Source organism: Oscillibacter sp. 1-3, from assembly GCF_000403435.2.
Lineage (GTDB): Bacteria > Bacillota > Clostridia > Oscillospirales > Oscillospiraceae > Oscillibacter.
In genome coordinates this window covers 297607-352805 of the sequence record NZ_KE159707.1, presented here as the reverse complement: position 1 = coordinate 352805, position 55199 = coordinate 297607, and the positions used below count along the sequence as shown (strand labels likewise).

The following is a 55199-nucleotide window of genomic DNA, read 5'->3' as shown; positions in this document are numbered from 1 at the left end:
GACTGCAAGGCCAGTTCAAAGCACCGTTCTCTTGCCTTCCCTGGTGTCAGGTCAAACTCTTTCGCAACCATTCCTTGGTCGTAGAAATACATCATATCGGGATCGCTGCAAGTCCATACAACCGCATCGTGGCTAAATCCATTTGCAAGAATTGAGCGGCAGCTTTCCTCGGTAGTCCCGTGATACAGTCTTTCCATGATGTCACCTACCCAGTTTGGGTTCTTGTTTGCTTATAGCACAATAGCAACCACCTCCAAAGAATTACTTGCTGAAAAAGCAGATACTTTCCGATCAGTCAAGGTCTTTCTTTTCAGCAGGTACAGCAGGTTTTGAGGGGGAGAGTGTGAGAGGGGGAGGGCGTGGGAGGTGCCAGGGCCGCAAAAGGGCAGACTGCCCCCCAGGTGTGACGTTCACCGCTCCCGCCCCCTTTCCCGCCTGCGGTACATCTCCAACGCTTTCACGATGGTGTCCTCGATTTTCTGTGCGGGCGTCCCCGCAGGAAAAAACCTGTCGATGCGGTTCCGGGGCATTTTGAATTGCTCCACCTGATTGGGCTTTTCCTCCTGCATGATGGACAGGATCACATCGGGGTTCAGCTTGCCCTTTTCGGAAAAGTCCCTTATTTTGATGGCCTGGGCGTGGGAGGGGGTGCAGTCCTCACTCTCCATGACCTCCAACAAGGCGTTCTGCTCATTCTCCGGCAGATAGGACAGCTCCACGGCGGGGCGCAAGGCCATTTGTAACGTGCCCTTTTCTTTCAGTACAGTATTGTCCACCATGTCCAGCAGTTCGGGCACAAGGTTCGTCAGACGGATATATTTTCGGATTTGCTCATGGCTCTCGCCTGATTGCTCTGCCAAAATTTGACGACTTTTCTTCCCGGAAAAATGGGGCAACACTGTTGCACCATTTTCTTTACTTGGTCTGCCCGCTTGCCGTTTCATAGCGTCCAGCTTCATCTTATAAGCAAAGGCTTTCTCCGAAGGCAGAACTTGCTCACGCTGGAGGTTGCTGTCCACCATGATAATGATGGCTTCATCGTCGGTCAACTCCCGGACAATGCAGGGCACCGTGGGCAGTTCCGCCAGCTCCGACGCAAACTTGCGCCGGTGGCCCGACACCATCTGATAGCCGCCGTCCGGCATGGGGCGCACCAGGACGGGGGATAGGACGCCCCGCTCCCTGACGCTCTCCACTATCTGCTCCATTTCCTCGTCCATCCGCACCTTGAACGGGTGGTCGGGAAAGTCGCTGATCTCGGCGGTGGGCAGGTCGATCACATAGCTGCGCTGGGCGTTGTCCCGTTCTGCCTGGGTAGAGAACAGGTCGTTATAGGCCCCGGTCAGCCCCAGGTCGATTGCGGTTCCTCTGCTCAAGGGTGCTCACCTCCTCCACCAGCGCGGTATACGCCGCCGCCACCTTCCCCTTGCCGTCGTGGGCGAAAATACTCTTGCCTTCTACACTGCACTCCGCCGCCCGGACAGAAAAGGGTATTTCCGTGTTCAGCACCCGGAGATTGCTCCCGGTCTGCCGCAGGGCGGCGATGATGCTCTTGGCGTTGTTGGTACGGCTGTCCACCATTGTCAGCAGGATGCCGTCAATCTTCAGCTCCGGGTTGATTTGCCGCCGTACCTTGGCGATTGACCCCATCAGTAGCTTCAAGCCCTTGGTGGACAGGTAGTTGGCCTGACAGGGAATGAGAACGCTGTCCGCCGATGCCAAGGCGTTGATGGTCAGCATACCCAGCGAGGGCATACAGTCAATCAGAACATAGTCATAGTTCCGTTTGACCGCCCCCAGGTAGCTCCTCAGTACAAACTCCCGGCTCATGGTGTTCACAAGGCTTACCTCAAAGCTGGACAAGCCAATGTTGGAGGGCACAAGATCAACACCCTCAATGTCCTTCAAAATGCCCTTGTCCAGCGGCGAGAGGTTGCCGTTGTCCACAACGACTTGCATCAGGTCAGAGATGGTCGTGTTCAGATCGTCCGGGTTCTTTATGCCCAGGCTCACCGTGAGACTGCTTTGGGGGTCTGTGTCCACCAGCAGCACCTTTTTTCCTTGTTGTGCCAGCCCAACACCCAAATTGACCGTTGTGGTGGTCTTGCCGACGCCGCCCTTCTGGTTGGCAACAGCGACCACTTTGCACTTGTTCATGGGTTTCCGCCTCCTTTCTCTGGATATAGTCATAGCCGCCTGCGGCAAAACAGACGGCTATGTAAAGTGGGCCAGCGGCCCACCTGGGGCCTACTGCCCCTCGTCCATGAGAAGTGCCAGAACGTCCTCCATGCCAGCGTCAAAGATGAAGTCCTCGCTCTCCGCCAGAAACTCCTCCATGAACATCTGCGCCAGGGCGGGGTACTGCTGGCAGTCGGTGAAGTCCTCCGACGGCGCAATCTCCACCAGGGCATAGACGCCCTCCAGCACCTTCATGGCCCCGGTGCAGTCGCCGTGGCTCACCATGAGCCGCAGGGCCTTCTCCGTAGCCCGCACCATGTCCAGCTCGCCCACCTCCAGGAAGGCGCTCCACAGGGCCTCCATACTCTGCTGGGCGGTGCTGCGAACCTCGTCGGCCAGCTTCTCAACGCGGGCCTCGCTGTTCTGCGCCTCATTCTTCTTCCACTTCATGACTTGTCCTCCTACTGTAAAATTCACAGCCGTCTGCGGGATTTAGACGGCTATGTAGAGTCGGGGCAGGGGGGTAATTACGTCTGCCAACCGGGACAAAAAAAGAGCGCCGTTTCATTCAGGGAATGATTCGGCGCTCTATGTATGGCTGAAATATAAACAGTATTCAGTTATGACAAATCAAGTCAAATCAGGAGAAAAATACAGATTGATCTTTTGGCATTGGGGGCCTTTAGAGAGGGTGATAGCCGCCCACGACGGCCTGCCCTAAGACCAGGCCCAAATCGACTTCTTTCGCTCTGTCAGTTAGCCCATTTTTTAACCCAAAAGGGCCGGTTAGCCCATATTTAACCCAAAAAAACAGGGTCAAATCGGGTCAAATCAGGCCAAATTTGGGCAAAGGCTATCAAAGGTTTTCAAAAGAAAAAACCCCGGAAAATCGAATTTTCCGGGGTTTTTGAGCGTTTTTGGATATAAAATCAACGCTTGGAGAACTGAGGCGCACGGCGGGCGGCTTTGAGGCCGTACTTCTTGCGCTCCTTCATACGGGGATCGCGGGTCAGGAAACCGGCCTTTTTCAGGATGGGGCGGTTGTCCTCGCTGGCCAGCAGCAGGGCCCGGGCAATGCCGTGGCGCAGGGCGCCGGCCTGGCCGGACACGCCGCCGCCGGAGACGGTGGCCACGATGTCCATCTTGCCGGTGTTGCCGGTGGCCTCCAGGGGCTGACGGACCACCATTTTCAGGGTGTCCAGGCCGAAGTACTCGTCAATGTCGCGGCCGTTGATGGTGATGGAGCCGGTGCCGCCGGGGAACAGGTGGACGCGGGCCACGGAGGACTTCCGGCGGCCAGTGCCGTACAGATAGGGCTTTTTAGACTGATACATTCTTCTACTCCTCCTTATTCAGCGTCCAGAGCAATGGGCTTTTGCGCCTGCTGCTCATAGTTGGCGTCGGCATAGATGTGCAGGCGCTTGAGGGAGTCCTTGGACAGAGTGTTCCGGGGCATCATACCGCGGACGGCCACCCGCATGGCCACCTCGGGCTTCTCCTGCATCAGAATGCGGTAGGGGGTCTCCTTCAGGCCGCCCACCCAGCCGGAGTGGGTGCGGTAGATCTTCTGGGTGCCCTTCTTGCCGGTGAGGACGGCCTTGCCGGCGTTGATGATGATGACGTTGTCGCCGCAATCGGCGTGGGGGGTGTAGGTGACCTTGGTCTTGCCGCGCAGCAGGTCGGCGGCCCGGACGGCGGTTTTGCCCAGGGGCTTGCCGGCGGCGTCCAGGATGTACCACTTGCGCTCAATGTTGGCCTTGTTTGCCATAAAAGTGGACATGGTGTTTCCTCCGTATGATATATTTGTATTTGCTTTACAAATCAAGCGCTCCGGGGTAAAATCGGAGCAAGACTATTTATAACACAGCGGATGAGCTCTGTCAACACGAAATTCATTTAGAGCAAGAAAAACTCTTGAAATCTCTGTTTTTCTTTTGTTATCTCTCAAATTCTGTTCTTCGATTTTTGAAAAAAGAATTGGAAAAGCGCGGAAGATCCGCTCCTCCGCGCTTGCTCAAGCTATGTAGGCGGCTATAATACCCAGTGCACCAGCAGCAGCAGGCCGAACCCCGGCAGGCCCAGAACGCCGATGACCAGGGCATTCCATAGATTCATCCCCAGGGTGAGGCCGGTGATCCCCGACGTCAGGTTCACTGCCCACAGCGCCAGAAAGCCCAGCAGGGTGTTGGCCAGCAGCTTGACCGCCACTTTCAGGGGGGCCTGGAATACCCGCAGCAGGGCGATGAGGAAGAACCCCGCCAGCAGGGCGGCAATGATCTTCTGATTCAGGTCCATGCGGCCTCCCCTTGGAGGTCCGCGGCGGCGGCGGACTCGGGGCTGCGCTCCTTGATGGCGCGGATGAGGTAGTTGCAGCGGGCCTTCACGGCGCTGATCTGGTAGATGCAGGACTCCACCAGCTCCGGGTCCAGGGCGTGGTCAAACTGCTGGTAGGCGCAGGCCAGCTCTCCCTGGGCCTCCAGCAGCTCTGCTTTCAGGATTAAAAGCTCCGGGTCCGGACGGACCCGCTTGGCAAAGAGAACGTTTTTCATAAGGCATTGTCCCTCCTGTTTCTATTCATACTGGGAGTTTGGACAAATATTCCAATTTTCATGCGGGAGGCGAAAAGAAAATGACAGCGGACCGGGAATTTTATATGCGCCAGGCCCTGGACCTGGCCCGGGAGGCCGCCCTGGCGGGGGAGGTGCCCGTGGGGTGCGTCATTGTCCGAAAGGGCGAGATCGTGGGCCGGGGCCGCAACCGGCGGGAGGAGAAACAGTCCGCCGCCTCCCACGCGGAGATGGAGGCTATCGCCCAGGCCAACGAGGTTCTGGGCTCCTGGCGGCTAGAGGACTGCGAGCTGTACGTCACCCTGGAGCCCTGCCCCATGTGCGCCGGGGCGATCCTCAACGCCCGGGTTTCCCGGGTGTGGTACGGCGCCCGGGACGGGGCCTTCGGCGCCTGCGGCGGCGTGGTGAACCTCTTCATGGAGGACTTTCCCAACCGCCCCGCCCTGGTGGGCGGAATTCTGGAGGAGGAGTGCCGGGCGGTGCTGTCAGAGTTTTTCAGCGGCCTTCGACAGGGACGGGACAAGTTGACATAAAAATATTTTGAGATTTAATTCTTTTGTAACAATTGGTGCTGGTTTGCTTAACAACTATCCTGTATCTTAATACTTGCAAGAGACAAAACTTCTTTTCATCCAATCTTCCAAAAAATAGGGAACAGGCCAGCCGAAAGGCTGGCCTGTTCCCTATTTCTCCGAAAAAGCAGGAGGGGGAGCGTACCGCAAAGGGCCGCGCAGGGCGGGGCGGAGGACCGGTTTCCCGCTTTACATAATATGACAAGCTTCAACATACCGGAAAAGACGGGGGACCGGTGGCGCGAACGCTCCGCGCCGCCGGTCCTTTGGCGTTTTAAGGTGGAATCAGCCCCACAGCGCCGACAGGGTGGGGATGACCTGCTTTTTCCGGGACATGATCTTGGGCAGGAAGGCGCTGTTTTTCACACCCTTGAGGCCAAAGGCCTGCTCAATGGTGTCCTCGTCCCCCACATAGAGGAGCCAGGTGCCCTCCAACAGCACGTCGGTAATCATCAGTACCACGGTGTTCAGGCCCCGCTGCCGGTGGACGGTCTCCATGGCGGCCAGAAACTCCTCCTTCCGGGCCATAAGTCGGTCGGAGTCCATGCAGGTGATCTGGCTCACCGCCAGGTTGTGGCCGGCGATGTGGAACTCCTTATAGTCCGTGTGGAGCATGGCCTCCACCGTCTTGTCGTCCCCGCAGGTGGCGGAGAAGATGGCCTTGCCCAGTTCCTCCAGGGAGAGATTGGCAATGCGGGCCATGCGGGTGGCCACGTCGATGTCCCGCTGGGTACAGGTGGGGGACTTGAACATGACCGTGTCGGAGATGATGGCCGCCGCCATAAGGCCCGCCATGTTGGCGGTGGGCATCAGGCCCTTTTCCTGGTACATTCCCGCCACAATGGTGGTGGTGCTACCCACGGGCTCGTTGCGGACATAGATGGGATTCTTGGTCTCGATGTCCGCCAGACGGTGGTGGTCTACGATCTCCAGAATCTCCGTCTGATCCAGCCCGATGACGGACTGGGCCTTTTCGTTGTGGTCCATCAGCACCACCCGCTTGCGGCGGGGGCGCAGCAGGTGGAAGCGGGACAGCGTGCCCACCACGCGCTCGTTCTCGTCCAGAATGGGGTAGGCCCGGAAGCGGCTTTCCAGCACGGCGTCCTGCACGTCGTCAATATAGTCGTCCAGATGGAAGCAGACCAGACCTTGGCTGTTGCAGATGTGGGAGATGGGCAGGGCGTGGCAGATCAGGCGCACGGCCTGGTAGGCGTCGATAGGGGTGGAGATGAGACAGGTGCTGGTCTCGGCCTCCAGGAGCTCCGGGGAGACCTCCGCCTGGCAGACGATGACACAGTTGACCCCGATTTCCAGCGCCCGGCGGATCATGTCCGGCTGGTCGCCGCAGACCACGATGCTGTCCTTGGTAGAGAACATCAGGTTTTCCCGGCTGGCGGGCAGGGCGATGGTGACTTCGCCGGAGATCACGTCCTTCATCTCGCCGCCTTCGTTCAGGATCTTGCCCTCCAGCACGGACAGGAGGTTGTACACCGGGATATTCCCCATGCGGGGGTTCCGGACGGAGGTCATGTCGTAGCCCGCCACGTCTCCGGCGGAGAGCATGCCGTACAGGGTGCTGTCCTCGTTGGTCACGGGGAGGACGGAGATTTTCTCGCTTTGCATGGTCTGCCAGCCCCGGCTGATGGTGGCGGCGGCGGACAGGGAGGGCGGCGTGTCGTAGTCCAGGTCCCGGACCTGGGTGCGCAGGTCGCTGATGAGCATGGGGGGACGGAAGCCGAAGCGGTCCAGTACGATCTGGGTCTCGTCGCTGACCTGGCCCAGGCGGGCGGCCTTGTACTCCCGTCTGCCCAGGGCGTTTTTCAGCGCGGCGTATGCCATGGCGGAGACAATGGAGTCGGTGTCCGGGTTGCGGTGTCCGGTGATATATACGGTGTCCATAGGGGGCCTCCTTGTGGAAAAATGTGCATTACACGATCAGGCCTTGTTTGAAAAATATCAAAACGCCCAACCGGCGGATCTTTTTCCGCCGCTCCGCGTTGATGTTCCTTGCCATACCCATACACAGAGCATGGCGGCGAAAAATCTCTCGCCGCTGCGCATTTTGCCATTTATCAAACAAGGTCTAAAATTATCATACCGCCCGGGGGCGGATTTGTCAACGAGACAAAAGTGGAGACCCTGAAAGCTGTATCGGTAGAAATTGGGCGGCATGACTGCGCGGGTTTGCAAAGCGTGCGGAATCAGGCCTCGGCAGTACAAAAGGCAGGGGGAGAGCGGAATCGGCGGCGGCCCAACGTCCGGGCCGCCGCCGATTTTCCTGTTCGGGCCGAATCAAAACAGCAATTTTTTACCATCAGGCTCCGGCCGTCTGCGGTATGATAGGAGACAGCGGGAAGCCCCGGAAATAACCGAAACTCCCCATGGCGGAATGGGCCCGCGTCACAAAATCAGCAGCTCCTTGGGCGCCCGGGTCAGATTCTCGCAGCCGTCTTCCGTGATGGCGATCACGTCCTCAATCCGCACGCCCAGCTTCCCGGGGAGGTAGATTCCCGGTTCCGCGGAGATCACCGCCCCCGCCGGGAGAGGCCTGTCGTTGGCGGAGGAGGCGGTGGGAGCCTCGTGGATCTCCACGCCCACCCCGTGGCCGAAGCCGTGACCAAAGTACTTCCCGTACCCGGCGGCTTCAATGACCTCTCGGGCGGCGGCGTCCACCTCTTTGCCGGTGACGCCGGCTCTGGCGGCGGCGATGCCCGCCTGCTGGGCGGTCAGCACCGTCTCGTACACGGTCCGCATCTCCTCCGTCGCGGACCCCACCGCCACGGTGCGGGTCATGTCGGAGCAGTAGCCGCGGTAGATGCAGCCGAAGTCCATGGTGACGAACTCCCCGTACCGGATCTCCTTCTCCGACGGCACGCCGTGGGGCAGGCTGCCGTTGGGCCCGGAGACCACGATGGGGTCAAAGGACATATTCTCTGCCCCATAGTGGAGCATCAGGTACTGGAGCCGGGCGGCGATCTCCCGCTCCGTCACACCGGGGCGGATCTCCTTTAAGATGTCCTCCAGCGCCCGCTCGGCGATGCGCTGGGTGGCGGTCATGATCTCCAGCTCCTCCCGGTCCTTCACCCGGCGCAGCTCCGACAAAAGCTCCGCGGCGGGCACCAGCTGGCAGGGCAGGGCCTTGCGGCAGGTCTTGTAATCCTGAACGGTCATATAGGCGTCCTCGAAGCCCATCTTCTCGATGGACTGCTCCTCGATGGCCTCCTTGAGCCGAGTGGAGTAGCCCTTGCCGGGGCCCACCTCCCGCAGCTCTGCGTCCTGTACGGCACGCCCGGCGGCCTCGGTGTAGCGGGAGTCGGTGAAATAGTAGTTTTTCTTCCGGGTGACCAGGGCCATGCCGTCGGTGCCGGAGGAGTGGAAGCCGGAGGCGTAGAAACGGTTGGCCTCGCAGGAGAGGAGCATGGCATCCAGGCCTCGGCTCTCCAAGGCGGCGGCGATTTGTTTGAAATGGTTCATTCTGGCGTTCTCCAATTCTTTACTGTTTTATTTATTCGCGCTCACCTGTGGCGGCGCGTGGTTCCGACACTGTGGACGGACAGCATCCCCAATAGAGTATTCTCTATTCTTTCGCCGATTCCAGCGCCGCTTTGACAAATCCGCAAAACAGCGGGTGGGGCCGGTCGGGCCGGCTTTTGAACTCCGGGTGGAACTGGGCGGCCGTGAACCAGGGGTGATCCGGCAGCTCCACGATCTCCACCAGACGGCCGTCGGGAGACGTGCCCGCGAGAAGCAGGCCCGCCGCCTGGAGGTCCTCCCGGAAATCGTTGTTGAACTCGTAGCGGTGCCGGTGGCGCTCAGAGATCTCCGGCGCGCCGTAGAGACTGCGGCTGCGGGCGCCCTCCGCCAGGACGCAGGGATATTTGCCCAGGCGCATGGTGCCACCCTTGTCGGTGACATTGACCTGCTCGGGCATCAGATCGATGACGGGATGGGACGTGGCCGGGTCGAACTCGGTGGAGTTGGCGTCCCGCCAGCCCAGCACATGGCGGGCGAACTCCACCACCGCCATCTGCATCCCCAGGCAGATGCCCAGGTAAGGAATGCGGTTTTCCCGGGCATACTGTACGGCGGCGATCATGCCCTCAATGCCCCGGCCGCCAAAGCCCCCGGGCACCAGCACGCCGGCGCAGCCCGCCAGGGTCTGGGCTGCGTTCTCTGCCGTCAGGGTCCCGGAGTCCACCCACTGAATCTCCACAATGGCGTCGTTGGCGGTGCCGGCGTGGTTCAGGGACTCCACCACGGAGAGATAGGCGTCGTGGAGCTGGGTGTACTTTCCCACCAGAGCGACGCGCACCCGGCGGCTGGCCGCCTTCTCCCGCCTCACCATAGCGGTCCACTCCCGCAGGTCCGGCTGATGGGTGATGAGGCCCAGCTTCCGGCACACCGCCTCGTCCAGCCCCTCCTCCGCCATCAGAAGGGGTACCTCGTACAGCGTGGAGGCGGTGGCGTTCTGGATGACGCAGTCCGGCTGAACATTGCAGAACAGGGCGATCTTCTTCCGCACATCCTCCGTGATGGGCGCGTCGCACCGGCACACCAGAATGTCGGGCTGGATGCCCAGGGACAAGAGCTCCTTCACGGAGTGCTGGGTGGGCTTGGATTTCAGCTCTCCGGAGCCGGGGACCTGGACAATGAGTGGCACGTGGATAAACACCACATCCCCCAGGGGCCGCTCTGAGCGCACCTGGCGGATGGCCTCCAGGAAGGGCTGGGACTCGATGTCGCCCACGGTGCCGCCGATTTCGCAGATCACCACGTCCACGTCCTCGCCTGCCATGGCGTAGACGCGCTCCTTGATCTCCCCCGTGATATGGGGGATAATCTGAACCGTGGCCCCCAGGTAGTCCCCCCGGCGCTCCCGGTTCAGCACGGACCAGTAGATCTTGCCGGAGGAGATGGAGCTGTTTCCCGAGAGGTCCTCGTCCACGAAGCGCTCATAGTGGCCCAGGTCCAGGTCCGTCTCCGCGCCGTCCTCGGTGACGAAGACCTCCCCGTGCTGGTAGGGGCTCATGGTGCCGGGGTCCACATTGATATAGGGGTCGAACTTCTGGTTCCGCACCCGGAGGCCCCGCTGCTTCAAAAGCCGCCCCAGGGACGCCGCGCAGATGCCCTTGCCCAGACCCGACACCACGCCGCCGGTGACAAATACAAATTTTGTTTTCATGATGCACACCTTGCCTTTTTTACACAATATTTTTTGGTATTTTACACAAAATTAAATCCGCCCAACCAGCGGTTGACCGACGGAAACCTCTGGTCGGTTGCGAAGATGCGGCAGGCAGTGATACACTGGTCTTAAAAAGGAGGAATCACTCATGGACAAAACATCTCTTGGAAGCACCATTGCCGCACTGCGAAAGGAGCGGGGGATGACGCAGCTGGAGCTGGCCGGACAGCTGGGCGTTACTGATAAAGCCGTTTCCAAATGGGAGCGGGGGCTCTCCTGTCCGGACCTGTACACGTTTCCCCGGCTGGCTGAAATTCTAGGCGCTTCCGTTGAGGAACTGATGCAGGTTTCGCCCGTTCCACCGAAGCCAGCGGGCCGGACCGCGGCGCTGCTCTCCTTGATTTTTAAGGCGGTGGCCTGCGCCATGGGAGCGGCCGTGACCAGTCTGGCCGTTATGGGCGCGCTGGATACCCGTACGGGTTTTTCCCTGCTGGGCATCGGCCTCTTATCTGCCGGAATTGCCCTTTTGAGGGAGCGGAGTGACAGCCAATAAAAAACCACCGCGGGACCGTCGCAGGGGGTGAGAAATCCCAGTCTCTTTCGGGACTCTCAGCTGCGATCCGCGGTGTCTGCCGGCGGTGTTTGATTGTCGTCTGCGGCGTGTGCCGCAAATCGCGGCGTTCCAAAATACGGTTTAACTATACCACCCCAATTTTTTCGTGTCAATAAAAAGTTGAACCTGGCGCAGTTTTGCAGGAAGTACACAAGGACGACAAAAAACAAAGAGGGTATTTGTCAAAAGCGCCGGTTGACTTCATTCCTTTAAAGCTATATAGTGTAAAAGAATTGGAGAGAAATCTCTCTCGATCCAAACAACCATAAGGAGAGATCAATGATGAAAAAGAAGATTCTTGCCCTGCTCCTGGCCGCCTTGATGGTCATGGGCCTGGCCGCCTGCGGCGGCAATGAAAGCAATACGCCCGCCGATCCGGCTCCCTCCGCAGACCCCGCCGCCCCGGCGGACAGCAACGAGCCCGCCGGTGAGATCTACAAGGTGGGCATCTGCCAGCTGGCCCCTCACCCGGCCCTGGACGCCGCCACCGAGGGCTTCGTCGACGCCCTGAACGAGCTGCTGCCCGGTCAGGTGAAGATTGATCCCCAGAACGCAGCCGGCGACACCCCCACCTGCGCCACCATCATCAACGGCTTTGTCTCCGGCGGCGTGGACCTGATTATGGCCAACGCCACCGCGCCCCTCCAGGCCGCCGCCTCCGCCACCGCCGACATCCCGGTGCTGGGCACCTCCATCACTGAGTACGGCGTGGCCCTGGGCATCGAGGGCTTCACCGGCACCGTGGGCTCCAACGTCTCCGGCACCTCCGACCTGGCCCCCCTGGACCAGCAGGCTGAGATGATTAAGGAGTGGTATCCTGACGCCAAGACCGTGGGCCTCATCTACTGCTCCGCCGAGCCCAACAGCCAATATCAGGTGGACAACGTCCAGTCCTATCTGGAGGGCATGGGCTATGCCTGCACTCAGTATCCCTTCTCCGACACCAACGACATGGCCTCCGTGGTCCAGAACGCCGCTGACAACAGCGACGTGCTGTATGTTCCCACCGACAACACCGCCGCCAACAACACCGGCATTATCGACAATATCTGCCGGGGCGTGAAGCCCGTGTTTGCCGGCGAGGAGGGCATCTGCGGCGGCTGCGGCGTGGCCACGCTCTCCATCAGCTATTACGACATCGGCTACAAGACCGGCGAGATGGCCGCCGACATCCTGGCCAACGGCGCCGACATCTCTGCCATGGCCATCGAGTACGCGCCCCAGTTTGTGAAGAAGTACAACCCCGCCACCTGCGAGGCACTGGGACTCACCGCTCCCGAGGGCTATGAGGCAATCGTGGCCGAATAAGGTTCATAGCGCGTGAAAAAACAGCGGGGAAGGGACTTCCCATCCCCGCTGTTTTTTGCTATACTCATTTTATTTGCAACTTTTCACGGGGAGGAAACGGCAATGACTGCTCTTTTGAACGCACTGCCAGGGGCCGTGTCCCAGGGAATGATCTGGGGCATTATGGCCATCGGCGTATATCTGACCTATAAAATTCTGGACATCGCAGACCTGACGGTGGACGGCTCCTTCTGCACCGGCGGCGCGGTGTTCGTGATGCTCTTCACCAACGGCACCAACGTCTGGATCGCCCTGCTGGCGGCTCTCCTGGCGGGGATGCTGGCGGGACTGGTGACCGGCATTTTGAACGCGGCCTGCGGCATTCCGGCCATCCTCTGCGGCATTCTGACCCAGCTGGGGCTGTACTCCGTCAATATGGCCATCATGGATTTCAAGGCGTCCGTGGCCATCAATGTCACCCAGGCGGACACCTTGGATAAGCTCCTGGTGTCTTTGCGGTTCGTCCAGGGAGCGATTCGGGGGGACTTTCCCGTCTGGCGGCATCCCATTCTGGTGGTGGGCCTCTTTACCGCGTGTCTGATCGGCGTGCTCTACGCCTTTTTCGGCACGGAGCTGGGCTGTGCCCTGCGGGCCACCGGCTCCAACGGCAACATGGCCCGGGCCCAGGGCATCAACACCGATTTTTGCAAGGTGCTGGGCCTGATGCTCTCCAACGGCCTTGTGGCCCTGTCCGGCGCGCTCCTCTGCCAGTACAACGGCGCCAACGAGATCAACGTGGGCCGGGGCGCCATTGTCATTGGTCTGGCCGCCGTCATCATCGGCGACGTGCTCTTTTCCAAGCTGTTCCGCAACTTCGCCCTGAAGCTGCTGGCGGTGGTCATCGGCGCCATCATTTACTACATTGTCATTCAGGTGGTGCTGGCCATGGGCATGAACCCCAACTACCTCAAGCTGCTGTCCGCCCTGGTGGTGGCGGTGTTCTTGTCCCTGCCCTACTGGAAGGGGCGCTATTTCTCCAGACCCGTGAAGAGGGGAGGCGCCGCAAATGCTTGAGATCAAAGAGATCTGGAAGACCTTCAACGCCGGGACCGTCAACGAAAAGCAGGCCCTGCGGGGCGTGAGCCTCACCCTGAACGAGGGGGACTTCTGCACCGTCATCGGCGGCAACGGCGCCGGCAAGAGCACCATGCTCAACGCCGTGGCAGGCACCTGGGCCGTGGACGCGGGCTCCATCTCCATCGGCGGCACCGATGTCACCCACCTGCCGGAGCACAAGCGGGCGGCCTTCATCGGCCGGGTGTTCCAGGACCCCATGATGGGCACCGCGCCCACCATGCAGATTATTGAGAATCTGGCCCTGGCGGCCCGCCGCGGCCAGCGGCGGGGCCTTCGGTGGGGGCTTACCAAGACCGAGAAGGAGCAATATCAGAAGATGCTCAGCGGCCTGGGATTGGGTCTGGAGGACCGCCTCACCAGCAAGGTGGGCCTCCTCTCCGGCGGCCAGCGCCAGGCGCTGACGCTGCTGATGGCCTCCTTGAAAAAGCCAAAGCTCCTGCTTCTGGACGAGCACACCGCCGCTTTGGACCCCAAGACTGCCGCCAAGGTGCTGGAGCTGTCCGACAAGATCGTGGCGGAGAACCATCTGACCACCATGATGGTCACCCACAATATGAAGGACGCCATTGCCCACGGTAACCGGCTGATTATGATGTACGACGGAAGGATCGTCATCGACGTCTCCGGCGAGGAGAAGAAGAAGCTTACGGTCCCCCAGCTGCTGGAGCTGTTCAGTAAAGTCAGCGGGTCCGACGAGGCGGACGACAAGCTGCTGCTGTCCTGAGCCGCTGACCGGGGCCCCGCAGAGCGGGGCGCGCGTGAGCGCGTACAAGTATCCCGCAAAAGCGGGATCTTGGTCCCGGGCGGATTCAGTCCGCCCGGGGCAAATCAAATTCTCGGGGCCCCCGGACGGCCGGAGGCCGTTTGGGGAGTCAGCGGGTCCGGCGAGGCGGACGACAAGCTGCTGCTGTCCTGAGCCGAGCCGTTTTTTGAAAAGTACTGAGCCCGGGTGGAGAAGCTGCTCTGCCCGGGCCGGATTTCATTTAGACACGGCGGCTGCCGTTGGAAGTGAGCCGCTGTTCTGAAAAGAAAGGATCGACACCTATGAAGCTGGTCACATATCTGCAAAATGGAATGGAGCGGGTGGGGCTTTTAAGCGGAGACGGCTCCGCCGTACGCCCCCTGCCCTGTCCGGATATGAACGCTCTGATCGAGAGCGGGGACTTGGGGCGGATTGCCGCGCAGGCCGGGGAGGAGCTCTCCTTGGAGGCGGTCACTCTGCTGGCTCCCATCCCCCGGCCCCGGCAGGACATCATCTGCCTGGGCATGAATTACAGGGCGCATCTGGAGGAGGCCGCCGGCTATGACGCGGAGGCCTTTGCCAAGGAAAGACCCACGGCGGTCTACTTCTCAAAGCGGGTGACGGAGGCCGTGCCGCCGGAGGGGGTTATCCAGAGCCACCGAGGGCTTGTGGAGCGGCTGGATTACGAGGCGGAGCTGGCGGTGATCCTGGGGCGGACTGCCCGGAGCGTCAAGGCGGCGGAGGCCGGGGAGTATATCTTCGGATATACCATTGTCAACGACGTCTCCGCCCGGGACGTGCAGACCGGCCACAAGCAGTGGTACTTCGGCAAGAGTCTGGACGGCTTTACCCCCATGGGGCCCTGTATTGTCACAGCGGATGAAATCCCCTTTCCGCCGGCCCTGGACATCTCCGCCAAGGTGAACGGGGAGACACGGCAGGAGGCCAATACGGCCCTGCTCATCAACTCCATCGGCGAGGTGCTGGAGGAGCTGACGGCGGGCATGACGCTGCTGCCGGGGACTATCATTGCCACCGGCACTCCCGCCGGAGTGGGCATGGGTTTTGACCCGCCGAAATTTTTGAGGCCCGGCGACGTGGTGGAGTGCGAGGTCGAGGGGATCGGCGTCCTGCGGAATACGGTGGGGTGAAAGAGAAGACAGATAAAGTTTGGGGCCGCCCTTTTCAAAGGGCGGTGGGGGTGCGGGGGCAAAGCCCCTGCGGGTTTGGGCAAAGCCCAGCATAATCAAACCGCCGCCCGGTGAAAAACCGGGCGGCGGTTTCATCATATGCGCAATAATGAATGGCTTGAAAAGAATCAAAATTTTTATCATACATTACACATATACATCGCAGCAGGCCGCTTTCAGCAGCCCTGGCTTGAATTGTATGGTCAGATACAGGGTGTCTCCCAACCAGCGGACAAAGCCCATCGAAAACAAAAACTGTCTTCAGGTTATTTGACTATATCACAGCGTTCCCCGCTTCCGGTCCGGGAGAAGCGTGATGGCGCCGCTCCGGCGGGTGGCGTTCAGGTCAATCAGGCGCTGGTTGGAGCTGCCCCGAAACCGCAGAGAGATGTCCTTCAGCTCCTCCACAAACCGCCCGTCCACCAGCACGTCCAGCAGGGAGAGCAGCTCATCCGTCGCCGCGCACCGGGGACGGCTGCCCTCGGTTAAAAGCTCCTCGTAGGTAAAGCCTGTAAAGCACCAGATGTTCTTGTCCGGACAGGTCTCCCGCACCCGGCGGAGAAAGGGCAGCAGCGAGCGCTGGTTCTCGGGCTCAAAGGGCTCGCCCCCCAGCACCGTCAGACCGCTGACATACTCCGGCGCCAGCAGGGAGAGGAGATAGTCCTCCGTCTCCGCTGTGAAGGGCTGGCCGTAGGCAAAGTCCCAGGTCTGGGGCTGGAAGCAGTGGGGGCAGCGGTTGGTGCAGCCGGAGACGAACAGCGTCACCCGGACGCCCTCGCCGTTGGCAATGTCGCAGTTTTTGATCTCTCCGTAATACATGGGACCTCCTTATGAAATCAGGCGGGGCAAAGCCCCGCCCGGTTTTCGCCTGTTTTGACCGCGTTCTCACGGATTTCAGAGATTTCTTGGCCCGCTCTCTCCAGTACGCCATGATTTTTTCCACCATGGCGATGCAGTCGCTCTGGACATTGGGCTTCCGGTAGGGCTACATCTCGCTGAAGGTGTGGCCGCAGGGCTCCGGATCATCCCCCTCAGAGCCGCCGCATAGGCCCACAAGCCAGCCTCCCAGAGCGCCGGTCTTGAATTTGAAGATGCAGCAGCGCATCTCGTTGTAGCCGAACTGTCCGGCGCACACAATTTTGCTGGGGGCCTTCCCCGGCTCATGGGGATCGGACAGCCAGGATACCATGGCCTCCCAGGCAGCGCGGAGCTGTTCCTGATTCATAGCCCGATTGCCTTCGCAAGGTTTTTACAGGTGCAGTACCCGGTCCCGGATCTCCTGGGTCCGGCCCTGGTTCCAAAACTGGGTTCCGATATAGCCGCAGGTGCGGCGGGCTACGTTCATCTTGTCCTGGTCGGTGTTGCCGCACTGGGGGCACTTCCAGATGAGCTTGCCGTCCTCCTCCGCGATCTGGATCTCGCCGTCCCAGCCGCAGACCTGGCAGTAGTCGCTCTTGGTGTTCAGCTCGGCGTAGATGATATTGTCGTAGATGAACCGCATCACCTGGAGCACCGCCTCCAGGTTGTTCTGCATGTCCGGCACCTCCACGTAGCTGATGGCGCCGCCGGGGGAGAGGTGCTGGAACTGGGCCTCGAATTTCAGCTTGGTGAAGGCGTCGATCTCCTCGGAGACGTGGACGTGGTAGCTGTTGGTGATGTAGCCCTTGTCCGTGATGCCCTCAATGACGCCGAAGCGCTTCTGGAGGCACTTGGCGAACTTGTAGGTGGTGGACTCCAGGGGCGTGCCGTAGAGGCTGAAATCGATGTTGTGCTCGGCCTTCCACCTCCGGCAGGCGGCGTTCATAATCTCCATGATCTCCAGGGCGAAGGGGGTGGCGGCGGGGTCCGTGTGGCTCTTGCCGGTCATGTACTTCACGCACTCGTAGAGGCCGGCGTAGCCCAGGGAGATGGTGGAATACCCGCCGTAGAGGAGGCTGTCGATGGGCTCGCCCTTTTTGAGGCGGGCGCAGGCGCCGTACTGCCAGAGAATGGGGGCGGCGTCGGACAGCGTGCCCTTGAGCCGTTCGTGGCGGCACAGGAGAGCCTGGTGGCACAGCTCCAGCCGCTCGTCAAAGATCTTCCAGAACTTCTCAATATTCCCCTCGGAGGTCAATGCCACATCGGGGAGGTTAATGGTGACGACGCCCTGGTTGAACCGGCCATAGTACTTGGGTTTGCCCGTTTTCGGGTCCACATAGGGGGTCAGGAAGCTGCGGCAGCCCATGCAGGGGTAGCAGTTGCCGTTGCCGTTTTTGTCGACTTTCAGCTCCAGCATCTTCTTCTCGGAGATGTAGTCCGGCACCATGCGGCGGGCGGTGCACTTGGCGGAGAGCTCCGTCAGGTAGTAATAGGGGGTGCCGGGGCGGACGTTGTCCTCCTCCAAGACATAGATCAGCTTGGGGAAGGCAGGGGTGATCCATACGCCGGCCTCGTTTTTCACGCCCTCGTAGCGCTGCTTCAAGACCTCCTCAATAATCAGGGCCAGATCGTGCTTGGTCTGGGGGTCCCGGGTCTCCCCCAGGTACATGAACACCGTGACAAAGGGGGCTTGTCCGTTGGTGGTCAGGAGAGTGACCACCTGGTACTGAATGGTCTGGACGCCGCGGCGGATCTCCTCCAGCAGGCGGGTCTCCACCACCTCCCGGAGCTTGTCCTCTGAAACGGTGGCGCCGATGTCCCGCAGCTCCTGCTCCACGCTCCTGCGCAGCTTTTTCCGGCTGACGTCCACGAAGGGGGCCAGGTGGGTCAGGGAGATAGACTGGCCGCCGTACTGGTTGGAGGCCACCTGGGCGATGATCTGGGTGGCGATGTTGCAGGCGGTGGAGAAGGAGTGGGGCTTTTCAATCAGGGTGCCGGAGATGACGGTGCCGTTTTGCAGCATGTCCTCCAGATCCACCAGGTCGCAGTTGTGCATGTGCTGGGCGTAATAGTCCGTGTCGTGGAAGTGGATGATGCCGGCGTTGTGGGCCTCCACGATCTCGGGGGGCAGGAGGAGGCGGCTGGTGATGTCCCGGCTGACCTCGCCGGCCATGTAGTCCCGCTGGACGGAGTTCACCGTGGGATTTTTGTTGCTGTTCTCCTGCTTGGCCTCCTCGTTGTTGCACTCGATGAGGGTGAGAATCTTGTCGTCGGTGGTGTTGCTCTTGCGGATCAGGGAGCGGGTGTAGCGGTAGGTGATATAGCTCTTGGCCACCTCAAAGGCGCCGTGGGCCATGATCTGATACTCCACCAGGTCCTGAATCTCCTCCACGGAGGGGGCCCGGTCCAGCTTCTGGCAGGCAAGTTCCACGGACTCGGCAATCCGGCGGATCTGCACGGGCGTCATGCGGATGGATTCCGCAATGCTCTCGTTGGCCTTGGTAATGGCCGCGATGATCTTGGTGATGTCAAAACTTACTTCCGTGCTGTTCCGCTTGATAACGTTCATGAATCCCCTCTCCTCATCTTGTCTGTATACTGCGTGAGTACAGATCTGTATTTTAATATTGCATATCTTGTGAAGCTTGGTTATTCTACCACACAAGATGTAGGTCTGTATAGTCGCAAATATCACTTTTATAAAATTTTCTTTCGACGGCTTTATGAAATATACAGCACCTATTTTCGCAGAAACGGCGCAGGTTGTCCATTGTAAGAAACAACCAAATTTTTCCTGAAATTTTTCCGCCTCCTATTTTCCGGCGGCCCGGAGGAACATATCCCCGTCCTGCGCCGCATAGGATAGAGCAACTAGAGGCGGGGAGTGTTGTGTTTTGAAGGGTAACATGGAGGAACGGGCAGAGCGCCTGGCCCAGTACATTATAGAGAACCGGACCACTGTCCGCGCCGCCGCGCAGAAATTCGGCATCAGCAAGTCCACAGTACATAAGGACATCTCCGAGCGCCTGCCCCAGTTTAACCGGGCGCTGTACATACAGGTCAAGGAGGTCCTGGACGTGAACAAGGCCCAGCGGCATATCCGGGGCGGCATTGCCACCCGTAAAAAATACCGCGGCACATGATACGGGCGCCAGGGAGTTTCCATGAAAACACGCCCAAATCCCCATGGATTTTGGCGGGGTTTGGATTGCGCGGGATCGCCGGCAGAGTGAAAATCACCCGTGGTTTTCATTGGCGAATAGTATAAGGAGGAATCAATATGGCGAAGCAGACGCAGGGGCGGGGCCGCTCCAGAACGGCGGAGACGGCGTTCCCGGCCCCGGCGGTTTCCGGCGTGCCCATCACGCCGGAGCCCCCCGTTCGCCGCTGGCCCCATCCGGTGGACGGCGTGGAGCCTGTCCAGCAGGCGGACCCGGCGCTCCACTTTATTCACTGCGCCCTGTCCTACCAGAACGAACTGCTGGCAGACATCAAGGCGCTGCTGGAGCAGATTGCGGCGGTGCGGGAAGAGACGAAGGAGACAGAGGAGGGAGAATAGCTTCCGGCACAGGCCGCCCCAAGGCTTTTGGGGCGGCCGCTTTTCCTGGGGCGGGACAGGCTCTTCCCGCGGCGGGCGGGAAAGGCCGCATTTCCCTCTTGTGTTTTCGGCGGGGGGGCCGTATAATAGAGGATACGTTATGTCAATCAAATTTCCGCGGCGTCGCCGCGCTGCTAAGGAGAGCTTCCCATGCCAAGACCCCACTCCCGCCGCCGTAAGCGGAACAACATGCCCCTGGTCATCATTCTGGCGGTTTTGACCGTGGCCGTAATCTACGCCGGCTTTCACAGCTTTTTCAAGGCACCGGAGCAGAAGCAGGAGGACCTGCCCCCTGCGGAGACGGTGGACGGGCCTGCCGGGGAGGAGGACCCCGAGGCGGACGCGGCGGCGGAGGCCCTCCGCTCCCACCGGGAGCGGAAGCCGGACTTTTACACCATTCTGGTCTCCGGCGTGGACGACGGCAACGGCGGCAGCGACACCAACATCCTGCTGGCGGTGGACGCCGCCACCGGGTACGCCTACGGTGTCAGCATCCCCCGGGACAGCAAGGCCTTTTTCAACGGAAAGAACCACAAGATCAACGCCGCCTACAACACCGGCGGCATGGAGCTGCTCTCGGAGGTGGTGTCGGACCAGCTGGGCATTCCGGTGGACTACACGGTGCTGGTGGATCTCCGGGGGTTTGAGGCTTTGGTAAACGCCATCGGCGGCGTGGAGTTCTATATCCCCATTGACATGGACTACGACGATCCCTATCAGGATCTCTCCATCCACTTTACCAGAGGCACGCGCCTTCTCTACGGCGCGGACGCGCTGAAGGTGGTGCGCTTTCGCCACAACAACGACGGCACCGGCTACGGCAGCGAGGACGTGGGCCGCATGACCACCCAGCAGAATTTCCTGAAAGCGGTGGCCAAAAAGACCCTGACCCCCGCCAACCTCACCAAGGTCAACGAGTTTGTGAAGATCTTCCACCAGTATGTGGAGACGGACCTGACTGTCAACAACCTGGCCTGGCTGGGGGCCCAGTTCATCTCTATGGGGCCGGACAACATCGACTTCTCCACTCTCCCGGGAGAGTGGAAATCCCCCTATATCTATGTGGACCCGGAGGAGACCCTGGCGCTGGTAAACCAGTTTCTGAACCCCTATGTGGAGGACCGTCTCCCGGAGGACCTGAATATCCCCTCGTGATTCTTTGTCCCTTTCCGCCCCGTCTGTAAGGAGGTATCCCTGTGATGAGACGCCGCATTCCGGCGCTGCTGCTGGCAGCCGCCCTGCTTTTGACCATTCCCGCTTACGCCGCCCAGGACAGCCAGGAGAACTTTGTCCGGGGCAGGGCCTACTCCGGCCAGTTCTCTGACCTGACCACCGCCTCGCCTTTCTATGACAATGTGGCGGCGCTGTACGAGTACGGTCTCTCCGGGGGACGGGCCGACGGCACCTACGGCCTCCAGGACCCCATGACCGTGGGGGAGGTGGTGATCTTCGCCGGGCGCATCCGCAGCATTTTCCGCACCGGAGACGCGGAGCGGGGCCCCGCCGCCCACGGCGGAGACGGCGGGCCGGTGTCCGCCGGGTACCTCCGGTATCTCCAGGCGGAGGGCGTGCTGGGCACGGAGCTGGACGCCCAGCTGGCCGCGCCGGCCACACGGGCCCAGGTGGCCCATGTGCTGGCGGGCGTTCTGCCGGAGATGCCTCTGATAAACGACCAGATCGTGACGGAGGGCTATGCTTCCCGGAAATTCATTACCGACGTGTCGGAGTACACGCCCTATTATCAGGACATCCTCTATCTGTACCGGACGGGGCTGTCCGTGGGCAGCGACGAGACCGGCTCCTTCCTGCCGGAGGCGCCGGCCACCCGGGGCGCCGCCGCGGCTATGCTGACCCGCATGGTGGACCCGTCCCTGCGGCTCAAGCCGGACTGGACCCTGGCGGAGCGGACCGGCGGCTCCACGCTGGCGGATCTGGTGCCTCCCGGAGAATATATCCCGGACCCCGGCACCCTGGAGGAGATGGACGAGACCGTGCGGCACATGCTCTCCGGCGGCTCCAGCGTGCTGGCGCTGCAGTATCCCGGCATCACGGCGTCAGAGGCCAGGCGGGTGATGGAGCAGGCCCTGGGCATTGTAAAGACCTACTGCGAGCAGAGCTACAACTCCGTTTACTGTACCTATAACCAGGCGGGGCGGGTAACGCTGACATTCTCTGCCGCCAACCTGGGGGAGCGTACCAAGGAGTACCGGGAGGAGACCATGGCGGCCGCCCTGGACATTCAGCGGCAGCTTTGGGAGAGCGGACAGCTCACGTCCTCCATGACGGATACGGAGAAGGCCCGGGTCTATTTCACCTGGATCTGTGAGAACTGCACCTATGACTATAATGCGGGGGACAAGTCCCTCAGCCACATCCCCTACGGCCTGTTTGCCAATGGCACCGCCGTCTGCGACGGGTACACCGGGGCCTACAACCTGTTTTTGAAGCTGGAGGGCATCAGCTGTACGGCCCTGTCCGGCAACGGGCACATCTGGACAGTGGCGATGCTGGACGGCCAGGAGGTCCACATTGACACCACCTGGGGCGACACCGGGGACGGCGTGGATTACGGCTTTTTTGCCATGACTGCCGCCCAGTCCTGGGCACACCACAGCTGGTAAAGGGAATATGGACGCCCCCGGACCGGTTTATCTCCCGGTCCGGGGGCGGTGTCTTTCTGAGCGGGGCAAGGGTGGAGCGGAAACAGGGGGACTTTTTGGCCGTTTTTTTCATATTGCGCAGGAGCTGGAGTTTCGCGCTGCGCGCGGCACAACCCGGGGCGCTGCCCCGGGACCCCACAGCCTTTGTAGAGACTGGCGAAACTTTTAACCGCGTTTCGCCCTCACAGGTCCACCACGGTGACCTGGTGGCCGGTGCGGGGCAGGAATTTCTCCAGCACGTCCGCCGTTTTCAGCTTGAGGCTGCTGGTGCAGATGCAGGGGTGGCAGCTGAGGTACTCCGCCTCATAGACCTCCCGCTCCATCAGAAGCCGCACCTGATGTGCCTGGTCGTTGGCAAGCCCTAGGATGGTTGCGGAGCCGGGGGTGCAGCGCAGCAGGTCCCAGAGGGACTCCTCCGGGGCGAAGGAGAGGCGGGCGGAGCCGATTTGGCGGGAGAGATCCTTGGTGTGAAAGAGCTTGCCGGGGCCCATGCACAGCAGATAGAACTGTGTCTTCTGGCGGTTGCAGAGGAAGAGATTTTTGCAGATGGGCACACCCAGCGCCTCGCTGACGGCGGCGCACTTCTCCATGGTGTCGGCGGGCTCGCTGGAGACCCGGTCATACTCGATGCCCAGCTCCTCCAGCAGAGCGAAGGCAGCCTCCTCCTGGGGGAGCAGTTCCCCCTCCGGACGGGTGTTGCGGTACAGCGGTGAGAGTTCCATGGGTTATACGTCCTTTTTCAGAAGTTTTTCCCCGGCCCGGTAGATGTCTCCCGCGCCCACGGTGAGAATCAGATCGCCGGGCTGGGCGATTTGGCGCAGCTGCTCCGCCACCTTGTCCAGGGTGGAGCAGTACACCGCCCCGGGGATATTGCGGCACAGGTCCGCGGAGGAGATGCCCTGGGTATTCTGCTCCCTGGCGGCGAAGATCTCCGCCAGGATGGCCACATCCGGCAGTTTCAGCTCTGCCACAAACTGTTCGAAGAGCTTGGAGGTCCGGGAGTAGGTGTGGGGCTGGAAGGCCAAGACGAGGCGCCGGTAATCAAGCCCCCGGGCGGTGGTCAGCAGGGCGTGGAGCTCGTCGGGGTGGTGGGCGTAGTCGTCGTAGATCTCCGCGCCGTTGAAGGTCCCCTTGTACTCAAAGCGCCGGCCCGCGCCGGTAAAGGAGGCCAGGCCCTTTTCCACGGCCTCGCCGGGGAGACCCAGCACATAGGCGGCGGAGGCCGCCGCCAGGGCGTTGGAGACATTGTGCCGTCCGTAGACTTTCAGCTCCGCATGGGCGTAAAATTGGCCGCGGACGTGGATGTCAAAGACGGGGCGGCCTTTGTCCTCCCGGAGGTTGACAGCGGTGCACGCCGCCCCGGGCTCCAGGCCGAAGGTGAAGGCGTCCAGCCCCTGGGCCACGCTGCGGGCGCCTTCGTTGTCCGCATTGACGATGACGCTGCCAGAGGGGGGCACCAGCTCCGCGAAGCGGCGGAAGGAGTTTTGAATATCCTGGAGGTCCTTGAAGAAGTCCAGATGGTCGGCCTCCACGTTGAGGATCACCGCCACGGTGGGGAAGAAGCTCAAAAAGCTGTTGCAGTACTCGCAGGACTCCAGAATGATGGTGTCGCCGTTTCCCACCCGGTAGCCGGAGCGGAGCATGGGCAGGGTGCCGCCGATCATGACGGTAGGGTCCGCCTCCGCCGCCATGAAGATGTGGGTGCACATGGAGGTGGTGGTGGTCTTTCCGTGGGTGCCGGCGACGCACAGGGCGTTGGGGTAATGGCGCATGATGGCCCCCCAGGCCTGGGCCCGCTCATAGACGGGGATGCCCCGGGCGATGGCCCCGGCGATCTCGGGGTTGCCGTCGTGGACGGCGGCGGTGCGGATCACAAGATCGCAGTCCCCCAGATTTTCCGCGTTGTGGCCGATGGCCACGGGGATGCCCAGGGAGCGCAGGTGCTGGGCGGTCTCGCTGTCGTTCATGTCAGAGCCCTGGACCTGGAGGCCCTTGCCCTGGAGAACTTCCGCCAGAGGGCACATGGACACGCCGCCGATGCCCACCAGATGGGCCCGTTTGCCGGGGATGAGGTAGTCGGAGATGGGGGTGGGGTTGTTCATCATGGGAGCAGACTTCCTTTCAGGTCCGCTTTTTTCCGTTGCGCGGAGGGAAAAAGCGGTATATAATCAGATCATTGGCAAATTATTATAGTATAGAATAACCGGAAATGCAACAGAAAAAGGCGGTGAGCGGGATGCTGTCGATTCCGGAGGGTGTGAGAGCGCTTTTGGAGACGCTGGAGGCGGCGGGCTATGAGGCCTGGTGCGTGGGCGGCTGCGTGCGGGACATGCTGCTGGCGGACCTGCGGATGCTGAACGGGGCCCAGCCCCCTGTCCGGGAGCCGGAGGACTGGGATGTGACCACCTCCGCCCTGCCGGAGGAGACGCTGGCGGTATTCGGAGACCGGGCTCTGCCCACGGGGCTGAAGCATGGCACCGTCACCGTGAGGACGGCGGACGGGCCCGCGGAGGTCACCACCTACCGTCTGGACGGGGCGTACCGGGACCGCCGGCACCCGGAGAGCGTCACCTTCACCCGCTCCCTGGAAGAGGATTTGGCCCGGCGGGATTTCACCGTCAACGCCATGGCTCTGAACCTCCGGGGGGAGCTGCGGGACCCCTTCGGCGGGCGTCGGGACCTGGAGAATGGAGATCTGCGGTGCGTGGGGGCCCCGGACCGGCGGTTTCAGGAGGACGCCCTGCGGATTCTGCGGGGGATGCGGTTTTCGGCGGCGCTGGGGCTGGACGAGGAGGATGAGACGGGCCGCGCGATAGACCGAAACCGGGAACTCCTCCGGGAGATTGCCCCGGAGCGGATTCAGGCGGAGCTGACAAAGCTCCTGTGCGGGCGGTACGCCAAGGAGGTGTTGGACAACCATCCCGGGGTCGTCGGTGTCTTCTGGCCGGAGGCGCTGCCTATGGTGGGCTTTGACCAGCGGAACATCCACCACTGCTACGACGTGTGGAATCACAGCACCGTGGCCCTGGCCAATACGCCCCCCATTCCGGAGCTGCGGTGCGCCGCCCTGCTCCACGACATCGGCAAGCCCGCCGCATTCACCCTGGACGAGGACGGCGTGGGCCACTTCTACGGCCATGCCGCCGCCAGCGTGGAGCTGGCGGACGGGATGCTCCGGCGGCTGAAATTCCCCAACGACTTTCGGGAGCGGGTGGTGCGGCTCGTCGCGTGGCACGACCGGGACATTCCCCGGACGGACAGAGGTGTGGGCCGGGCCCTGCGGCGGCTGGGGGAGGAGGAGCTGCGGCTGCTGCTGGCGTTGAAGCGGGCGGACAACCTGGCCCAGGCCTCCGCCTACCGGGGGCGGCAGGCGGAAATCGCTCTGGCGGAGGAGATTCTGGACCGCCTTTTGGCGGAGAACGCCTGTTTTTCCTTGAAGCAGCTGGCGGTGAACGGGAACGACCTCACGGCGCTGGGGCTCCGGGGACCCGCCGTGGGCCGGGCGCTGGAGACACTGCTGAGCAAAGTGGTGGACGGCGAGCTGCCCAACCAGCGGGCGGCGCTGTTGAAATTTGTCACCGAATCGTAGCCGGTTTGTAACCGGCCTGTCACGGCTTTGTTGTTGAAAAAGACCGGAATTGCTTCCATACTGGGATTATCTCGGTATGGAAGTGACTTTTTATGCGAAAGATGGTTTTTGGATTGATCTTATGCCTGCTGCTGAGCGGCTGCGGAGGGCCTTCGGCGGAGGAGCGGGCGGAGGGGCCGCCGGTGCAGATAATCCAACCGGAGGAGGACTGGAGGACGGCCTATGCGGAGTTCCTGGAAAACCTCTGTGAGGAAGAAAAGGCGGTGCTGAACATCGACCGGCCGGACTATGACCCCAACGACTACCCCGCGCAGGCGGAAAATCTCAGCAAGGAGTATTTTCTCTATGACCTGGACCGGGACGGCGTGCCGGAGCTGGTGATTCGCTCCAACCACTATCGCTCGGACATCCGCTTTCTCACCGTCCGGGATGGCGCGGCGGCGGAGGCCGGCCGCCTGGACGGGCGGTATATGCAATTTTACACCAGCCCGGACCAGCCGGGGATCATCGTGCGGGAGACGCCCAAGGGGCCGGTTTTTGTGTTCCGGATCTGGATTGAGGACGGGGAGCTTTGCCGGGGGGAGTACCTCTATGAGACCGACCTGAGCGTCCGGTGTGTGGATGACGCCTTTCACATGGAGAACGTGGTTCCGGGGGCGGAGTACATCAGAGGCTGCCGCACCATGGCGGAGTGGCCGGAGCACACGCCGCTGACGCTGCCCATTTACGACTATGGCCGGGAGACTGCCGCGGCGGAATTGGACACGGCGCGGGACGGCGCGGCCCGGGCCGCCATCCTGGCGGCGCTGGAGGAGGGGGCGGCGTTCTGCGCCGTCTCCGGCGACGGCTGCGGCGGGGACGCGGGATGGACCACGCTGGCGGACTACCTGAAAGCCGGCGGCATCAGCGAATACGCCGAAAAGCCGCTCATCTCCCGGCGTCGGGCCTGGGTGGATCTGGACGGAGACGGACGGCGGGAATGTGTGCTGTATGTGGAGCATGACGCGGGCGATTATATTCAGAACGGCTATTTTGTTGTGTTCAGCCAACAGGAGGGGGCGGTGTACGCCTACTGCCTGAACTATGCCGGCGGAAGTGAGCTCAACACGGACGGAGTTTTTTATGACCCCTGGTATCTGGAGGAGGGCATTGACGGCGGTGCCTGGCGGGTGTCCTTCCAGGAGAGCCAGTGTTATCAATATACGGCGGCCTATGATGAAGCTGTCCCCATGGTGGAGTGGGAGAGCGTGAATTGAATAGCACCAACCTCCCCCTTCCGCCATACCATGGTGCGAGGGGGAGTGCCGTATGGAGAAGACCTTTGGCCTCATCGGAGGCGACCGGCGGCAGGCGGAGCTGAGCCGGCTGCTGGCGGCGGACGGGAATACCGTCTATACTTACGGACTGAGCGCCTGGAAGCCCGCGGGCGCGGGAAGCCTGGAACGGGCTGCGGGGGCGGACGTGATTGTCCTGCCCCTGCCGCTGTGCCGGGGCGACGGTGTGCTGAACTGCGAGGAGGGTCCCGTACCCACCATGGACCTGTTTCGCCGCCTGCGGCCCCAGCAGCGGGTGCTGGCGGGGCAGGTGAAGCCCCAGCAGCGCCGGGAGGCCGCGGACTGCGGACTCTGCCTGGAGGATTACTTCCTCCGGGAGGAGCTGACGGTGGCAAACGCCGCCGCCACGGCGGAGGGCGCCGTACAGGTGGCCATGGAGCGGCTGGACGAGACGCTTCTGGGCATGGAGTGCCTGGTGCTGGGCTTTGGCCGCATCGGGAAGCTCCTGTGCCACCGTCTCCACGGCCTGGGCGCCCAGGTGAGCGCTGCGGCCCGCTGTCCGGCGGACCTGGCATGGGTCCGCGCCTACGGCTGGCGAGCGCTGGAGACCGGGAAGCTGGACGGGGAGCTGTCCGGCTTCGGTGCGGTGTTCAACACCGTCCCCTCGCCCGTCCTGGGCCGGACGCTGCTGGAGCAGCTGCCTGCCGGATGCCTGCTGGTGGACCTGGCGTCCGTCCAGGGCATCGACCTGGCGGCGGCGGAGAGCCTGGGCCTGCCAAATGTGTGGGCCAGGTCCCTGCCGGGGCGGCTTTCGCCCCGGACGGCGGCGGCGGTGATCCGGGACGCGGTGTACTACATCCTATTGGAAGAACGAGGTGACCCTGCGTGAGAACGGAACGCGTCGGATTTGCGGTAAGCGGGTCCTTCTGTACACACGAACAGGTGCTCAAGGCGCTGGAAAAGCTGGCGGCGGTCTATGAGACGGTGATTCCCATCGCCTCGGAGGCCTCCGCCTTTACGGATACCCGCTTCGGCACGTCTGAGGATCTGCTGGAGCGGCTGGAGGATCTGACGGGGCAGGAGGTCCTGTGTGACATCCCGTCGGTGGAGCCCATCGGCCCCAAAAAGCTGCTGGATGTGCTGGTGATCGCGCCGGCCACCGGCAACACCATCGCCAAGCTGGCAAACGGCATCGCCGATACCACCGTTACCATGGCGGCCAAGTCCCACCTGCGCAACGGCCGGCCGGTGGTGGTGGCGGTGTCCAGCAACGATGGACTGTCCGCCGGAGCCAGAAACATCGGCGAGCTGCTGGTGCGGAAGAACTATTATTTCGTGCCCTTTGGGCAGGACAACGCCGCGGCGAAGCCCTGCTCCCTGGTGGCGGATTTCGGAAAGATTCCGGAGACGGTGGACGCCGCCCTGCAGGGAGAGCAATTGCAGCCCGTGCTGCTGCGCTGAGAGGACAGACGAAGGGGCCGTTGGAGCGGCCCCTTCATTATTATATATGTATAGAATGATAATGTTAAGGGTGTTTGGATTTTGAAAGAAAAATATGATTGTGAAAATTTTATATAGAAAGAATGAAAAATCTATGTTATGATTGTGAAAATCAAATCCGAAAGGAAGAAACGCAATGAGCCAACCCTATGTGATTTTGACGGAGTCCTCCTGCGATTTGACGCCGGAGCTGACGGCTCAGGCCGGCGCGGAGGTTCTGCCGCTGAACTTTACTATGGAGGGGAAGAACTACCCCCATTATCCCGACGAACGGGCTATGTCCATTTCGGAGTTCTATGAGCGGATGCGGGGCGGAGCTGTGGCAGTCACCGCCGCCGCCAATGTGGCGGAGCTGACCGACGGCATGGAGGTCCACCTGCGGCAGGGAAAGGACGTGCTGTTCCTGTGCTTTTCCTCCGGCCTCTCCAGCACCCGGGACGCCTGCGCCATCGCCGCCAACGAGCTGGGGGAGAAGTATCCGGACCGGAAGATCTACACCGTGGACACCCTGGCGGCCTCCGCCGGACAGGGACTGCTGGTGCTCCTGGCGGGCCGGAAGCAAAAGGCCGGGGCCTCCATTGAGGAGGTGCGGGACTTTGTGGAGGAGACCAAACTCCATATGGCCCACTGGTTCACCGTGGACGACCTGACTTATTTGAAGCGGGGCGGACGGGTTTCCCCCACCGCGGCGGCCGTGGGAACCATGCTGAACATCAAGCCTGTGCTCCATGTGGATAACGAGGGGCACCTGATTCCAATGGAGAAGGTGCGGGGGCGTAAGGCTGCCCTGGCGGCGCTGGTCCGACAGATGCGCGAGACCGTGGTCAACCCGGAGGAACAGACGATGGTGGTCAGCCACTCCCGCTGTCAGGAGGAGGCGGAGCAGCTGCGGGAGAGCATCTTGGAGGAGTTTCACCCCAAGGAGGTGCTGATTCTTGAGCTGGGGCCCATCATCGGCGCCCATACAGGACCCGGGCTGATGGCGCTGTTTTTCCTGGCGGAGCATCGCTGAAAAGGGTATATGGACGGCGGCATTTCCTCGGAGATGCCGCCGTTTTTTGCGGCAGAAATAGGTGTGACCTGTGAAAATGACGGGAGAACACAGCAATGCGTGAAAGAATCCATAAGCATCGTTAATGGTTGGTATTAAAATTATTAGATAAACGGTGGAGCAGCCCGCCAAAGAGAAGGCGGAAAAAGGTCGAAAAAGAAAAAATGCACAAATTGTAAATGCGGGGGTTGACTTTCCTGGTTTTGTTTGGTATTCTAGCAAAGCTGTGAGGCGGTGCGGGAGCGCAGTTGAGCCGCAGGAAAAGAATTGAAAGAAATTCGAAAAAAGCGGTTGACAAACGCGAGAAGCGCTGTTATAATAGCAATGTTCCGCCGAAGAAGGCATGCACCTTGTAAATTAAACAACGTAACGAAAAGAAAGCACCAGAGTTCGTGGTCTTTGTAGGCCATGACGAAAAAGAGCCAAAGTTCCGGGTTGAGTCAATTACCGGAGCGGAGGCAAGAGATGAAGCTATGGCAAATAGCTCTATGAAGGTTTGGGCGGTCCTGGAAGGGGCTGTTTGAATACGAATTTATAGAGAGTTTGATCCTGGCTCAGGACGAACGCTGGCGGCGTGCTTAACACATGCAAGTCGAACGGAGCACCCCTGAAGGAGTTTTCGGACAACGGAAGGGAATGCTTAGTGGCGGACTGGTGAGTAACGCGTGAGGAACCTGCCTTCCAGAGGGGGACAACAGTTGGAAACGACTGCTAATACCGCATGAAACATTTGAACCGCATGGTTTGAATGTCAAAGATTTATCGCTGGAAGATGGCCTCGCGTCTGATTAGCTAGTAGGCGGGGTAACGGCCCACCTAGGCGACGATCAGTAGCCGGACTGAGAGGTTGACCGGCCACATTGGGACTGAGATACGGCCCAGACTCCTACGGGAGGCAGCAGTGGGGAATATTGGGCAATGGGCGCAAGCCTGACCCAGCAACGCCGCGTGAAGGAAGAAGGCTTTCGGGTTGTAAACTTCTTTTAAGAGGGAAGAGAAGAAGACGGTACCTCTTGAATAAGCCACGGCTAACTACGTGCCAGCAGCCGCGGTAATACGTAGGTGGCAAGCGTTGTCCGGATTTACTGGGTGTAAAGGGCGTGCAGCCGGGAAGACAAGTCAGATGTGAAATCCCGCGGCTCAACCGCGGAACTGCATTTGAAACTGTTTTTCTTGAGTACCGGAGAGGTCATCGGAATTCCTTGTGTAGCGGTGAAATGCGTAGATATAAGGAAGAACACCAGTGGCGAAGGCGGATGACTGGACGGCAACTGACGGTGAGGCGCGAAAGCGTGGGGAGCAAACAGGATTAGATACCCTGGTAGTCCACGCTGTAAACGATGGATACTAGGTGTGCGGGGACTGACCCCCTGCGTGCCGCAGTTAACACAATAAGTATCCCACCTGGGGAGTACGATCGCAAGGTTGAAACTCAAAGGAATTGACGGGGGCCCGCACAAGCGGTGGATTATGTGGTTTAATTCGAAGCAACGCGAAGAACCTTACCAGGGCTTGACATGGAGAGGACCGCTCTAGAGATAGGGTTTTCCCTTCGGGGACCTCTCACACAGGTGGTGCATGGTTGTCGTCAGCTCGTGTCGTGAGATGTTGGGTTAAGTCCCGCAACGAGCGCAACCCCTATTGTTAGTTGCTACGCAAGAGCACTCTAGCGAGACTGCCGTTGACAAAACGGAGGAAGGTGGGGACGACGTCAAATCATCATGCCCCTTATGTCCTGGGCTACACACGTAATACAATGGCGGTCAACAGAGGGATGCAAATCCGCGAGGAGGAGCGAACCCCCAAAAGCCGTCCCAGTTCGGATCGCAGGCTGCAACCCGCCTGCGTGAAGTCGGAATCGCTAGTAATCGCGGATCAGCATGCCGCGGTGAATACGTTCCCGGGCCTTGTACACACCGCCCGTCACACCATGAGAGTCGGGAACACCCGAAGTCCGTAGCCTAACAGCAATGAGGGCGCGGCCGAAGGTGGGTTCGATAATTGGGGTGAAGTCGTAACAAGGTAGCCGTTCGAGAACGAGCGGCTGGATCACCTCCTTTCTAAGGAGAACACGGCATATGAAAAAGGATGCCGTAATCCTGGTCAGCTGGAGCTGGAGTAGTTACGTTGTTTAATTTAGAGGGTGTATGCTGTGGGAGGCGGGAGGCAAGACCAAAGACGGGCCTGTAGCTCAGCTGGCTAGAGCGTACGACTGATAATCGTAAGGTCGGTGGTTCGAGCCCACTCAGGCCCACCAAAAGTCCAAAAGCAAGCGACGAGAGCCGGGGATATAGCTCAGCTGGGAGAGCGCCTGCCTTGCAAGCAGGAGGTCGCCGGTTCGAACCCGACTATCTCCACCATTGAGATCAAATCGAAGCATTTGATGAGAATCAAGTGTTTCGATCTGGCTTCAAAAGAGCTGGAGGCGCACCTTGAAAACTGAACAATGCAACACAAGTGATAAGTAAGGCAACAGAGAGGCGCCATACGAGAGTATGGCAAATTTAATTGTGGAACAGCGTCTGGAAGGACGCAGGGTAACAATTACAATTTCAACAATCTGTGAAGCCTGCATAATTCTTGAGAGAACCATTTTCTCTGACACGTAGGAGAGAAGGCCAGAACTGTTCCGCTGTCCCCAGCCGAATGAAAGCCCAGTGAAACGGGTTTCGTTCGGAGAGGAGGAGCAAGGGAGCGGAATGGACTTAGCTCCGACGATAGGTCAAGCTGAAAAGGGCGCAAGGGGAATGCCTTGGCATCAGGAGCCGACGAAGGACGTGACAAGCTGCGATAAGCCGCGGGGAGGAGCAAATATCCCTTGATCCGCGGATTTCCGAATGGGGCAACCCACATGGACAATATCCATGTAACGTGCGTTGAATCAAATAGGCGTACGTGGGGAACCGCCTGAACTGAAACATCTAAGTAGGGCGAGGAAAAGACATCAACCGAGATTCCGCTAGTAGTGGCGAGCGAACGCGGAAGAGGCCAAACCGGAGGATTTATTCTCCGGGGTTGCGGACAGCTATAAGACAGTCTAGTTTAGCCGAACGGTCTGGGAAGGCCGGTCACAGAGGGTGAGAACCCCGTAGGCGAAAAACGAGGGCTGTTGAGCTGAATCCAGAGTACCGCGGGACACGTGAAACCCCGTGGGAAACCGGGTGGACCACCATCCAAGCCTAAATACTACCTGATGACCGATAGAGGAGCAGTACCGTGAGGGAAAGGTGAAAAGGACCCCGGGAGGGGAGTGAAAGAGAACCTGAAACCTTGTGCCTACAAGCACTCAGAGCACGTTAAAGTGTGATGAGGTACTTTTTGTAGAACGGTCCGGCGAGTTATAGTAGCGAGCGAGCTTAAGGTATTCAGTACCGGAGGCGAAGCGAGAGCGAGTCTGAAAAGGGCGCGTAAAGTTCGCTGCCATAGACCCGAAACCGGGTGACCTACCCATGGGCAGGTTGAAGTGGGGGTGAAACCCCATGGAGGACCGAACCGACCCCCGTTGCAATGGTGGCGGATGACCTGTGGGTAGCGGTGAAATTCCAATCGAACTCGGAGATAGCTGGTTCTCCCCGAAATAGCTTTAGGGCTAGCGTTGTGTTAGATTACCGGAGGTAAAGCACTGAATGGTAGCGGGGCCGATAAGGTTACCAACGCCTATCAAACTAAGAATGCCGGCTAATTGATGCACAGCAGTCAGACAGTGTGAGATAAGTTTCATTGTCAAAAGGGAAACAGCCCAGACCCACAGCTAAGGTCCCCAATTCATGCTAAGTGGAAAACGATGTGGGATTGCGAAAACAACCAGGATGTTGGCTTAGAAGCAGCCACACATTAAAAGAGTGCGTAATAGCTCACTGGTCGAGTGGTCCTGCGCGGAAAATGTAACGGGGCTAAGCATGGAACCGAAGCTTGGGATTGTCAGCAATGACAGTGGTAGGGGAGCGTTGTGTACGGGGTGAAGCGTGAGCGGGAGCACACGTGGACTGTACAGAAGTGAGAATGCCGGAATGAGTAGCGAGAATTATGTGGGAATCATAATGGCCGAAAATCTAAGGTTTCTTGGGGAAGGTTCGTCCGCCCAAGGTAAGCCGGGAGCTAAGGCGAGGCCGAAAGGCGTAGTCGATGCACATACGGTAGAAATTCCGTAGCCGCCGAAACTTAAGCCAGAGGGACACTTGAAGATAGCGGAACCCAGGCGTTGGTTGACCTGGGCGAAAGGGAGCGAAAAAATAGTAGCGAAGTCCGCGATGCTTTGAGGCGAGAAAAGCTCTGGGGAATGCTAAGGCGCCCGTACCGCAAACCGACACAGGTAGATGAGGAGAGAATCCTAAGGCCAACGGGAGAAGGGTTGTTAAGGAACTCGGCAAGTTGACCCCGTAACTTCGGAAAAAGGGGAGCCTCGAAAGAGGCCGCAGAGAATAGGCCCAAGCAACTGTTTACCAAAAACACAGGTCTATGCTAAATCGAAAGATGACGTATATGGGCTGACGCCTGCCCGGTGCCGGAAGGTTAAGAGGAGATGTCAGGCGCAAGCTGAAGCATTGAATTGAAGCCCCGGTAAACGGCGGCCGTAACTATAACGGTCCTAAGGTAGCGAAATTCCTTGTCAGGTAAGTTCTGACCCGCACGAAAGGCGTAATGATTTGGGCACTGTCTCAACAGCCCGCCCGGCGAAATTGTAGTACCGGTGAAGATGCCGGTTACCCGCAACTAGACGGAAAGACCCCATGGAGCTTTACTGCAGCTTAATACTGGAATTCGGTAATTCATGTACAGGATAGGTGGGAGGCATGGAAGCATGGCCGTCAGGTCGTGTGGAGCCGCCGGTGGGATACCACTCTTGGATTGCTGGGTTTCTAACCTGCGGCCGTGAATCCGGTCGGGGGACACTGTTAGGCGGGCAGTTTGACTGGGGCGGTCGCCTCCTAAAAGGTAACGGAGGCGCTCAAAGGTTGGCTCAGCACGGACGGAAATCGTGCAGTGAGTGTAAACGTAGAAGCCAGCCTAACTGCGAGACCGACGGGTCGAGCAGTAACGAAAGTTGGAGTTAGTGATCCGGTGGTATGTGAGTGGAAATGCCATCGCTCAACGGATAAAAGCTACCCTGGGGATAACAGGCTGATCTCCCCCAAGCGTCCACAGCGACGGGGAGGTTTGGCACCTCGATGTCGGCTCGTCACATCCTGGGGCTGAATTCGGTCCCAAGGGTTCGGCTGTTCGCCGATTAAAGTGGCACGCGAGCTGGGTTCAGAACGTCGTGAGACAGTTCGGTCCCTATCTGTTGCGGGCGTAAGAGATTTGAAGGGAGCTGTCCTTAGTACGAGAGGACCGGGATGGACATACCTCTGGTGCACCAGTTGTTCTGCCAAGGGCATAGCTGGGTAGCTACGTATGGACGAGATAAACGCTGAAAGCATCTAAGCGTGAAACTTCCCCTAAGATGAGATCTCTCACCTCGAAAGAGGGTAAGGGCCCAGGAAGACTACCTGGTAGATAGGCCGGAGGTGGAAGTGCGGCAACGTATGAAGCTGACCGGTACTAATAGCCCGAGGGCTTGACCTACAAAGAAGAAATGCAGGCGGCCTGAAAGGCAGGAGTGTTGTATTGTTCGGTTTTGAGGGTGCGGCAGGCGCAGTCTCAGAGGGATGCGGGAGAGGAAATGCACCTTTAGCTCAGTTGGTAGAGCAACTGACTCTTAATCAGTGGGTCCCCGGTTCGAGTCCGTGAAGGTGCACCAGCCTTAGATCGGGTGTGCCCGAAGGGCACACCTGGTTTGAGGGAGAGAGGGATAGCGCATCTAAAGCAGACAAAGCGGCCCGTTGGTCAAGTGGTTAAGACAGCGGCCTCTCACGCCGTTAACATCGGTTCGAATCCGGTACGGGTCACCATTCTTCTCTTGACAAAGCGGAATGAAAAGTTTATAATGCAGATTGTTCTCCGGATTTGCCGGATAACATAGAGGAGCAGCGAAGCGGTACGAGTTCCTGGTGAGACCGGGAGCGAGGGAGGCACAGGTTGCTCCGAGGAAGTTGGTGCCGATTAGGGCGAGGGTCCACCCGTTCCCATTCCGAACACGGCAGTTAAGCTCGTTCCTGCCCACGATACCTGGCTGGCGACGGCCCGGAAAAATAGGTGGTGCCAACATCTGAGACACACTCTTTGGAGTGTGTCTCTTTTTTGTTACGCTTTTGTGATGAATTCCGATATAAATTACACGCGGATTGTATTGCGAAAAATATTCGGGGCAGGAGCCTGCTTTGATAAATGTCAAAACACCCAAAGGGCGGATATTTTCCGTCGCTCTGCGTTAAGTTTTCTTGCCGAACAACAGCTTACCTGCAAAAATTGGCTTGATTGGCAGAAAAATCTCGCGCCGTTGGACATTTCGCCCAAACAGAGCCTCATGCAGAATAAAATGGCTGGTGTTACAGAACGCAAATGCAGCCGGTTTTTTCACGTCCACGCTGTTCTCTGAGGATCGAATCCCAGCGCCGTCTCCAGAAAGCGGTGGAGAAGAGGGAAGAGGGGCCGCTTCTGCGAAAGAGAGATCCACGGGCATAGCCCGCGGATCTCTTAAAGTCAGAAACACTGTTTTTGAAGAATGCTGTACGTGCGGCCACTGCAAGGGAAACTTATCCACCACCCTTGCCGCGCAGCGTGCGAAAGCTTCATTTAGTTCTTTGCCGCAGACAGCCCTAAGCCGCTTGCTCCGCACCTGCTGGGGCCTTTGATGAGCTCAGATCAGGCCCTGAGCCACCATGACCTGGGAGACCTTCAGGAAGCCGGCGATATTGGCGCCTACCACCAGGTCGCCGGGGACGCCGCACTCCTCAGAGGCGTTGTAGGCGTTGTGGAAGATGTTCACCATGATGTCCTTGAGGCGGCGGTCCACCTCCTCGAAGCTCCAGGAGTAGCGCATGCTGTTCTGGCTCATCTCCAGGCCGCTGGTGGCCACGCCGCCGGCGTTGGCGGCCTTGGCGGGGGCGAAGAGCACACCCGCCTCCTGGAAGACGTGGATGGCGTCGGGCAGGCAGGGCATGTTGGCGCCCTCCGCCACGGCGATGGCGCCGTTCTTCACGATGGTCTTGGCAATCTCGCCGTCAATCTCGTTCTGGGTGGCGCAGGGCAGGGCGATGTTGCAGGGGACGTTCCAGATGCCCCGGAAGCCCTCGGTGTAGGTGCTGCCGGGAACGCGGTCGGCGTACTCCTTGATGCGGCCGCGGTGGCCCAGCTTGATGTCCTTCACCACGTCCAGATTGATGCCGTTGGGGTCGTGGATATAGCCGTTGGAGTCGCTGAGGGCCACTACCTTGCCGCCCAGTGCCGTGGCCTTCTCCGTGGCGAAAATGGCCACGTTGCCGCTGCCGGAGATCACCACGGTCTTGCCCTCGAAGCTCTCCTTTTTCATGCACTTGAGCATTTCCTCGGTGAGGTAGCACAGTCCGTAGCCGGTGGCCTCGGTGCGCACCAGGGATCCGCCGAAGGAGAGGCCCTTGCCGGTGAGGACGCCGGCGTCATAGCTGCCCCGGACCCGGCGGTACTGGCCGAAGAGATAGCCGATTTCCCGGGCGCCCACGCCAATGTCGCCGGCGGGCACGTCCACGAACTGGCCGATGTGGCGGTTGAGCTCCGTCATGAAGCTCTGGCAGAAGCGCATGACCTCGGCGTCGCTGCGGCCTTTGGGGTCGAAGTCGCTGCCGCCCTTGGCGCCGCCCATGGGCAGACCTGTGAGGCTGTTTTTCAGAATCTGCTCAAAGCCCAGGAACTTCAGGATGCTGAGGTTTACCGTGGGGTGGAACCGCAGGCCGCCCTTGTAGGGGCCGATGGCGGAGCTGAACTGGATACGGTAGCCCCGGTTCACGTGGACGCGGCCCTGGTCGTCGTCCCAGGGTACCCGGAAGCAGATCATGCGCTCGGGCTCCACGAAGGTCTCGATGATGCCGTGCTCCTCGTACTCCGGGTGCTGGTCCACGATAAGATCCAGGCTCTCCAGAACCTCCAGTACTGCCTGGTGGAACTCCCGCTGGTCGGGGTCCCGGGTGATGACCTGTGTGTATACGCGCTGTAAATACTCGCTCTTCAGCATATTATGCCGCCCCTTTTCTTTCCGAATTTAGGCCATGTTTGAAAAATGTCAAAACCCCCAAGCGACGGATCTTTTCCGCCGCTTTGCGTTGATTTTCCTTGCCATACACAAAGTATGCCCGGCGTCAAATCGCCTTGATCGGCAAACAATCTCTCGTTGCTGAGCATTTTGCCATTTATCAAACAAGGCCTAATGTGGAAAAGTTTACATATAATAGGATACCGAAAAAAAGGGGTTTTACACAAGAGTGAAGTTGCCGAAATAAAAAAGAGATTTGAAGAACCTTTATACGGTTTTTACAAAAAAATCCGCCAGCGGAGGTCCAATTGACCGCCGCCGGCGGATTCCAGCTGTTTTCACGCTCTTTTCGTCTGGCGCTCAGAGATAGAACCTGTGGCAGCCGATGGTGGTGAGATACGTCCGGTTGCCGTTGATCCACACGCCCTCGGACAGGGCCGGGGCGTAGAAAAACATGGCCCCCTCCAGGGACTTCTCTCCGTTCAGCGTCCGGCGGGCGGCCTCCACGGACTGGTCGGTGGGGTCTAAGTACACGGTGCCGTTCTCCACGGGCTCAAACTGCACGATGCCGTCGGCCTGCTGAAAGACCACGTCGGGGATGTTGTTCGGGAAGTCCGGACTTGCCACCCGCTCCAGCACCACGTTGCCCACGGCGATCTGACCCTCCATGGGCTCGCCCCGGCTCTCGGCGCTGATAATCCGGCTGAGCCAGTAAAAATCCACTGCGTTGTGCTCCGCCGACGGGGAGGTTACGGCGGCCCCCTGGAAATAGGTGTCCCATTCCACGGCGCTTCCCAGCAGCTCCGCGGTGGTCCGCAAGGGCACATAGGTGACGCCCTCCTGGACATAGACCCTGCCGGCGCGGACGTCGCTGTCCACCGTTACGGTGTCTGCCGCCGGGTCCGCCGTCAGGCGGGAATCACCGGAGACGGCCACTGCCGCCCGCAGTCCGCTGTCCCAGAATACGTCCCAGTCCCCCAGGGCATTCAAAAGGGCCCGCAGGGGCACATAGGTGACGCCGTTCTCCAGATGGCAGAAGGCGTCCAGAGCTGTGCCGTCGATCTGGACGGGCACTGTCCGGGCGGCTTTGGCCGGGACAGCCAGCATCAGGGCCGCCAGCAGGCCCAGCAGCATTCTCCTGCCGGGAGAGCGGCGGCCGCTCTTTGGTTTCGGGTTCATCTGTCGTGTCATAATCCCTTCCTTTCCGCAAAATTTCCTGTATCTATCATACCGGAGACCAAGGGCAGGAAGCAACCCTCAAAACCTGCCAGGGCTGGCAGCCCATTCCAGTGCGCAGGGCAAACGCAGGAAAGAGGCGCGAAGCGCAGCAAAAAGTTTCGCCAGCCTTTACAAAGGCTGTGGGGTCCCGGGGCAAAGCCCCGGGACGCGCCTCGCAAGGCGCGAAATCCCAATCCCCGTTTTAGGTCCTGTTCACGTAAGCCCAAACGCACGGCTTACCGGCTGCTGTGTTAGGCCATGTTTGAAAAAAGTCAAAAGGCCCAAACGGTGGATCTTTATCCGCCAATCAAGGCAAATTTTCTTGCCGGGCGTCAGCCCGCCTGCAAAAATTTGCCTTGATTGGCGAAAATATCTCACGCCGTTGGGCATTCCGCCATTTTTCAAACAAGGCCTAAAGATCTTTGACGTGCATCACTACACCGGCAAATTTTTGCCGTGCGTCCAATAGAGTACATTTGTCTTCTGTGTGCAGACTCCGGAGCAGCGCCCCAGAATGCCGGGAAACGTTCGCCGGTTCCAAAACGCCAGGCTTCCGACGGACGGACAGGGACAGAGCCCCGCCTCTGCATAAAATCTGCGAAGAAGACGCTCATGTGCAAGCCCTGTCCCACTCCAAGATTCCGCTTGATAATATCGTATCACGATATTATACCGAAAACAGGTAATATCGCAAAACGATATTGAGAGCGCGAAAGGAGGGCCGCCATGGCGAGACAACCCCTGAAATCCCTGACGGAGAGTATGTTCTATGTCCTGCTGGCCCTGTGGCGGCAGGAGCGGTGCGGCACGGAGATCGCCGCCTACGTCCGGCAGCTGACGGAGGGCCGCGTGGCCCTGGGGCCGGGGACGCTGTACGCCATCCTGGGGAAGTTCCAGGAGGAGGAGCTGATTCGGGAGACCTGGTCCCAGGGCCGGATGCGGGTCTACCGGATCACGGAGAATGGCCGGGCGCTGTTCCGGCGGGAGATGGAGAATATGCGCCGCTGCGTGGGCGACGGACAGCGGGAGATGAGAGAGGAGGAAGAGGTATGATGCGACTGGCGCTGGACCCCGTGGACATCCCCGCCGTCCAGGCGTGGCTGGAGGACTGGGCCGCCAAGGGTGGTATCTGGAGACCTACGGGAGGAACCTGGCCAAATTTGCGCCCGGGGAGAGACGGGAAACTGTCCGCTACCGCCTCCAGCCCGCGGAGAGGGGCGGAGAACCGGACCAGGACACCCGGGATGCCTATCGGGAGATGGGCTGGACCTACGTCTGTTCCACCGTTGCGGGCAGGGGCATCTCCGGCGTGAAGACGGAGTTTCACATCTGGCGGTGCGAGACCCCGCCGTGCCGGAGCTGGACACGGACCAGACCCTGCGGGAGGAGGCCTATGGAGACCTCCTGCGCAGCGGCTGGCGGAATATCTGGATGGGGGCGCTGCTGATTGCGGTGATACTGGGGACAATGCGGTGGGCCGTGTGGGACCATCCCCAGCAGTTTCTGCTGGAGGGGTATTCCTCCTCTACAATTCTGATGCTGTGCTGGGGCAGCCTTCTGATGGTGTGTCTGGTCAGCCGCTCCCTGCGGCTGATCCGCTTCACGCGGCGGCTGCGGCAGGAGGAGCCGGCGCCCCAGCGGGCCTGGGCCTGCCTTTTACCGCAGCAGAGGCAGATTTCCGGTGAGCTTATTCACCAGCTTCTTGTCTCCGCAGACGGCGACGCCCAGATATTGAAGGCCGTCCTCCGGCGCGGCGGCGATTTTCTCCTGAAACTCTCCGTAGGTCCTGCAGCCCTGGGCCAGCTCCGAGAAATCCGCGGCGAAGAGGGCGGAGAAGGGCGGCGTGCGGAGCCTCTCCCGCAGAGCCCGGAGACTCTCCCGGTCCCCCCGCAGGATGGGCACGGGAAAGGCGATGATGCCCGGGTGAAGGACACCGGAGCCGTCGGTCACGTCCGGTCCCACGGCCTCCGGAAGGTTCTTCCCCAGGGTGATGCCCAGGATGGCGGCGGTGTTGGCGATGAGCCCCGGGGGCAGAGCCCCGTCCGCCACGATGACGCATTTTTCGTGTTCAAAGTCCATAATTTCCTCCCTTGTCAATGAGAAGCTGTACCAACGGCCGCCGCGCGCAGCTTGAGGGGAATTTTCCCCTCTGCACTGCCTTATAGCAATCTTCAAAAATACTGACAGCAGTTCGGCGGACACAGGCGGCACATAGCTGCGTCTTCCTCCTTGACGGGCGTCAGCCCGCCTGCGTCGTCATCCTTGCTCTGCACCGCCTGTGCCCACCTCCTTTACTGCCATTATTTCTGAAGATTGCTATAGAAGCGCTTGAGATCCGCCGGCATCGGCGGACTTCGCGGTCAATTTGAGGCCGGGTCTCCTGCGCTTTTCCCTCGCCAATCCCCGCGCTTTGGCCATTGCCGCGGCTCCTGAATTCATTTTGGGAACAGGGGAAGCGCCCGTCTCCCTGGAAAAGCGGTTCAATCATCCGCGTGAATTCCGGCGCAGTACATCCCCGGCGGCAGGCCGATGCGGCTGGTGAAGCTGTTGGTGAAGTGGCTCTGGTCGGAAAACCCCGTCCGGAGGGCGGCCTCCAGAGGCGGCACGCCCTGCTCCAGCAGCGCCTTGGCCGCATTGACCCGGAGGGTCTCCAGATACCGGTAGGGCGTAATGCCCGTCTCCCGGGTAAAGGAGCGCAGCAGGGTGGACTTGCTGAGACCGGCGCAGCGGCAGAGCTGGTCCAGGGTGATCCCCTCTGCAAAGTGCTCCTCCAGAAAGGTCCGGGCGGCCTCCGTCTCCTTGCGGTGGGAGGGCTTCGGCCCGGCGGGGGCGGACTCTGCCCCGGCGGGGACAGGCTCCAGCACGCCGGAGAGAAACAGCAGCAGCGCCTCCTCCGCAGCAAAGCTGCCGCCGGCCATGAGGTGGCGGTGAAACGTCCGGAACTGCTCTGCCAGAGGGGCGTTCTCCACCACCGGCGTCGGGAAGACGGGCAGCGTCCCCGCCGCCGGTCCCGGGGAAAGCGCCAGCATGGCCTCGATGGGGATGTTGACGCCGCGGTAGTCCAGCGCACCCTCCCGCTGGGAGCAGGCGTGGCTGTCCCCAGGGTTCAGGAGCATGAGACAGCCGGGGCGGAGGGTCCACTCCCGCCCCCGGCAGGAGAGCGTCCGGACGCCGTTTTCGACCAGGCCCAGCACATAGTGGCCGTGGAAGTGGGTGGGAAAGGGCTGGGTCAGCCCCCGGAAGAGGCATCCCTCGATCTGGAGTTTTCTGTCGCAGACAATCTGCTTTTCGGGCGTTTCCATGGGGGAACCTCCTCTTTTGCTGAGAATATAGTACCAAGGAGCGGGCGAAATGTCTTGTAAAATATCTTCAAGAGGAGTAGAATGGAAAAAAAGCTGGGAGGTTTGGATTATGAACTATCTGATTGTTGTGGATATGCAGAACGATTTTGTCACCGGAGCCCTGGGAACGGCGGAGGCAAAGGCCATCATACCCTATGCTGCCCGCCGGGTGATGAAGGCCCTGGAGAAGGGGGAGGAGATCATCTTCACCCGGGACACCCACAGTCCAAACTACCTGGAGACCCAGGAGGGCCGGAACCTCCCGGTCCCACACTGCATCTGGGGCACGGAGGGCTGGGAGATCGTCCCTCAGCTGAACGCGTACACCGTGGGCCGGACGCCCATCGACAAGCACGGCTTCGGCAGCCGGTATCTGGGGGCCGTGCTGAAAGCCCGGGACGAGGACCTGAAAAAGCAGGGCCAGCCCGGGGTGGAGCGGGCCACGTTCATCGGGCTGTGCACCGACATCTGCGTGATCTCCAACGTGCTGCTGGTCAAGTCCTTCCTGCCGGAGGTGGAGATTGTGGTGGACGCCTCCTGCTGCGCCGGTGTGACGCCGGAGAGCCACAAAAACGCCTTGGAGGCCATGAAGGCGTGCCAGGTCATCATTGAGAACGGATGAAGAGCGCGGCAGAAAAAACGGAGTATACTGCCGCTGCTGCTCTTGCTGGCACTGCTGCTGACCGCCTGCGGCCAAAGGGCGGCGGAGACGCCGCCTGAAGAGGCCCCGCCGGCAGAGACCGCCGCTCCGGAGGTCCCGGAGAGCCCGCCGGACCTGCCAAAGGGGGCGGCCGCCCTGACGGCGGAGGAGATCCAGCGTGTGAACGAGGCTTTCCAGCCCGTCATTGAGCAGGACGGGCTGGACTGTGTGAACCCGCTGACCTGCCTGGTCTCCTGCTGTTACCGCTGGCCGGAGGAGCTGGATCTCTCCGCCTTTTTGCGGCATTTCTCCCCTGGGACGGGGGGGCACATTGGACGAGGCGGAATTTCAGGCGCTGAAAGCGGCGGAGGGCTGGCCCTTCGGAGAGATCACCCAGGAACAGATGCCCGTGCCCATCCACAAGTACCTCCGCGCAGACGTGGACGCCTGCCTGAAAGAGCGCATGGGCATCACTGTGGAGCATCTCTCTCCTGTGCCCTATGGCGGCCCCGGCGGGAGGGAGTTCTCCAGAAGCACCACCCTCCTCTATCTTCCGGAGTACGAGGCGTACTACAACTTCGTCAGCGACGTGGACCCCGGCGAGTGTACGTCCGGCTGGTATTCGGCGGATACGGCCTGCCTTACGGGTGATCTTTCCGTGCTGATGCTGTGGAATCGAAATGGAAGCTGGCGCTTCCAATCCTACCTGCCCCTGCAAACCAAATAAGGCGAGGCCCCGGAGCGGTGCTCCGGGGCCTTCTTTGCCGCCGCAGGGGGGGTGAAGCCTTGCCGGTCTCTGCGGGACCGCCTCTCTCTGTCAGACGCTGAAATTCAATTGGTGGTAATACCCGTCGAAGATATGGGCGATGGGCTTGTCCGCCACAGCCGGCCGCTCCGGGCCGTACAGCAGGCGGCCAATCTTGTAGAGCGTGCCGTTGATGATAACGGCCTCCCCCGCCGTGCGTCCGCCGAAGCGGGTCAGCCACGTCAGCGCCTCCCGCACCGTGCAGCCCCGCCGCAGTTCGCCGCTCTCATCCCAAATCAGATCGTAACTCAACTCCATACACTTCATCCTTTCTTCCAGCAAAAAACAACTGTTGTATATTTTACCTGTACCGCCGGAAAAAAGCAATGGCGGCAATGGAGAAAAAGAGAGGAATATTTTGTATGGATTATTGGGCCCTGTTTGAAAAAAATCAAAACGCCCAAACGGCGGATCTTGATCCGCCACTCTGCGTTAAATGTTCTTGCCGGGCGTCAGCCCGCCTGCAAAAATTTGCCTTGACTGGCGAAAAAATCTCTCGCCGTTGGGCATTCCGCCTTTTTTCAAACAAGGCCTGGCCGATTTGAGGTTGACAAACCGGAATGCACTGGCGGGGCGGCGTTTCACCTGCGCCGGTTTTTTGCCGCGGCAGCGCCGGTTTCGTGTCCGTATCCCCGCCCGATCGGGGCCTGCAATCTGTGCAGTCCGACAAATTGCAGGCCCGGAACGGCGCGTTTTTTTCTCGCGGTTCGTTATAACAAACTAAAATCCCAAAACCTGCTTCCCAACCTCTTGACAAGCGTTGGTCTCATGTGGTAAACTTTTCACAAAGCAGAGGTTAGGTAAAGCTAACCACTATTTTTTGGCCAGTGGTTAGCCAATGCTAATTGTGTGGAGGGAGTGTGTTTATGATGCCGTTGACAATGGCAAAGCAGGGCGAGACCGTCACCATCCGGAAAATCACCGGCAGGGACGAGGTGCGCCAGCATCTGGCGGAGATGGGGTTCGTGGTGGACAGCACCGTGACGGTAGTCAGCGAGATCACCGGGAACCTGATCTTACAGGTGAAGGACAGCCGTGTGGCGCTGGACCGGACCATGGCGAACCGGATCATGTTTTAAGGAGGAGAGCGAGATGAGAACACTGAAAGACGTCAAGGTGGGCGAGACCGTTACCGTGACGAAGCTCCACGGGGAGGGACCTGTCAAGCGCCGCATGATGGATATGGGCATCACCAAGGGCGTGGAGCTCTACGTGCGGAAGGTGGCTCCGCTGGGCGACCCCGTGGAGCTGAACCTCCGGGGATATGAGCTGAGCGTCAGAAAAGCGGACGCGGAGATCATCGAGGTGACTTAAAAGCTGTATTCACAGGCGCTGCCCCCCGCCGGCCTACGGGCGCGGAATTTCAAGGGGCGGCCCTGCCTGAAAGACGGCAAAACGCCTTATGGGGCGAAGAGTTCCGCGCCGGTCCGGCAGTTTGCCAGTGTTCAGACCGGACCCGGCGTTATCATACTTTTTAGAGAGGAGAACGTGAAATGGACATCAAAATCGCGCTGGCGGGCAACCCGAACTGCGGCAAGACCACCCTGTTCAACGACCTGACCGGCTCCAACCAATATGTGGGCAACTGGCCCGGCGTCACCGTGGAGAAAAAGGAGGGCCGGCTGCGGGGCCATAAGGACGTGGTCATTCAGGACCTGCCGGGCATCTACTCCCTCTCCCCCTACACGCTGGAGGAGGTGGTGGCCCGGGGATACCTGGTGAACGAGCGGCCGAACGCCATTTTGAATATCGTGGACGGCACCAACATCGAGCGGAACCTCTACCTCACCACCCAGCTCATCGAGCTGGGACTGCCGGTGGTGGTGGCGGTGAACATGATCGATCTGGTGCGGAAGAACGGCGACCAGATCGACCTGGCCAAGCTGGGGCAGACCCTGGGCTGCACCGTGGTGGAGATGAGCGCCCTGAAAAAGCTGGGCAGTCAGGAGGCCGCGGAGGCCGCTGTCCGGGCGGCCCAGGGAGCCGCGGGCGGCGAGCTGCCCCATGTGTTCACCGGCAGCGTGGAGCACGCCCTGGCCCATATCGAGGAGTCCATCTCCGGCCTGGTGGACGAGCGCTGCCTGCGGTGGTACGCCATCAAGGTCTTTGAGCGGGACGAGAAGGTCCTGGAGGAGCTGGCCCTGAACGACGAGCTGCGTTCCCACCTGGAGCAGCACATCGCGGACTGTGAAAAAGAGCTGGACGACGACGCGGAGTCCATCGTCACCAACCAGCGGTACGCTTACATCAACAGCGTGGTCACCAAGGCGGTGAAGAAAAAGGCGGCCAAGCACAGCCTCTCTGTCTCCGACAAGATCGACCAGATCGTCACCAACCGGATTCTGGCCCTGCCCATCTTCGCGGCGGTCATGTTCTGCATCTATGCCATTGCCATGGGCGGCTGGGCCATTTCCATCGGCACCATGGGCACCGATTGGGCCAACGACGTCCTCTTTGGCGAGATGGTCCCCGGCCTGTTTGACGCCATCCTGGGCGCTCTGGGCGTGGCCGAGGGCGGCTGGCTCTACGGGCTGATCCAGGACGGCATCGTGGCCGGTGTGGGCGCGGTGCTGGGCTTTGTGCCCCAGATGCTGGTGCTGTTTTTCCTGCTGGCCATCCTGGAGGACGTAGGCTATATGGCCCGTGTGGCCTTCATCATGGACCGCATCTTCCGCCGCTTTGGCCTCTCCGGCAAGAGCTTCATCCCCATGCTGGTGGCCACCGGCTGCGGCGTCCCCGGCATTATGGCCTCCCGGACCATCGAGCAGGACCGGGACCGGAAGATGACCATCATGACCACTGGCTTCATCCCCTGCGGAGCAAAGATGCCTATTATCGGACTTTTCGCTGGGGCTGTGTTCGGCGATTCTCCCTGGGTGGCCACCTCCGCTTTCTTCATCGGCATTGCCGCCGTGGTGATCTCCGGCATCATGCTGAAGAAGTTCAAGGCTTTCGCCGGGGAGCCTGCTCCCTTCGTCATGGAGCTGCCCGCCTACCACGCGCCCTCCGCCTCTAACGTCCTCCGGGCCACCTGGGAGCGGGGCTGGTCCTTCATCAAGCGGGCGGGAACCATCATCCTCCTCAGCTCCATTATCCTCTGGTTCCTTATGGGCTATGGCGTTGTAGACGGTGTGTTCCAAGCCGTGGAGGACAATAATGACTCCCTGCTGGCCGCCATCGGCAGCGGCGTTGCCATCATCTTCGCTCCCCTGGGCTGGGTAGGCGACATGGCCTGGAAGGCCACCACCGCCACCTTCACCGGCCTCATCGCCAAGGAGGAGGTCGTCAACTTCTTCGGCGTGGCCTACCACTACGCCGGCGAGGCGGACTTGATGGAGGACGCCAGCGGCATCTACGCCGCCATCGGGGCGGACTTCGGGGCCATGGCCGCATACAGTTTCATGATCTTCAATCTGCTGTGCGCCCCCTGTTTCGCCGCTATGGGCGCCATCAAGCGGGAAATGAACAACGTCAAGTGGACCCTGGGGGCCATCGGATATATGTGCGGCTTCGCCTATGTGGTGAGCCTCATCGTCTTCCAGCTGGGCGGGCTGGTCACCGGCGAGGCGGTACCTGGAGTCGGAACGGTCGCGGCTCTGGTCCTGCTGGCGGGTATCATCTATCTGCTGTTCCGCAAGGGCTATCAGGGCAAGGGCGAGGGTTACCGCCTGACCTCCGTGGCCGCTGTGCGGACGTGAGGAGGACGCTATGACAGAGCTTGTGGGCAACGGCATTGCGCTGCTGGCGCTGGCCGTGGTCGTGGGCCTTGCGATTCGCTCCCTGTGGAAGTCCCACAAGGCGGGCGGGCACTGCAATGGCGACTGCGGCAGCTGCGGCGGATGTCATCACTGTAAATAACGGGGCGGACGGGACTAATGGGAAGCGGTCCCGCCGCAGAAAGACGCGGGAGATGGTCAGCCATCTCCCGCGTCTTTTAGGCCCTGTTTGAAAAAAGACAAAACGCCCAAACGGTGGATCTTTATCCGGCACTCTGCGTTAAATTTTCTTGCCGGGCGCCAGCCCGCCTGCAAAAATTTGCCTTGATTGGCGAAAAAATCTCTCGCCGTTGGAAATTCCGCCTTTTTTCAAACAAGGCCTAGGCTGTGTGCTTGACTTCATAGGTAAAGTACAGGGCAAAGCCCGTCCGGCGGGTCAAAGACCCGCCGGTTGAAAATCCGCAAATGCGGATTTTCAAGTGCTTCAACTGTATCAAGCAAGGCCGAAACAGCTTGAAAAGAAACATAATTCATTCAGATGCTGCGGCGTACACGCCGTGAAAGGCCGCTGAGAGCGTGACGGTCCGCAATCTGCAAAATGACGGAAGACGGGCCCGCCGCCCCCGGCGGGCCCATCTTCCAATTGCCTGCAATCTTGAATCCCGCCGCAGGCGGGGCTGGGCGGCGTGTCACGCCGTCTCAATCAGCTCCTTGAATACCGGCAGGCTCCGCTGGATCATATCGTAGTCCACACAGGTGCTGACCCGGAAGTAGTCCGGGCAACCGAAGTCGCCGCCGGGGACCACCAGCAGATTTTTCTCCTTGGCCCGGTCGGAGAAGGCCTGGGCGTCCCCGCCGGGGGCCTGGACGAACATATAGAACGCCCCGGTGGGCTTGGCGCAGTGATAACCGTATTCCGTCAGGGCCTCGTAGAGGGCGGTGCGGTTGCGGTCGTAGGCCTTGAGGTCCGGCCGCACCGCGGCGCATTTTGCCACCACCAGCTGCTGGAGGGAGGGGGCGCAGACGTGGCCCAGCACCCGGGCCGCTCCGGCCACGGCGGCGTAGACCCGCTGGCTGTCCTCCGCCTGGTCCGGGACGCAGACGTAGCCGATGCGCTCTCCCGGCAGGGAGAGGGATTTGGAGTAGGAGTAGCAGACGATGGTGCTGGGGTAGATGTTGGGGATGAAGGGGGGCTCCGCGCCGTCGTAGCTCAGCTCCCGGTAGGGCTCGTCCGCCAGGATGTAGATGGGGTGGCCGTACTCCTGGGACTTGCGGGTGAGAATCTCTCCCAGACGTTCCAGCGTCTCCTGGGTGTACACCACGCCGGAGGGGTTGCAGGGGGAGTTGACGATGATGCCCTGGGTGTGGGAGGTGATGCGGGCCTCCAGCTCGTCAAAGCGGATCTGGAAGGCCTCGCGGTCGGCGGGCACCGCCACGAACTTGGGGCCGTTGGCCTCCACAAAGGGGCGGTACTCAGCGAAGTAGGGGGCGATGGCCATGATCTCCGCGCCCTCGACGGCCAGGGCCCGGATGGCGGCGATCAGGGCCGGGGCCGCGCCGCAGGTGAAAAAGAGGTTCTGGGGCTTGATATGGGCGTCGTAGCGGGCGTTCAGGTCCGCCGCCACGGCGGCGCGGGCCTCGTCGCTGCCTCCGGCGGTGGTGTAGCCGTGGACGGACAGGCTGTCCCGGTCCCGGACGATGGAGACGAAGGCCTCGTTGACCTCCGGCGGGGAGGGGATGGAGGGGTTGCCGATGGAGAAGTCAAAGACATTCTCCTTTCCCACCGCTTTGGCCTGTCTCAGGCCGTATTCAAAGAGCTCCCGGATGCAGGACCGCTTGGAGCCAAGGGCGTACATGGTTTCTGAGACCATTGAGGGTCACACTCCTTTTATGGTATGGGGCAGAATTTGGATACAGAAAGATTACCACGGTTGGGGGCGGCTGTCAAATCCGGCCTGAATGGTGCGGTTGAATCCCAAGGGCGGCTGTGATAAAATCGGTTCAATTCATCATAAATTTGGAGAGGAAAGCGCATGCTTGAGAGAATCATTGTGATCGGCTGTCCGGGAGCGGGAAAGAGCACGCTGGCAAGAAGACTGAGAGATGAAACAGGTCTGCCTTTGTACTATCTTGATATGATATGGCACAAACCGGATCAGACGACAGTTAGCAGGGATGAATTTGATAACCGCTTGAGAGAGATTGTTTCGGGAGACAAATGGATCGTTGACGGAAATTATGGAAGAACGCTTGAAATGCGGTTTCAATTCTGCGATACAGTATTTTTATTGGATTTGCCGGCGGATGAATGTCTCACGGCGGCGGAATCGCGCATAGGAAAACCCCGTGAGGATCTGCCGTGGTTGGAAACAGAGTTTGATGAGGAATTCAGACAGTGGATTTTGAATTTTTCACGCAATGAGCTGCCCGCAGTTTACAGGCTGATTGATCGGTACCGAGGTGAGAAGGACATCTATATTTTCTATTCAAGAGATGATATAGAGCGGTACTTGGAAAAGACTTTTGGGCGACAGCCCGTTGTTTGAAAAACTCATTCAAGAGGCTGAGTAAACGCTTCGAAGAGAGGCTGGGGCATCGTGATGAGCTGTGAAAACTGCGGCGGGCGCGGTTTCCGGGCCGCTGTGCGATTTTTCAAGACGCTGCTCTCTGAAACGCTGACAGCGGCTGTATAGACAGCGCAGACAGGCCGAGAGGCTTATTCGCCGCATTTTCCCGGGCCGTGAAATGATAACAGAGCCGACAGGGAGGGCTGGATATGGATTGTAAGATTTTTATTCCTGGCGCAGAGGACCGGTACGCCAATTACCGCAGGGCGGTGGAGGCCGCCGGGGGGCGGGCGGTCTTTTCGGAAGTTTTGGGCCCCGCGGAGGACTGTGACGGACTGCTGCTGCCCGGCGGCGGCGATCTGGAGCCCTGGCGGTACGGCCAGCCCAACACCGCCTCCAGGGGGCTGGAGCCGGAGCGGGACGCGGCGGAGCTTCTTCTGCTGGAGCGGTTTGCCGCCGCGGAAAAGCCGGTTTTGGGAATCTGCCGGGGCCTCCAGACCGTCAACGTCTTTTTCGGCGGCACGCTGGTCCAGGATCTGCCGGGGCACGGGGCTGCGGACGGCGCGGACCGCCTCCATTCCGTCCGCACGGCACGGTCCTCTCTCCTCCGGATCTGCGGGGAAGAGGCCGTCGTCAACAGCGCCCATCACCAGGCCGCGGACCGGCTGGGACAGGGACTGGAGGCCGTCCAGTGGGCGGCGGACGGCGTGGTGGAGGCGGTGGAGCACCGGACGCTGCCGGTGCGGGCCGTCCAGTGGCACCCGGAACGGCTGCCGGGTGAATTGGGACGGCGGCTGTTTGGGGCGTTTTTGCAGCGGTGCCGCCGGGGGAAGGAGTGAAAGGCAAAGCCTCCGGCGAAGCCGGAGGCTCTTTCCGCCCAAAAGAGGGGCCTGTTTTCGGCGAAAACAGGCCCCTCGGCGCAATTATCTGATTTCCAGCGTGTAAGCGTCCTCCCCTGTGATCCCGGGCAGAGCAGTCAAAAATGACGCAAGGGCTTTTTTCGCCTCCTCGGAGGCTTTCTCCAAAATTCCCCGCTCAATCGCTTTGTTCTCCATGATGATTTTCTGTTCACTGATGAAGGTGTTGTAGTCGTCAAAGGTCACCTCGTTAAAGAGGCCGTTTTTGACTTCCACAACGGTGATGCTCTCCTGGGGAATATTGTTGTCCGTGATCTTGGGCGGAGGCAGGGTGACGGTAATTTTGCGCGCCTCTTCGTCCACATCGACCTGGACCTCACCCATGTCGATGCCCGCCTTGATGGACCCGTCGTAGATGACCAGCAGGCTGGTGCCGCTGAATGGCCGCGTCAAGCCAAAGAGCCACTTGACGTTATCGGTCCGCCGGTCGGCGTTGGTGTAGATGTACTCCTGGGTGACCAGCTCCTGGAGGGAGTTGATCTGACTTTTCAGCGTCTCGGTGGTGACGACAGGAATCGATTTTTGGGAGTCCTTGACCTCTTTTTCGTCCTTCAGTGTTTTAATCAGCTGATTCTGAAGCTCGATCTGGGTTGTCTGCTGTTCCAGCTGCCGGCGCAGCTGGCTTTGGCTGCGCATGGACAGGTACAAAGCTCCCGCCAGAACCGCGAGGGCCAGCGCCGCGGCCGCCAGTCCCCTCCAGCTCCGGACCCTTTTTCCCGGCAGGCCGTCCTCCATGACCTCCTCAATGGTCTCCATGATCTTCTCTTTTTTCTCGCTCAGCATTGCAGGTTCCCCCTTGTAAGATTTTTGTGGGATTTCCGCTATGGGGTGTGTAGTTTTTGCGAGCAGTGTTTTCCACCACAGCGTCTCCGGGGGCAAAAGCCCCCGGAGCGCCGGGTGAAAGCAAAAACGCCGTGCAGGACGGTGGGCCTACACAGCGTAAGAAGCGAGACTCCTTATGCGACACAGGCGCACAGAATACCACGGCATTCCACTTGCGAAAAAAACAGGAATGTCGTATAATACCCCATGCGGTGCGGCCGAATGGCCGCTGTGTAGGTAGGCAAGTACCTGCGCAGGTCTGCGGGCGCTTCCAACACCCGCAGGCTGCCGCATTTTTGTTTTCCGTGCCGAATGATACCACACCATTTTCCGCAATGCAAGAGCCTGCCGTATCCGGAGAATCAAATGCGCGGCCGGACACGTTCTTTTACATTCCCCGCCTTGACCCGGAGGGGATTCCGCAGTATAATGTCTCTATTCCAGACATGCATGAAGGAGGAGCGAGGATGAAGACAGAGGTACGAAAGCCCGTGGCGCCCTTTTACGCGGTGGCGGTGCTGTGGATCGTCTATGCCCTGCTGTTTCCCCTGTACGCCCCCGCCCACTACGCCCTGCTGACCGCCGCCTCGGCGGCGGTGTACCTGATCGCGGGCGCCCTGTGCAAGAGCGGCGGCGTGCTGGGAGAGAAAAAGGCCGCCCCCAAGGCGGAGAGAAAGCAGGAGGCGCCCTCCACCGGCAATGCCGAGCTGGACAAGATGCTCAGAGACGGGCGGCTGGCCATTGCCGAGATGAAGCGGCTGGACGACAACATCGCCGACCCCGGCGTCTCCGCCGACATCGTGCGGCTGGAGCAGGTGTCGGAGAAGATCTTCGAGGCGGTGCGGGAGCGGCCGGAAAAGCTCCCGCAGATTCACAAGTTCATGGACTACTACCTGCCCACTACCCTCAAGCTGCTGAACGGCTACGACCGCATGAGCGCCACCGGCGTCTCCGGGGAGAACATCGACGGTACGCTGAACAAGGTGGAGGGCATGATGCGCAATATCGTGGCCGCCTTTGAAAAACAGCTGGACGCCCTGTACGGCTCCGAGGCCCTGGACATCTCCACGGACATCAGCGTCCTGGAGACCATGATGGCCCGGGAGGGCCTGACGGGACAGCCCCTGAAAGCGGAGACGCTGCCCAAGGACGATCCGGACATCAGGCTGGAGCTGTGAGGGGGCCCCTGGCGCGGCGGTATCGCCGTATTGACACTTTGGGCCATTGGCGGAGCGGGAGGAAACGCGATGAAGCGGAGAGACCTTCTCTGGCACTATGTTTATATTGTATTCTTCGCGGTATTGGGTGCCGCCTGTCTGTGCCTTGACCGGATCTACGACTACACCATCCCGATGACGGCCGTCGGGTTCTGCTGGCTGGCGCTGGCGGCGGGGGCGGTGCCAGCGGCCCGGGCCGCACGGCGGAGCGGACAGGATTTCCAGGCTCTCCTCCAGGGCTGCAGCTGTGTGGTGGTCGGCGCGACGGGACTGTGCTGGGGGTTTGCCAACAAAGACGCCTTCCAGCAGTTCATAGGCGTCCTCTGGCTGGGGCTGGCGGCACAGTGGCTGGTCCGGGGCATTCGGAGGCTCCGGGAGGGCGGGGACGCCGGATGAGGGGGAGCCCTCCCGCGAAGCCCGCAGGGATGTTCGGCAGCATCCATATTCCGAATATTGAAATAAGAAATCAACTTTTACGGAGGAGACAACCATGACTGACACAAATGGCTTTGAGCTGACACTGACCCCCGACGCCCCCGCGGCCGCGGAGGCCGTGCCGGAGCTGACCCTGGAGCCCTCCGCCCCCGCCGCCCCGGCCCCGGAGCCGGAAAAGGCGGAGGTAAAGCCGGTGGAGATTGACGACTCCATGCTCTCCGAGGCGGAGAAGAAGGCGGTGGAGGACTTCTCCAAGAAGATCGACGTGATGGACTCCAACATGATCTTGCAGTACGGCGCGGCGGCCCAGAAGAACGTGGCGGGCTTCTCCGAGAACGCGCTGAAATCCGTGCGGACCAAGGACCTGGGGGAGATCGGCAAGTCTCTCTCGGAGCTGGTGGTGGAGCTGAAGGGCTTTGGCGAGGAGGAGGAGAAAAAGGGCCTCTTCGGCAAGTTCAAAAAGGCCGGGAACAAGCTGGAGACCATGAAGGCCCAGCACGCCAAGGTGGAGGCCAACGTGGACAAGATCGCCCGGGAGCTGGAAGCGCACCAGGTGGCCCTTCTCAAGGACGTGGCCATGTTCGACCAGATGTACGAGCTGAACCTCAAGTACTACAAGGAGCTGACCATGTATATCCTGGCGGGCAAGAAGAAGCTGGCCGACGTGCGGGACAGCGAGCTCCCCGCCCTGCGGGCCCGGGCGGAGCAGACCGGCGCCCAGGAGGACGCCCAGGCCTACAACGACAAGGTGCAGATGTGCGAGCGGTTTGAGAAGAAGCTCCACGACCTGGAGCTGACCCGCATGATCTCTATCCAGATGGGCCCTCAGACCCGGCTTTTGCAGAACAACGACACGCTGATGGTGGAGAAGATCCAATCCTCCCTGGTGAACACCATTCCCCTGTGGAAGAGCCAGATGGTGCTGGCCCTGGGCATGGAGCACGGCCGTCAGGCAACCGCCGCCCAGAGCGCCGTGACGGAGATGACAAACGAGCTTCTCAAGAAGAACGCCGACATGCTGAAAATGGGCACCATCCAGACCGCCCGGGAGGCAGAGCGGAGCATTGTGGACATCGAGACCCTCCAGCACACCAACGAGCAGCTGATCTCCACCCTGGACGAGGTTTTGAACATCCAGCGGGAGGGCGCGGAGAAGCGAAAGGCCGCCGAGGCGGAGCTGGGGAGGATCGAAGGGGAGCTTCGGGCGAAGCTCATGGAATTGAGGAAATAGGAGTTTCTTTTTTCACGAAAGGAGGAGGCACCCTGACGGGCGGGGTGGGATTTCAGCCATGGTGATGGCTGGGCAGATGCACCCCCATGTCGTCGGAAGAAACTCCGCCGCTCCATTTCCGGCTAAAGCCGAAAATTCCGCTCAAGCTCCGTTCCTTCCTCCTCTCCCCACCGGACCCGCTT

General features: G+C 60.4%; 54 protein-coding genes, 4 tRNA genes and 3 rRNA genes (1 of these 61 running past the window's edge). 37 read left to right on the top strand and 24 right to left on the bottom strand.

Translation table 11 applies throughout. From position 1 onward, the window contains the following. The 8 genes from C816_RS08150 to C816_RS08115 all read right to left on the bottom strand — a co-directional run. Window positions 1-197, bottom strand: the start of a protein-coding gene (locus C816_RS08150; RefSeq protein WP_016321911.1) for a hypothetical protein. Its footprint begins 463 nt before the window's first position; 197 of the gene's 660 nt are visible here — the first part of the coding sequence; its start codon is at window positions 195-197; its stop codon lies off the left edge, out of view. Window positions 198-410: 213 nt separating this feature from the next. Further along, on the bottom strand, window positions 411-1376 hold the full coding sequence (locus C816_RS08145) for a ParB/RepB/Spo0J family partition protein (RefSeq protein ID WP_016321910.1): 966 nt from the start codon (window positions 1374-1376) through the stop codon (window positions 411-413). Next, the gene (locus C816_RS08140; RefSeq protein WP_016321909.1) at window positions 1330-2157 is read right to left on the bottom strand and encodes a ParA family protein; all 828 of its coding nucleotides are present in this window, start codon (window positions 2155-2157) and stop codon (window positions 1330-1332) included. Before C816_RS08140 ends, C816_RS08145 begins: the two co-directional genes overlap by 47 nt. 90 nt (window positions 2158-2247) lie before the next feature. Beyond that, window positions 2248-2628 (bottom strand): hypothetical protein, encoded by a 381-nt coding sequence (locus C816_RS08135; protein WP_016321908.1) that lies wholly within the window; start codon window positions 2626-2628, stop codon window positions 2248-2250. A gap of 479 nt (window positions 2629-3107) precedes the next feature. Further along, a complete protein-coding gene (gene rpsI, locus C816_RS08130) occupies window positions 3108-3512 on the bottom strand; it encodes a 30S ribosomal protein S9 (RefSeq protein ID WP_016321907.1) in 405 nt (134 codons plus the stop codon). A gap of 14 nt (window positions 3513-3526) precedes the next feature. Then, window positions 3527-3958, bottom strand: coding sequence for a 50S ribosomal protein L13 (rplM, locus tag C816_RS08125; RefSeq protein ID WP_016321906.1), 432 nt, complete (start codon window positions 3956-3958; stop codon window positions 3527-3529). A gap of 251 nt (window positions 3959-4209) precedes the next feature. Then, the gene (locus C816_RS08120) at window positions 4210-4473 is read right to left on the bottom strand and encodes a pro-sigmaK processing inhibitor BofA family protein (protein WP_016321905.1); all 264 of its coding nucleotides are present in this window, start codon (window positions 4471-4473) and stop codon (window positions 4210-4212) included. Continuing rightward, the gene (locus C816_RS08115; RefSeq protein ID WP_016321904.1) at window positions 4464-4727 is read right to left on the bottom strand and encodes a DUF2508 family protein; all 264 of its coding nucleotides are present in this window, start codon (window positions 4725-4727) and stop codon (window positions 4464-4466) included. Before C816_RS08115 ends, C816_RS08120 begins: the two co-directional genes overlap by 10 nt. An 80-nt stretch (window positions 4728-4807) precedes the next feature. Between C816_RS08115 and C816_RS08110 the strand changes: the two genes are divergently transcribed. After that, a complete protein-coding gene (locus C816_RS08110) occupies window positions 4808-5278 on the top strand; it encodes a nucleoside deaminase (RefSeq protein ID WP_016321903.1) in 471 nt (156 codons plus the stop codon). Window positions 5279-5602: 324 nt separating this feature from the next. Here C816_RS08110 and C816_RS08105 read toward each other — a convergent pair whose 3' ends face one another. Beyond that, complete coding sequence (locus C816_RS08105) at window positions 5603-7216, bottom strand: putative manganese-dependent inorganic diphosphatase (RefSeq protein ID WP_016321902.1); 1614 nt, start codon at window positions 7214-7216, stop codon at window positions 5603-5605. Between the two features lie 13 nt (window positions 7217-7229). On the opposite strand from C816_RS08105, the gene C816_RS23585 reads away from it, so the two are divergent. After that, on the top strand, window positions 7230-7460 hold the full coding sequence (locus C816_RS23585; RefSeq protein ID WP_155978954.1) for a hypothetical protein: 231 nt from the start codon (window positions 7230-7232) through the stop codon (window positions 7458-7460). A gap of 257 nt (window positions 7461-7717) precedes the next feature. Here the strand turns inward: C816_RS23585 and C816_RS08100 are convergent, their stop codons facing one another. Together C816_RS08100 and C816_RS08095 are read right to left on the bottom strand one after the other, a co-directional pair. Continuing rightward, the gene (locus tag C816_RS08100; protein WP_016321901.1) at window positions 7718-8791 is read right to left on the bottom strand and encodes a M24 family metallopeptidase; all 1074 of its coding nucleotides are present in this window, start codon (window positions 8789-8791) and stop codon (window positions 7718-7720) included. 103 nt (window positions 8792-8894) lie between these two features. Beyond that, window positions 8895-10499, bottom strand: coding sequence for a CTP synthase (locus C816_RS08095; protein WP_016321900.1), 1605 nt, complete (start codon window positions 10497-10499; stop codon window positions 8895-8897). Window positions 10500-10650: 151 nt separating this feature from the next. Here C816_RS08095 and C816_RS08090 point away from each other — a divergent pair, with 151 nt between their 5' ends. The 5 genes from C816_RS08090 to C816_RS08070 all read left to right on the top strand — a co-directional run bounded on the left by C816_RS08090 (window position 10651) and on the right by C816_RS08070 (window position 15432). Continuing rightward, entirely contained in the window at window positions 10651-11055 is a 405-nt protein-coding gene (locus C816_RS08090; RefSeq protein WP_016321899.1) for a helix-turn-helix transcriptional regulator, read from the top strand. Between the two features lie 342 nt (window positions 11056-11397). After that, the gene (locus C816_RS08085; protein WP_016321898.1) at window positions 11398-12423 is read left to right on the top strand and encodes an ABC transporter substrate-binding protein; all 1026 of its coding nucleotides are present in this window, start codon (window positions 11398-11400) and stop codon (window positions 12421-12423) included. A gap of 102 nt (window positions 12424-12525) precedes the next feature. Beyond that, window positions 12526-13476: an ABC transporter permease gene (locus tag C816_RS08080; protein WP_016321897.1), complete on the top strand. Its 951-nt coding sequence runs from the start codon at window positions 12526-12528 to the stop codon at window positions 13474-13476. Continuing rightward, window positions 13469-14263, top strand: a complete 795-nt coding sequence (locus tag C816_RS08075) for an ABC transporter ATP-binding protein (RefSeq protein WP_016321896.1) — start codon at window positions 13469-13471, stop codon at window positions 14261-14263. The genes C816_RS08080 and C816_RS08075 overlap by 8 nt, the downstream gene beginning before the upstream one ends. A 320-nt stretch (window positions 14264-14583) precedes the next feature. Next, entirely contained in the window at window positions 14584-15432 is an 849-nt protein-coding gene (locus C816_RS08070) for a fumarylacetoacetate hydrolase family protein (RefSeq protein WP_016321895.1), read from the top strand. A gap of 318 nt (window positions 15433-15750) precedes the next feature. Here the strand turns inward: C816_RS08070 and nrdG are convergent, their stop codons facing one another. From nrdG to nrdD, 3 genes are all read right to left on the bottom strand, one after another. Further along, complete coding sequence (nrdG, locus tag C816_RS08065; protein ID WP_016321894.1) at window positions 15751-16290, bottom strand: anaerobic ribonucleoside-triphosphate reductase activating protein; 540 nt, start codon at window positions 16288-16290, stop codon at window positions 15751-15753. Window positions 16291-16456: 166 nt separating this feature from the next. Continuing rightward, window positions 16457-16696: a hypothetical protein gene (locus tag C816_RS08060; RefSeq protein ID WP_016321893.1), complete on the bottom strand. Its 240-nt coding sequence runs from the start codon at window positions 16694-16696 to the stop codon at window positions 16457-16459. A gap of 24 nt (window positions 16697-16720) precedes the next feature. Then, a complete protein-coding gene (nrdD, locus tag C816_RS08055) occupies window positions 16721-18898 on the bottom strand; it encodes an anaerobic ribonucleoside-triphosphate reductase (protein ID WP_016321892.1) in 2178 nt (725 codons plus the stop codon). A 325-nt stretch (window positions 18899-19223) separates the two neighbouring features. On the opposite strand from nrdD, the gene spoIIID reads away from it, so the two are divergent. The 4 genes from spoIIID to C816_RS08035 all read left to right on the top strand — a co-directional run bounded on the left by spoIIID (window position 19224) and on the right by C816_RS08035 (window position 22548). Further along, window positions 19224-19472, top strand: coding sequence for a sporulation transcriptional regulator SpoIIID (gene spoIIID / locus C816_RS08050; RefSeq protein ID WP_040655127.1), 249 nt, complete (start codon window positions 19224-19226; stop codon window positions 19470-19472). A 137-nt stretch (window positions 19473-19609) separates the two neighbouring features. Continuing rightward, complete coding sequence (locus C816_RS08045; RefSeq protein WP_016321890.1) at window positions 19610-19888, top strand: hypothetical protein; 279 nt, start codon at window positions 19610-19612, stop codon at window positions 19886-19888. A 189-nt stretch (window positions 19889-20077) separates the two neighbouring features. Continuing rightward, entirely contained in the window at window positions 20078-21082 is a 1005-nt protein-coding gene (locus C816_RS21730; RefSeq protein WP_016321889.1) for an LCP family protein, read from the top strand. Between the two features lie 44 nt (window positions 21083-21126). After that, window positions 21127-22548: an S-layer homology domain-containing protein gene (locus tag C816_RS08035; protein WP_016321888.1), complete on the top strand. Its 1422-nt coding sequence runs from the start codon at window positions 21127-21129 to the stop codon at window positions 22546-22548. 221 nt (window positions 22549-22769) lie between these two features. Here C816_RS08035 and C816_RS08030 read toward each other — a convergent pair whose 3' ends face one another. Both C816_RS08030 and murC read right to left on the bottom strand, forming a co-directional pair. Continuing rightward, a complete protein-coding gene (locus tag C816_RS08030) occupies window positions 22770-23309 on the bottom strand; it encodes a prolyl-tRNA synthetase associated domain-containing protein (protein ID WP_016321887.1) in 540 nt (179 codons plus the stop codon). Between the two features lie 3 nt (window positions 23310-23312). Further along, complete coding sequence (gene murC, locus C816_RS08025; RefSeq protein ID WP_016321886.1) at window positions 23313-24692, bottom strand: UDP-N-acetylmuramate--L-alanine ligase; 1380 nt, start codon at window positions 24690-24692, stop codon at window positions 23313-23315. Window positions 24693-24796: 104 nt separating this feature from the next. Between murC and C816_RS08020 the strand changes: the two genes are divergently transcribed. From C816_RS08020 to rrf, 12 genes are all read left to right on the top strand, one after another. Continuing rightward, window positions 24797-26176, top strand: coding sequence for a CCA tRNA nucleotidyltransferase (locus C816_RS08020; RefSeq protein ID WP_242832160.1), 1380 nt, complete (start codon window positions 24797-24799; stop codon window positions 26174-26176). Between the two features lie 92 nt (window positions 26177-26268). Further along, window positions 26269-27432, top strand: coding sequence for a hypothetical protein (locus C816_RS08015; RefSeq protein ID WP_016321884.1), 1164 nt, complete (start codon window positions 26269-26271; stop codon window positions 27430-27432). A gap of 52 nt (window positions 27433-27484) precedes the next feature. After that, on the top strand, window positions 27485-28339 hold the full coding sequence (locus C816_RS08010; RefSeq protein ID WP_016321883.1) for a dipicolinate synthase subunit DpsA: 855 nt from the start codon (window positions 27485-27487) through the stop codon (window positions 28337-28339). Further along, window positions 28336-28911 carry a dipicolinate synthase subunit B gene (locus C816_RS08005; RefSeq protein WP_016321882.1) on the top strand — a complete coding sequence of 192 codons (576 nt, stop codon included), beginning with the start codon at window positions 28336-28338 and terminating at the stop codon, window positions 28909-28911. The genes C816_RS08010 and C816_RS08005 overlap by 4 nt, the downstream gene beginning before the upstream one ends. A 175-nt stretch (window positions 28912-29086) precedes the next feature. Further along, window positions 29087-29962 (top strand): DegV family protein, encoded by an 876-nt coding sequence (locus tag C816_RS08000; protein WP_016321881.1) that lies wholly within the window; start codon window positions 29087-29089, stop codon window positions 29960-29962. Window positions 29963-30532: 570 nt separating this feature from the next. Beyond that, window positions 30533-32061: ribosomal RNA gene (locus C816_RS07995) — 16S ribosomal RNA — on the top strand. 120 nt (window positions 32062-32181) lie between these two features. Continuing rightward, window positions 32182-32258, top strand: a tRNA-Ile gene (locus C816_RS07990). A gap of 27 nt (window positions 32259-32285) precedes the next feature. Beyond that, window positions 32286-32361: transfer RNA gene (locus tag C816_RS07985), tRNA-Ala, on the top strand. Window positions 32362-32721: 360 nt separating this feature from the next. Next, window positions 32722-35566: ribosomal RNA gene (locus C816_RS07980) — 23S ribosomal RNA — on the top strand. A 99-nt stretch (window positions 35567-35665) separates the two neighbouring features. Then, window positions 35666-35741: transfer RNA gene (locus tag C816_RS07975), tRNA-Lys, on the top strand. A gap of 76 nt (window positions 35742-35817) precedes the next feature. Beyond that, window positions 35818-35892 (top strand) — tRNA-Glu (locus tag C816_RS07970). A 140-nt stretch (window positions 35893-36032) separates the two neighbouring features. Continuing rightward, window positions 36033-36148: ribosomal RNA gene (gene rrf / locus C816_RS07965) — 5S ribosomal RNA — on the top strand. The 16S, 23S and 5S rRNA genes sit together here with 4 tRNA genes alongside, the layout of an rRNA operon. Before the next feature lie 163 nt (window positions 36149-36311). On the opposite strand, the gene C816_RS07960 is transcribed toward rrf, so the two are convergent. The 3 genes from C816_RS07960 to C816_RS07950 form a co-directional block, all read right to left on the bottom strand. Next, window positions 36312-36647 (bottom strand): hypothetical protein, encoded by a 336-nt coding sequence (locus C816_RS07960; protein WP_242832159.1) that lies wholly within the window; start codon window positions 36645-36647, stop codon window positions 36312-36314. A 93-nt stretch (window positions 36648-36740) separates the two neighbouring features. After that, the gene (gdhA, locus tag C816_RS07955) at window positions 36741-38090 is read right to left on the bottom strand and encodes an NADP-specific glutamate dehydrogenase (RefSeq protein WP_016321880.1); all 1350 of its coding nucleotides are present in this window, start codon (window positions 38088-38090) and stop codon (window positions 36741-36743) included. A 378-nt stretch (window positions 38091-38468) separates the two neighbouring features. After that, a complete protein-coding gene (locus C816_RS07950) occupies window positions 38469-39299 on the bottom strand; it encodes a cell wall hydrolase (protein WP_016321879.1) in 831 nt (276 codons plus the stop codon). Between the two features lie 753 nt (window positions 39300-40052). On the opposite strand from C816_RS07950, the gene C816_RS07945 reads away from it, so the two are divergent. Further along, the gene (locus tag C816_RS07945; RefSeq protein WP_016321878.1) at window positions 40053-40379 is read left to right on the top strand and encodes a PadR family transcriptional regulator; all 327 of its coding nucleotides are present in this window, start codon (window positions 40053-40055) and stop codon (window positions 40377-40379) included. Between the two features lie 43 nt (window positions 40380-40422). Beyond that, window positions 40423-40773 (top strand): DUF2812 domain-containing protein, encoded by a 351-nt coding sequence (locus tag C816_RS22605; RefSeq protein WP_081646298.1) that lies wholly within the window; start codon window positions 40423-40425, stop codon window positions 40771-40773. Between the two features lie 209 nt (window positions 40774-40982). On the opposite strand, the gene C816_RS07935 is transcribed toward C816_RS22605, so the two are convergent. Both C816_RS07935 and C816_RS07930 read right to left on the bottom strand, forming a co-directional pair. After that, complete coding sequence (locus tag C816_RS07935; RefSeq protein ID WP_016321877.1) at window positions 40983-41405, bottom strand: DUF2000 domain-containing protein; 423 nt, start codon at window positions 41403-41405, stop codon at window positions 40983-40985. Between the two features lie 401 nt (window positions 41406-41806). Then, window positions 41807-42628, bottom strand: a complete 822-nt coding sequence (locus C816_RS07930) for a helix-turn-helix domain-containing protein (protein ID WP_016321876.1) — start codon at window positions 42626-42628, stop codon at window positions 41807-41809. 109 nt (window positions 42629-42737) lie between these two features. On the opposite strand from C816_RS07930, the gene C816_RS07925 reads away from it, so the two are divergent. Together C816_RS07925 and C816_RS07920 are read left to right on the top strand one after the other, a co-directional pair. Beyond that, window positions 42738-43289 (top strand): cysteine hydrolase family protein, encoded by a 552-nt coding sequence (locus C816_RS07925; protein WP_016321875.1) that lies wholly within the window; start codon window positions 42738-42740, stop codon window positions 43287-43289. Window positions 43290-43638: 349 nt separating this feature from the next. Beyond that, complete coding sequence (locus C816_RS07920) at window positions 43639-44034, top strand: hypothetical protein (RefSeq protein ID WP_016321874.1); 396 nt, start codon at window positions 43639-43641, stop codon at window positions 44032-44034. A gap of 90 nt (window positions 44035-44124) precedes the next feature. On the opposite strand, the gene C816_RS07915 is transcribed toward C816_RS07920, so the two are convergent. Continuing rightward, window positions 44125-44370, bottom strand: a complete 246-nt coding sequence (locus C816_RS07915) for a hypothetical protein (RefSeq protein WP_016321873.1) — start codon at window positions 44368-44370, stop codon at window positions 44125-44127. A gap of 68 nt (window positions 44371-44438) precedes the next feature. Between C816_RS07915 and C816_RS23580 the strand changes: the two genes are divergently transcribed. The 5 genes from C816_RS23580 (at window position 44439) to C816_RS22600 (ending at window position 47970) form a co-directional block, all read left to right on the top strand. Continuing rightward, window positions 44439-44657 carry a hypothetical protein gene (locus tag C816_RS23580; protein ID WP_155978951.1) on the top strand — a complete coding sequence of 73 codons (219 nt, stop codon included), beginning with the start codon at window positions 44439-44441 and terminating at the stop codon, window positions 44655-44657. Between the two features lie 321 nt (window positions 44658-44978). Then, on the top strand, window positions 44979-45191 hold the full coding sequence (locus C816_RS07910; protein ID WP_016321872.1) for a FeoA family protein: 213 nt from the start codon (window positions 44979-44981) through the stop codon (window positions 45189-45191). A gap of 13 nt (window positions 45192-45204) precedes the next feature. Then, window positions 45205-45426, top strand: a complete 222-nt coding sequence (locus C816_RS07905) for a FeoA family protein (protein WP_016321871.1) — start codon at window positions 45205-45207, stop codon at window positions 45424-45426. Window positions 45427-45605: 179 nt separating this feature from the next. Continuing rightward, window positions 45606-47810 carry a ferrous iron transport protein B gene (feoB, locus tag C816_RS07900; RefSeq protein ID WP_016321870.1) on the top strand — a complete coding sequence of 735 codons (2205 nt, stop codon included), beginning with the start codon at window positions 45606-45608 and terminating at the stop codon, window positions 47808-47810. A gap of 10 nt (window positions 47811-47820) precedes the next feature. Beyond that, on the top strand, window positions 47821-47970 hold the full coding sequence (locus C816_RS22600) for a FeoB-associated Cys-rich membrane protein (RefSeq protein ID WP_016321869.1): 150 nt from the start codon (window positions 47821-47823) through the stop codon (window positions 47968-47970). A 547-nt stretch (window positions 47971-48517) separates the two neighbouring features. On the opposite strand, the gene C816_RS07895 is transcribed toward C816_RS22600, so the two are convergent. After that, window positions 48518-49699, bottom strand: a complete 1182-nt coding sequence (locus tag C816_RS07895; RefSeq protein WP_016321868.1) for a pyridoxal phosphate-dependent aminotransferase — start codon at window positions 49697-49699, stop codon at window positions 48518-48520. A gap of 162 nt (window positions 49700-49861) precedes the next feature. On the opposite strand from C816_RS07895, the gene C816_RS07890 reads away from it, so the two are divergent. Together C816_RS07890 and C816_RS07885 are read left to right on the top strand one after the other, a co-directional pair. Then, a complete protein-coding gene (locus tag C816_RS07890) occupies window positions 49862-50374 on the top strand; it encodes a P-loop NTPase family protein (RefSeq protein ID WP_016321867.1) in 513 nt (170 codons plus the stop codon). Between the two features lie 230 nt (window positions 50375-50604). Further along, window positions 50605-51234, top strand: a complete 630-nt coding sequence (locus C816_RS07885) for a gamma-glutamyl-gamma-aminobutyrate hydrolase family protein (protein WP_016321866.1) — start codon at window positions 50605-50607, stop codon at window positions 51232-51234. Window positions 51235-51318: 84 nt separating this feature from the next. Here C816_RS07885 and C816_RS07880 read toward each other — a convergent pair whose 3' ends face one another. Then, window positions 51319-52095 carry a DUF4230 domain-containing protein gene (locus tag C816_RS07880; protein ID WP_016321865.1) on the bottom strand — a complete coding sequence of 259 codons (777 nt, stop codon included), beginning with the start codon at window positions 52093-52095 and terminating at the stop codon, window positions 51319-51321. A gap of 506 nt (window positions 52096-52601) precedes the next feature. Here C816_RS07880 and C816_RS07875 point away from each other — a divergent pair. From C816_RS07875 to C816_RS07865, 3 genes are all read left to right on the top strand, one after another. Beyond that, window positions 52602-53312 carry a 5-bromo-4-chloroindolyl phosphate hydrolysis family protein gene (locus C816_RS07875; RefSeq protein WP_016321864.1) on the top strand — a complete coding sequence of 237 codons (711 nt, stop codon included), beginning with the start codon at window positions 52602-52604 and terminating at the stop codon, window positions 53310-53312. Between the two features lie 69 nt (window positions 53313-53381). Beyond that, complete coding sequence (locus C816_RS07870; protein ID WP_016321863.1) at window positions 53382-53747, top strand: hypothetical protein; 366 nt, start codon at window positions 53382-53384, stop codon at window positions 53745-53747. A 94-nt stretch (window positions 53748-53841) separates the two neighbouring features. Beyond that, the gene (locus tag C816_RS07865) at window positions 53842-55017 is read left to right on the top strand and encodes a toxic anion resistance protein (protein ID WP_016321862.1); all 1176 of its coding nucleotides are present in this window, start codon (window positions 53842-53844) and stop codon (window positions 55015-55017) included. Window positions 55018-55199: the final 182 nt, after the last annotated feature.

What these genes read in the sequence shown, in the direction of transcription:
- C816_RS07885 (WP_016321866.1), top strand. Translation starts at nt 50,605, where the DNA reads ATGGATTGTAAGATTTTTATTCCTGGCGCAGAGGACCGGTACGCCAAT.
- C816_RS08045 (WP_016321890.1), top strand. Translation starts at nt 19,610, where the DNA reads ATGGCGAAGCAGACGCAGGGGCGGGGCCGCTCCAGAACGGCGGAGACG.
- rpsI (WP_016321907.1), bottom strand. Translation starts at nt 3,512, where the DNA reads ATGTATCAGTCTAAAAAGCCCTATCTGTACGGCACTGGCCGCCGGAAG.
- C816_RS07905 (WP_016321871.1), top strand. Translation starts at nt 45,205, where the DNA reads ATGAGAACACTGAAAGACGTCAAGGTGGGCGAGACCGTTACCGTGACG.
- C816_RS07890 (WP_016321867.1), top strand. Translation starts at nt 49,862, where the DNA reads ATGCTTGAGAGAATCATTGTGATCGGCTGTCCGGGAGCGGGAAAGAGC.
- nrdD (WP_016321892.1), bottom strand. Translation starts at nt 18,898, where the DNA reads ATGAACGTTATCAAGCGGAACAGCACGGAAGTAAGTTTTGACATCACC.
- gdhA (WP_016321880.1), bottom strand. Translation starts at nt 38,090, where the DNA reads ATGCTGAAGAGCGAGTATTTACAGCGCGTATACACACAGGTCATCACC.
- C816_RS07935 (WP_016321877.1), bottom strand. Translation starts at nt 41,405, where the DNA reads ATGGACTTTGAACACGAAAAATGCGTCATCGTGGCGGACGGGGCTCTG.
- C816_RS08085 (WP_016321898.1), top strand. Translation starts at nt 11,398, where the DNA reads ATGAAAAAGAAGATTCTTGCCCTGCTCCTGGCCGCCTTGATGGTCATG.
- C816_RS08020 (WP_242832160.1), top strand. Translation starts at nt 24,797, where the DNA reads ATGCAACAGAAAAAGGCGGTGAGCGGGATGCTGTCGATTCCGGAGGGT.
- C816_RS08060 (WP_016321893.1), bottom strand. Translation starts at nt 16,696, where the DNA reads ATGAATCAGGAACAGCTCCGCGCTGCCTGGGAGGCCATGGTATCCTGG.
- C816_RS07945 (WP_016321878.1), top strand. Translation starts at nt 40,053, where the DNA reads ATGGCGAGACAACCCCTGAAATCCCTGACGGAGAGTATGTTCTATGTC.
- C816_RS08030 (WP_016321887.1), bottom strand. Translation starts at nt 23,309, where the DNA reads ATGGAACTCTCACCGCTGTACCGCAACACCCGTCCGGAGGGGGAACTG.
- C816_RS08070 (WP_016321895.1), top strand. Translation starts at nt 14,584, where the DNA reads ATGAAGCTGGTCACATATCTGCAAAATGGAATGGAGCGGGTGGGGCTT.
- C816_RS08090 (WP_016321899.1), top strand. Translation starts at nt 10,651, where the DNA reads ATGGACAAAACATCTCTTGGAAGCACCATTGCCGCACTGCGAAAGGAG.
- rplM (WP_016321906.1), bottom strand. Translation starts at nt 3,958, where the DNA reads ATGTCCACTTTTATGGCAAACAAGGCCAACATTGAGCGCAAGTGGTAC.
- C816_RS08000 (WP_016321881.1), top strand. Translation starts at nt 29,087, where the DNA reads ATGAGCCAACCCTATGTGATTTTGACGGAGTCCTCCTGCGATTTGACG.
- C816_RS08115 (WP_016321904.1), bottom strand. Translation starts at nt 4,727, where the DNA reads ATGAAAAACGTTCTCTTTGCCAAGCGGGTCCGTCCGGACCCGGAGCTT.
- C816_RS07930 (WP_016321876.1), bottom strand. Translation starts at nt 42,628, where the DNA reads ATGGAAACGCCCGAAAAGCAGATTGTCTGCGACAGAAAACTCCAGATC.
- C816_RS08010 (WP_016321883.1), top strand. Translation starts at nt 27,485, where the DNA reads ATGGAGAAGACCTTTGGCCTCATCGGAGGCGACCGGCGGCAGGCGGAG.
- C816_RS08105 (WP_016321902.1), bottom strand. Translation starts at nt 7,216, where the DNA reads ATGGACACCGTATATATCACCGGACACCGCAACCCGGACACCGACTCC.
- C816_RS07870 (WP_016321863.1), top strand. Translation starts at nt 53,382, where the DNA reads ATGAAGCGGAGAGACCTTCTCTGGCACTATGTTTATATTGTATTCTTC.
- C816_RS22600 (WP_016321869.1), top strand. Translation starts at nt 47,821, where the DNA reads ATGACAGAGCTTGTGGGCAACGGCATTGCGCTGCTGGCGCTGGCCGTG.
- nrdG (WP_016321894.1), bottom strand. Translation starts at nt 16,290, where the DNA reads ATGTATTACGGAGAGATCAAAAACTGCGACATTGCCAACGGCGAGGGC.
- C816_RS07910 (WP_016321872.1), top strand. Translation starts at nt 44,979, where the DNA reads ATGATGCCGTTGACAATGGCAAAGCAGGGCGAGACCGTCACCATCCGG.
- C816_RS07925 (WP_016321875.1), top strand. Translation starts at nt 42,738, where the DNA reads ATGAACTATCTGATTGTTGTGGATATGCAGAACGATTTTGTCACCGGA.
- C816_RS08080 (WP_016321897.1), top strand. Translation starts at nt 12,526, where the DNA reads ATGACTGCTCTTTTGAACGCACTGCCAGGGGCCGTGTCCCAGGGAATG.
- C816_RS08075 (WP_016321896.1), top strand. Translation starts at nt 13,469, where the DNA reads ATGCTTGAGATCAAAGAGATCTGGAAGACCTTCAACGCCGGGACCGTC.
- C816_RS07950 (WP_016321879.1), bottom strand. Translation starts at nt 39,299, where the DNA reads ATGACACGACAGATGAACCCGAAACCAAAGAGCGGCCGCCGCTCTCCC.
- C816_RS08095 (WP_016321900.1), bottom strand. Translation starts at nt 10,499, where the DNA reads ATGAAAACAAAATTTGTATTTGTCACCGGCGGCGTGGTGTCGGGTCTG.
- C816_RS07915 (WP_016321873.1), bottom strand. Translation starts at nt 44,370, where the DNA reads ATGGAGTTGAGTTACGATCTGATTTGGGATGAGAGCGGCGAACTGCGG.
- C816_RS07895 (WP_016321868.1), bottom strand. Translation starts at nt 49,699, where the DNA reads ATGGTCTCAGAAACCATGTACGCCCTTGGCTCCAAGCGGTCCTGCATC.
- C816_RS08035 (WP_016321888.1), top strand. Translation starts at nt 21,127, where the DNA reads ATGAGACGCCGCATTCCGGCGCTGCTGCTGGCAGCCGCCCTGCTTTTG.
- C816_RS08135 (WP_016321908.1), bottom strand. Translation starts at nt 2,628, where the DNA reads ATGAAGTGGAAGAAGAATGAGGCGCAGAACAGCGAGGCCCGCGTTGAG.
- C816_RS21730 (WP_016321889.1), top strand. Translation starts at nt 20,078, where the DNA reads ATGCCAAGACCCCACTCCCGCCGCCGTAAGCGGAACAACATGCCCCTG.
- C816_RS08015 (WP_016321884.1), top strand. Translation starts at nt 26,269, where the DNA reads ATGCGAAAGATGGTTTTTGGATTGATCTTATGCCTGCTGCTGAGCGGC.
- C816_RS08100 (WP_016321901.1), bottom strand. Translation starts at nt 8,791, where the DNA reads ATGAACCATTTCAAACAAATCGCCGCCGCCTTGGAGAGCCGAGGCCTG.
- C816_RS08140 (WP_016321909.1), bottom strand. Translation starts at nt 2,157, where the DNA reads ATGAACAAGTGCAAAGTGGTCGCTGTTGCCAACCAGAAGGGCGGCGTC.
- C816_RS08110 (WP_016321903.1), top strand. Translation starts at nt 4,808, where the DNA reads ATGACAGCGGACCGGGAATTTTATATGCGCCAGGCCCTGGACCTGGCC.
- C816_RS07880 (WP_016321865.1), bottom strand. Translation starts at nt 52,095, where the DNA reads ATGCTGAGCGAGAAAAAAGAGAAGATCATGGAGACCATTGAGGAGGTC.
- C816_RS08120 (WP_016321905.1), bottom strand. Translation starts at nt 4,473, where the DNA reads ATGGACCTGAATCAGAAGATCATTGCCGCCCTGCTGGCGGGGTTCTTC.
- C816_RS07865 (WP_016321862.1), top strand. Translation starts at nt 53,842, where the DNA reads ATGACTGACACAAATGGCTTTGAGCTGACACTGACCCCCGACGCCCCC.
- C816_RS23580 (WP_155978951.1), top strand. Translation starts at nt 44,439, where the DNA reads ATGGCGGCAATGGAGAAAAAGAGAGGAATATTTTGTATGGATTATTGG.
- C816_RS07875 (WP_016321864.1), top strand. Translation starts at nt 52,602, where the DNA reads ATGAAGACAGAGGTACGAAAGCCCGTGGCGCCCTTTTACGCGGTGGCG.
- murC (WP_016321886.1), bottom strand. Translation starts at nt 24,692, where the DNA reads ATGATGAACAACCCCACCCCCATCTCCGACTACCTCATCCCCGGCAAA.
- feoB (WP_016321870.1), top strand. Translation starts at nt 45,606, where the DNA reads ATGGACATCAAAATCGCGCTGGCGGGCAACCCGAACTGCGGCAAGACC.